Raw genomic sequence first — 56557 nt, forward strand, 5'->3', positions numbered from 1 at the left:
CGCGCAACCGGTTGATGAAGACGCCGGCCACACGCGCGCGATCGGCCGTATCCCCGGTTTCCTTTTCGATGATGGACGCCAGGATGAGCGCGTCATAGGGCGTGGCCACGGGCAAGTCGGGGTCGCGCTCCGCCCAGATGCGCGCCAGGATGCGCTGTCCTTCCTGGTAGCCGCGGCGCAGCAGGTCGAAATCCGTGCTGCCGGGCGTGAAGACGTAGGTGTCCGGAAAAATCAATCCCTCCATGCTGGGGGCACTCGAGCCCAGCCGGCGCAGCAGTTCCGCATCGTCGACATCGCCCAGCGTCTGCTTGATATCGGGGTTCTCGCGCAGCGCCTGGCGGATCTGCTTGTAGGTCCAGCCTTCGACGAAGGTGATCTGGCGCTGGCTCATGTCGCCGCGCGCGAGGCGCTCCAGCAGCCGCCATGGGGTGTCGCCCTGGATGGCCTGGTAGCCGCCGGCCTTGATAAGCTTGTCTCGCTCGCTGAGCCGTGCCATCCAGACGAAACCGTCTTCCCAAAGAGGCACGCCCGCGGCGTTCAGGGTACGGGCCACGGCGCGCGGACTGCTGCCCGGATCGACGACGAAGTCGACACGTTCGGCCGGCAGGCGCAGCGTATGGTGCATCCAGTACCAGGCGCCGCCGCAAGCGGCGGCCGCGGCAAGCACAAGGACGAGCAGGAATGCGAGAAAGAAGGTTAAGGCGGAGCGCTTCTTCATGAGACCCAGCAGTTTAAAGGATTAGCGCCGGCGGCATTGGGCGCCCAATTACCCCGGTGCAAACAGGGCATGAACCGAGGCCGACCGGCGCCGGCGGTATCATCGGGACTTCCGGATCACGTATGACCGTCACGGCCTGCCTCTATTCATGACCGATCTGTCCGTTCCTACTTCGAGCTCTTCCGACCCGCGCGCGTACCGCGCCGATCTGCCGGCGCTGCGCCTGGTATCCGCCAGCGGCGCGGACGCCATCGATTTCCTGCATGGGCAATTGACCCAGGACGTCCAGGGCCTGGCCGGCGACAACGCCGCCCTGGCGGGTTACTGCACCGCCAAGGGACGGCTGCTGGCCACGCTGGTCATGTGGCGCCCGGACGCCGGCGCGGCCGATGCGGGGAGCGATGCCCCGCGTCTGCGCGCCCTGGTGCGCGCGGATGTCGTGGAACCCCTACTCAAGCGCCTGCGCATGTTCGTCCTGCGGGCCAAGGTCACGCTGTCCGTCGCGGCGGCGCAGGTGGCCGGCGTCTGGACCGACGGCGATCCGGCCGCGCTGGACGCGGCCGCCGGCGGCACCCTGCCGCGCCAGGCATGGCACCGCGCCGAATTGTCCAGCGGCACGTGGGTCGCCGCCCCGTCGGGGCGCGGGCATCGCTGGTGGTGGATCGCCACGGACGAACAGCGCCAGGCCGCTGCCGGCCTGGCCAACGTGCTGGGCCCGGGCAATGCCGAGACCTGGCAGGCTGCCGACCTGGCCGCTGGCCTGCCTTGGGTGGGCGTGGCGACGCAGGATCTCTTCATCCCCCAGACCGTCAACCTGGACCTGATCGGCGGCGTCAGCTTCACCAAAGGCTGCTACCCCGGCCAGGAAGTCGTCGCGCGCAGCCATTACCGCGGCACGGTCAAGCGCAGGATGGCCTACGGAATCGTGCCGGGACAGCCCGCGGCCGCCATCGCGGCCGGCTCGGATATCTACGATGCGGACAAGCCGAACGAACCCTGTGGACGCGTGGTGGACGCCGCGGGGGACGTGGACGCGGCCATCCTGTTCGAGACGACCCTGGACACCCTGTCGGCCGGCCATCTGCGCCTGGGCGGCGCCGATGGTCCCGCCATACGCACCCAGCCCTTGCCATACGCCTTGCAATAGCGGGACCGCGACGGATCAAGCCTTGCCGAATTCGTCCGCCAGCTCGCGCGAACGCTGCGCGGCGGCCTGCATTGCGCGGGCGACCAGCCCCATGAAATCGGCGTCCTCGAAGACCTTCAGCGCCGCGGCGGTAGTGCCGCCCTTGGAGGTCACCCGTTCGCGCAGCACCGCGGGCGGGTCGTCGGATTCCCGTGCCAATCGCGTGGCGCCGGAGAGCGTCGCCAGCGCCAACTCGCGCGCCTGTTGGGCATCCAGGCCCACCTTCAGTCCGCCCTCGATCAGGGCTTCGATGAACCGGAATACATAGGCCGGGCCGCTGCCGGACAGGGCGGTGACCGCATCGATGGCGGCATCGTCGCGCACCCACACCACCTTGCCCACCGAGGCCAGCATGGCTTCGGCCAACTGGCGCTCCGCGGCGCTGACGCCCGGCAGCGCCAGCATCCCGGTCACGCCCTCGCCCACCAGGGCGGGGGTATTGGGCATGCACCGCACCAGCTTGGGCCACGGCGCGCCGTCGCCCAGCCAGCCGGCCAGCACATCGCCGCGGATGCCGGCGGCCACGCTCACCACGAGGGTGCCTTCGCGCAGCCAGCCGCGCGAGGCCGCCACCGCCTCTCGCATGAACTGCGGCTTGACGGCGTAGAACCACACATTGCATAGGGCGAGCCGGTCGTCCGGCGCCGTGGCCGCCGTGGCGCCGCGTGCCGTCCAGGCCGCATGCGAGGCCGCATTGATGTCGATGACGTGGAAGTTTTCCGGCGGGCAGATCTTGCCGGCCATGCCGGCGCCCAGGGCGGATGCCATATTTCCGCCGCCGATAAAGGCGATATGCAGGTTCTTGTCCATGGAGCGGGATTGTAATCACGCCTGCGCCGCCACGGTCATTGCCGCGGCCCGGGATCGTCGCGGGCCCAAGGGCGCGCGGGTGAGGAACCGGGCTGGCGAGGGAACAGGCGGGACACCATAGGCCGTCCAACCCGGCGGAAATTCCGTTGAACAAGGCCGGGCAGCGTAGGACAAGCCCTATTTGACAGTGCCGGGGCGCGGTGTAACAGTCACGAATTCGTCACAAACAATTCATATGGTGTCGGGCTGCCTGTCCCCTACCCGGGGCAACGGCCATCGCTACCCACGGAGGAAACATCCATGCGCTCCCATCGCCTCGCGCTCGTCGCGGCGTCGCTGCTTACCGCTTTCGCCGCGTCATCGGCCAACGCGGCCACTGAAATCCAGTTCTGGCACTCCATGGAAGGCGCCCTGGGCGATCGCGTCAACGAGATCGTCAACGACTTCAACAAGCAGAACCCCGACTACCAGATCAAGGCCGTCTACAAGGGCAACTACGGCGAATCGATGAACGCCGGCATCGCCGCGTTCCGCGCCGGCAACGCCCCCGACATCCTGCAAGTCTTCGAAGTCGGCACCGCCACGATGATGTACGCCAAGGGCGCCATCAAGCCGGTGCAGCAGATGTCCGAGGAAGCCGGCGACCCCATCAATCCCAAGGACTTCATCGGCGCGGTCGCGGGCTATTACTCGTCGCCGCAGGGCAAGCTGGTATCCATGCCCTTCAACAGCTCGACGGTGGTGTTCTATTACAACAAGGACGCTTTCCAGAAAGCGGGCCTGGATCCCGAAAAACCGCCCAAGACCTGGGAAGACCTGGCGGCCGACACCAAGAAGCTGAAGGCGGCCGGCATGGAATGCGGCTACACCACCTCGTGGCCGTCGTGGGTGCAGTTGGAGACCTTCTCGGCCTGGCACAACGTGGCCTACGCCACCAAGGACAACGGCTTCGGCGGCCTGGACGCGCGCCTGGCCATCGATTCGCCGCTGCACGTGCGGCACCTGAAGTTCCTGGCCAGCCTGGCCAAGGACGGCGAATTCATGTACGGCGGCCGCGGCGACGATCCCAACGCCCTGTTCATTTCGGGCAAGTGCGCGATGATCACCGGCTCCAGCGGCCTGCGCGCCAACATCATGAAGAATGCCAAATTCAAGTTCGGCACCTCCACCCTGCCCTACTACGCGGATGTCAAGGGTGCCCCGCAGAACACCATCATCGGCGGCGCGTCCCTGTGGGTCTTCGCCAACAAGAAGCCCGACGTCTACAAGGGCGTGACGAAGTTCTTCAAGTACCTGTCCAGCCCCGAAGTGGCGGCCAAGTGGCACCAGCAGACCGGCTATGTGCCGGTGACCAAGGCGGCCTACGAACTGACGCAGAAGCAGGGTTTCTATGACCAGAACCCGGGCACCGACGTCGGTGTGAAGCAGCTGAACGTCGAGACCACCGCGCAGTCGCGCGGCGTGCGGCTGGGCTACCTGCCGCAGATCCGCGAGATCGAGGACGCCACGATCGAGCAGATCGTATCCGGCAAGGTCGACGCGCAAGCCGGCCTGAAGGACGCGGTCAAGCGGGGCAACGACCTCCTCGAGAAGTTCGAAAAAAGTGTAAAGTAGCGGCCGTTTTCGGGCCCTTGTAAGACCAAGTCGCGGTCCAGCCGCGCCTTGGTCTTGCCAGGACACGGCTACTGTCCCGCCAGGCGATGCGTCAGGGGATCGCCCAACCCGAATATCTCACGTTTTTTATGCGCTCGCGGCGATCCCGCCTCGCACTAGGGCCTGTTAACCATGGAAAAACGCGTCGTCTTCGGCCACAAGCTCCTGCCCTATCTGCTGCTGCTGCCGCAGCTCGCCATCACGGTGGTGTTTTTCTTTCTGCCGGCCGGCCAGGCGATGTGGCAATCGCTGCACATCGAAGATCCGTTCGGCCTCTCTTCCTCGTTCGCCGGCCTGTCCAACTTCGCCGATCTTTTCAGCCAGGCGACGTATATCGACTCCTTCAAGGTCACGGCGATGTTCTCGATACTGGTCGCCGTCGTGGGCCTGTCCGTATCGCTGCTGCTGGCGGTCATGGCCGACCGCGTCATCCGCGGCGCGGGGCTGTACAAGACCCTGCTGATCTGGCCGTACGCCGTCGCGCCTGCCGTGGTCGGCGTGCTGTGGCTGTTCCTGTTTTCGCCCGCCGTGGGCATCCTGGCCGTGGCGCTGACCCGGATGGGCGTGGCCTGGAATCCGCGGCTGAACGGCACCGAGGCCATGATCCTGGTGTTGATCGCTTCCGTCTGGAAGCAGATTTCCTATAACTTCCTGTTTTTCCTGGCCGGACTGCAGTCGATCCCCCGTTCGCTCATCGAGGCGGCCGCCATCGACGGCGCCAGGCCGGCCCGCCGGTTCTGGACCATCGTGTTCCCTTTGCTGTCGCCCACTACCTTCTTCCTGCTGGTGGTCAACGTCATCTATGCCTTCTTCGACACCTTCGCGGTCATCGACACGACGACGCAGGGCGGACCCGGCACGTCGACGGCGATCCTGGTCTACAAGGTGTACAGCGATGGTTTCCGCGGGCTGGACCTGGGTTCCTCGGCGGCGCAATCGGTGGTGCTGATGGTCATCGTGGTGGCGCTCACCGTCATGCAATTCCGCTATATCGACCGCAAGGTCCAGTACTGATTCAGAGGCTCTATGGTTGAACGCCGTCCCTGGCTGGATATCCTGGCTCACGCCATACTGCTGTGTGGCGTGGCCGTGGTGGCCTTTCCGCTTTATGTGACCTTCGTCGCGTCCACGCAAACGGCGCAGGAAGTGGCCAACGCGCCGATGTCGCTGCTGCCCGGCTCGCACTTCCTCAGCAACTACATCCAGGCGCTGTTCGCCGGTTCGGGCGGGGGCTCCAGCGGCGCGCCGGTGGGCCGCATGCTGTGGGTGAGCCTGGTCATGGCCCTGGCCATCTCCATCGGCAAGATCATCATTTCGCTGCTGTCGGCCTTCGCGGTGGTGTATTTCCGCTTCCGCGGCCGCATGTTTTTCTTCTGGATGATCTTCGTCACGCTGATGCTCCCCGTGGAAGTGCGCATCGCGCCCACCTACAAGGTGGTGGCGGACCTGGGCCTGCTGAACACCTATGCCGGCCTGACGCTGCCGCTGATCGCCTCGGCCACCGCGACCTTCCTGTTCCGGCAGTTTTTCCTGACCGTGCCGGACGAATTGGTGGAAGCCGCGCGCATCGACGGCGCGGGCCCCATGCGCTTCTTTCGCGACGTATTGATGCCGCTGTCGCGCACCAGCATCGCGGCCCTGTTCGTGATCCAGTTCATCTACGGCTGGAACCAGTACCTGTGGCCCCTGCTGATCACCACGCAGGAAAACATGTACCCGATCGTGATCGGGATCAAGCGCATGGTCAGCGGCGGCGACAGCGTCACGGAATGGAATATCACCATGGCCACGGCCATGCTCGCGATGATCCCGCCCGCCCTGGTCGTGATCCTCATGCAGAAGTGGTTCGTCAAGGGCCTCGTGGACACCGAAAAATGATCGCCGCCGCAACTCACCGACTCTTCGTATGGCTACCCTGAGCTTTCGCAACGTCAAGAAAACCTACGCCGGCGACATTCCCGTCATCCACGGCATCGACGTCGATATCGCCGACGGCGAATTCGTCGTGATCGTGGGGCCTTCGGGCTGCGGCAAATCCACGCTGATGCGCATGGTGGCCGGCCTGGAAACCATCACCAGCGGCCAGATCGAGATCGACGGCCGGGTGGTGAACGAGCTGGAGCCTGCCGAGCGCGATATCGCGATGGTGTTCCAGAACTACGCCCTGTATCCGCACATGAGCGTATTCCAGAACATGGCGTACGGGCTGAAGATCCGCAAGATGTCCAAGGACGAGATCCGTCGCCGCGTCGAAGCCGCCGCGCAGATCCTCGAACTGGGCCACCTGCTGGAACGGCGGCCGCGCCAGCTGTCCGGCGGCCAGCGCCAGCGCGTGGCCATGGGCCGCGCCATCGTGCGCGAACCCAAGGTGTTCCTGTTCGACGAACCGCTGTCCAATCTGGATGCCAAGCTGCGCGTGGCCATGCGCCTGGAACTGCTGAAGCTGCACCGCCGGCTGGGGACCACCAGCCTGTACGTGACGCACGACCAGGTCGAGGCCATGACCCTGGCGCACCGGATGATCGTGATGAACAAGGGCGTCCCGGAGCAGATCGGCACGCCGATGGAAGTCTTCGAGCGGCCGGCGTCCACCTTCGTGGCCGGCTTCATCGGCTCGCCGCCCATGAACCTGATTTCCGTGAATGTGCAGGGGGACGGAACGCTGAAGACCGCCGCCGGCGTCGACCTGGCGATCAAGCCCACCGACGTCCCGCCCACCGTGCGCGGGCGCGGCGCGGTGCTGGGGCTGCGCCCGGAACACATGGTGCTGAACGCGCCGGGCATGCGCGTGGAAATCGAAATGGTGGAAACACTGGGCTCGGAGCAGCTGGTACACGGCCGCTGCGGGGACGCCGACCTGGTCGTCCGCTGCACCACGCGCCAGCTGCAGGAAGCGACCATCCGGCCCGGCGACCAGATGAACGTCGGGCCCGATGGGCGCCATCCCTTGCATTGGTTCGACCAGGATAGCGGCAAGCGCATCCAGGGCACCTAGCCCATCGAAGCAGGCCGGGCCCTAGGCGGCCTGGTCCTGCTCTTCGCACGGAGCGGCGCGCTCGCCGCCCCAGGGCGCGCGATGCACCGCCCGCGATAAGGCGCGATCGCGGGCGATCGACGTCTCCAGGGTATCCTGCGCCCGCCGCGCGACGGTGATCCGGAACCCGTCGTCCTCGAAGCGAGGCGTGGTTTCTTCCAGCATATCGACGTTGTTACGGCGGAAGGCATCAGCCACTTCCTTGGCTTCGTATGGCCCCATGCCCAGGGCCTCCAGGGCCTTGCGGCCGGCCAGCAGCGAGGATTCGAACAACTCGCGTTCCACGATCTGGATGCCGCGCTTGCGCAGCTGGAAGTAGTGCACCGCGTCGTGCGCCCGCGCCACCACGCGCAGATGGGGAAAGTCCTGCCGTACCACGTCCACCAGGCGCAGGTTGTCCGATACGCTATCGATCGCGTTCACCAGCACTTCCGCGCGCGCCGCGCCCGCCGTTTCGAGCAGATCGGAGCGGGTGGCATCGCCGTAGAACACCTTCATGCCGAATTTGCGCACCGTGTCGATGTTGTCCGGGTCGTGATCCAGGATCACGACCTTGATGCCGTTGGCCAGCAGCAGGCGGCCGGCGATCTGGCCGAAACGGCCGAACCCCGCGATGATGACGCGCGCGCCGTCGTCCTCGATGGGGTCGGCGGCCCGCGTGCTCTTGGGCTTGCGCCGCTCCAGCGCGTCCAGCACGGCCAGGATCACCGGCGTGGCGGCCATGGAAAGCGCCACCACCAGGGTCAGGACACGCGCCCAGTTCTCCGGCAGCACGTCGGCCGCGCGCGCCGTGGAAAAAACCACGAAGGCGAACTCGCTGCCTTGCCCCAGCAGGGCGGCGAACAGCAGGCAGCGCCCCCGCTGGGCACCGAAGAGACGGGCAAGTCCGAACAGGACGGCAAACTTCAGCACCAGAAAACCCGCCAGCATCCCCAGGATCAGCAGGGGATTTTCCAGCAGCGTGCCGAAATCGATGGACATGCCGACGCCCATGAAGAACAGGCCCAGCAGCAATCCCTTGAACGGCTGGATATCGCTTTCCAGGGCATGCCGGTATTCCGAGCTGGCCAGCAGCACGCCCGCCAGGAAGGCGCCCATGGCCATCGACAGGCCGGCATGCTCCATGAGCTCGCCCACGCCGATGACCAGCAGCAGCGCCACCGCGCTGAAGACTTCGCGCAGGTTGGAACGGGCGACGAAGCGCAGCAGCGGACGGGCCAGGTAGCGGCCCATGACCACGGCCAGGGCCACCGCGCCGACTATCTTCAGCGCGGCCAATCCCACGCTGTCGCCGCCCTCACCGGCCTCGCTGCCGGCCAGCAGCGGGATCATCGCGATCAGCGGAATGGCCGCCAGGTCCTGGAACAGCAGCACGGAAAACGAGCGCTCGCCCAGCGTGGTCTGCAGCAGGCTGCGTTCGCCCATCGCCTGCATCGCCACCGCCGTGGACGACAGCGCCAGGGTCATTCCCACCAGGGCGGCGATCGGCCAGGCCAGGCCCAGCCAGGCCATGAACGCCGCCAGCACGGCGCCGCACAACCCCACCTGCAGCGCGCCGCCGCCGAACACCGGTATCCGCATATGCCACAGGCGCCGGGGATCGAGCTCCAGGCCGATCAGGAACAGCATCAGGACCACGCCGATTTCCGCGAAGCCGAGTATCTGCTCGGGATCCTCGACCAGCCGCAGTCCCCATGGGCCGATCACGCAGCCGGCGATCAGATAGCCCAGCACCGATCCCATGCGGGCGCGCATGGCCAGCGGCACGAAAATCACCGCGGCGGCGAGGTACACCAGGCCTTCCAGCAGGAACGTCTTATCCATGGCTTATCTCCGTCATGACCGGGCGCGAGGTGCCCGCATGGCCGGACAGCAGGTCGCGATAGCGCGAGGCCACCGCGGCCAGCTCCATGGCATCCAGCGTCACCGCGCCGTGCACGGCATAGGGAGGCAGCCAGTGCATGCCGCACAACTCGGCGGCGCTGCGCAGGGGCTGGCCCAGTACGGTCAGGTCCGTGTCGGCGCAGCGCGTGAAATCGTCGGCCGCCCCCCCGGTCGTCACGCTCCACATCAGCGGCTTGCCGCGCAGCGCGGTGCCGTCCGGGCCATACGCCCAGCCGTGCTGCAGCACCTTGTCCATCCACTGGCCGAACAAGGGTGGCGCGCCGTACCAGTGCATGGGATGCTGCCACACGACCAGGCTGGCGGCGGCCAGCGCCGCCTGTTCCGCCGCCACGTCGATATGGAAGTCCGGGTAAAGGTCATAGAGCGAACGTACCCGCACGCCGGGCATGTCCTCCAGCGAGTGCAGCATGGCGCGATTGGTGCGGGAATGCCGCGGATACGGATGGGCGTATACGATTAGGATCATGAAGATATCCTGCCGGGCGGCGATGTGGCGTTACCTTTCGCATGTTAGCCGCGCAGGGACGTTTCGGGAGCAAAGGATGAAGGAAGCCATCGATCTTATCGGCGCGCCGACCGACGTGGGCGCCAGCATACGGGGCGCCTCGATGGGCCCGGAAGCGCTGCGCGTCGCCGGCCTGCGCGAGGCGCTGCAGCGGCACGGCCTGGCCGTGCACGATGCGGGGAACCTGGCAGGGCCAGCCAATCCGTCCGGCACGGCGCAGGCAGGCTTGCGGCATCTGGACGAGGTCGTCCAGTGGAACCGCGAAGTCTACCAGGCCGTCCTGGCCGCCCGCCGCAACGACCGCTTCCCCATTCTGATGGGCGGCGACCACTGCCTGGCCATCGGCTCCATTTCCGCCATCGCGCAGCAGTGCCGCGAAGCCGGCAAGCCCCTCATGGTGCTCTGGCTGGACGCGCACGCCGATGCCAACACCCACATCATCAGCCCGACAGGCAATATCCACGGCATGCCGATCGCGTGCCTGTGCGGCGAGGGTCCCGATACGCTGACCCGGCTGGGGGATGCCTATCCCGCGGTGGCGAACCCGGCCACCATCCGCCAGATCGGCATCCGCAGCGTGGACGCCGACGAAAAGCGCCAGCTGCGCGCCCTGGGGATAAAGGTGTTCGACATGCGCTATATCGACGAAAACGGCATGCGGCAAACCATGGAGATGGCGCTGGCCGACATCACGGGCGACACGCATCTGCACGTCAGCTTCGACGCCGACTTCCTGGACCCCGCCGTCGCCCCCGGGGTCGGCACGCCGGTATTGGGCGGCCCGACCTACCGCGAGGCGCAATTGTGCATGGAGATGATCGCCGACACGGGGCGGCTGTCGTCCCTGGACCTGATGGAACTGAACCCGGCCAAGGATATGCGCAACCAGACGGCGGAAGTGGTGGTCGATCTGGCCGAAAGCCTTTTTGGGAAATCCACGCTGATCCGGTCGTGAAGATTTGCCATAATTGCGAAGCTCGTTCCGGCGGCCGGTGACATCGTCGCGGGCATCACCGCCGGCACAGGCCCCCGCATTCCCCGTACACCGAACCTTAGAGAAGAAAACGATGAACCGACACGACGACGCCGCCAAGCTGATCCTGCGACTGGTGCTTGGCATTCTTATCCTGCTGCACGGTATTTCCAAAATGACCCACGGTGTCGGCGGCATCGTCGGCATGGTGCAAGACCATGGCTGGCCCGGCTTTACGGCTTACTTCGTCTATATCGGCGAAGTCGTGGCGCCCATCCTGGTCATCGCCGGCATCTTCACCCGCCTGGGCGGTCTGCTGATCGCCCTCAACATGCTGGCGGCCTTCGTGCTGGTGCACCACGCGCAGCTGTTCATGCTCAATGGCCAGGGCGGCTGGCAGCTGGAATTGCAAGGCATGTACTTGTTCACGGCGATTGCCGTCGCCTTGTTGGGCGCCGGCCGCTTCAGCGTCGGGGGCGCGGGCGGCCGTTTTAACTAAGGGCTGTTAACGCGCTTTTACTCCTGTCATGCAGCTCACGCATGGAAGCAAATCCATGCGTGGGCGACACAGCCTGTACCGCGGGTAGGAATTGGTAACCCGGCAGGCATTTCAAAACGATTTCAAAGTCTCCCGCTCCACGACAGCATGCCTACACTGCTTCCATGCACCGAGAGTCGGCGCATCACAGGAGTCAGGCATGAAGAAGCTCATTGCAGTTTTGGCGGTAACCAGTACGTTGAGTGGCTGTGTGGTCGTGCCGGCGCGTCCGGCCTACTATCACCGGCCGGCGCCGGTCTATTACTACCCCGCGCCTTACCCCTACTACGGCTACTGACCGGACGCATGAACGATGTGGAGGCCTCATGGACGCGATCTACCCTTCGCGCATTGGCCGTCTGACGCTCGGTGCGTTGCTGGTTTCGGCCGGCATGTCAGGCGTGGCGCCGTCACACGCGCAAACCAGCTATCCGCAGTCGGTGCCGGGGGCGACGATCCCGGCGCCGCCACAGGCCCCGCAGGCGCCCGTGTACCAGCAACAACCGGCATACCCGGACAACGGCGCCTATCCCCAGGACCCGCCCGCGGGGACCTACCCGCAGAACGACCCCGCGCAGGCGCCGCCGTCGGCCGACACGCCGCCCCCGGGCTATCCCGCCCAGGCGCAGGCCGCCGATGGCGATGGTGCGCCGGACCCGGCCGATGCCAATCTGGCGGCGCTGGATACGTCTTCCGAGGCGCCTCCCCCGCTGCCGGCGTACGACCAGCCGCCGGCACCGGGTGACGGCTATATCTGGGTTCCGGGCTACTGGGCGCGCAACGCCTACGGGTTCTACTGGATACCGGGCGTCTGGGTATTGGCGCCCTACGTCGGCGCCCTCTGGACACCGGGCTACTGGCTATACGAAGGTCCCGTCTACCGCTGGCGCGGCGGCTACTGGGGGCCTCATGTGGGCTACTACGGCGGCATCGACTACGGCTTCGGCTATATCGGCCGGGGCTACGTCGGCGGCTACTGGCGTGACCGCCACTTCTACTACAACCGCGATGTCACGCGCGTCGTGCCCGGCAGATCGCGCTACATCTATAGCCATCCCGTGTCCATCGCCAGATCCGATGGGCCGCACGTGAGCTATTACGGGGGCCCCGGCGGCGTGCGCCGCGCCCCCGATGCGCGGGAACAGGCCGCGCAGCACGAGCGGCACACACCTCCCCTGCGTACGCAGACCGATCTGGTGCGCAACGCGGGGCAGGACCGGCAGCAGTACATGACGGTAAACCAGGGGCGGCCACCCCAGGCCGCATTCGCCCATCCCGCCGGCAGCGCGGAGAACACGTGGCGCCGCCCGGACGGCAAGTGGGACCCGCGTGGCGGCGGCAATCCGGCGCATCAAGGCGCTCATGGAGCGGCGGACAAGGGTGGGCAAGGCGCGCATGACTCGAGCAACGCGTCCTGGCCAAGCAGGAACGGCCAGGCCCGGCAGATGGAAACGCAGCAGCGCCAGCTGGACCAACGCCTGCAAAGCCAGGAACGGCAAGCCGACCAGCAGCGCCAGCAATTGCAGCAGCGCCAATGGTCGCCGAAACACCAGCAGGCGCAGCAACCGCAATACCAACAGCAGCAGCACCAACAGCAACGGCTGGAGCAGCAGCAAACGCCACACCAGGAGCAACCGCGGCCGCCGCAGGCCGAGCAGCACCACCCGGACGCGCAGCCGCGCGGTGACGACCGGCCGCACGGGGGCGCCGCGCCACGCTCGCCGCAGGGAAGCGCCGCGCAGGCGCCGCAGGTGGCGCAAGCCGCGCCCACCTATACGCAGCAGCTGCAACAGCAACAGCAGTCACAGCAGCAACAGCTGCGGCTGCAGCAGCAGTTGCAGCAACAGCAGTTGCAGCAAAGGAACGAGCAGCAGCAGTTCCAGCAGCGCCAGCTGCAACAACCCCTGCCCCCGCTGCCGTCCGGACAGTCGCCACCCGATTCGCAATACCAGCAGCAATTGCGCGAGCAACAACAGCGGCAGCAACAACAGCTTGAGCAGCAGCATGCGCAACAGCGGCAGCAGATGCAGCAAGAGCAATTCCAACAGCGCCAGCAGCAGCAGTTCGACCAGCGCCAGCAGATGCAACGCGACCTGTACCGCCAACAGCAACAGGACCAGTTCCAACAACGACAGCAATTCCAACAGCAGCAATATCGCCAGCAACAGCTGCAGCAGCAACAACAACAGCAGCAGTTCCGCCAGCAACAGCTGCAGCAGCAACAGCAACAGCAGCAATACCGCCAGCAGCTGCAGCGCACGAACCAGCGCGAAGGCGACGCGCGGCAACAGGCGGTACGGCAGGAATACAACCAGCGCCAGCAGGCGGTATCGCAGCAATTGGGGCTGCAGCAGCGCGAAATCGCGCAACAGGAACGCCTGCGCCAGCGCGAGCAGAATCAATCGCAACGGGAATGGCAGTCACAACGACAGCAATCACAGCGGGAGCTCGCCCGGCACGACAACGCGCAGCGGCGCGAGATCCGCGCCGATCCGGTCCGGCAGACACAGGACCGCGGCGGCTCGCACCGACAGGCGCGTCCATCGTATACGCGCGAGTCCGGGCGCTGACACGGGGTCGCCGGCCACTGAAGACGGCATCGCGTGGCCGCTGGCATGGGACACCGGCCACTGAAGACGCCGCTCCTGGATCTTGCGGGCGACTGGCGCCCCTGGATTGTCGCCACCGCGCCACATCCATGCGCTGAAGACGCGTCGGGCCCGGCGCGGCGGCCACCATTCAGAACATTCTGATATTCGCCTTACAGGTAACTGAATACATTGCGTAGCGCCATCCGGAGCGCCGGATGGGCACGCAAACGCGACGGCATTCGACGCGTTCTCTGTGTAGTCAGTTCATAAGGTAAATATGTTTTCCCGCATCGCTGCACCAGGCCAGGCGACCCCTGGCCGCCACGCGCGCGCGCGCCTCTTGCCCGCGCTCACCGCTCATATCCTAGCTGGCGGCCTGTGCCTGCCCGCCCTCGCCTCCGCCCAAGTCACCAACGGCCCCGAGGCCCTGAAAGCCAAGCTCCGGTGGCAGAAGGAACACTTGGCTCAAAGGCACGCCACCCCGGTGGAGGAACCGGCGCCGCAAGCCGAAACTCCGACCGGCGCCGAAGCGCTTCTGGCCAAGCTCAAATGGCAGAAGGAACATCTCGCCAACCGGCACAGCCAGCCCACGGCCGAGGAAGGCGCACTTCCCCAGGATCCGGCAGCCGCCGAATCCCAGCCTGAGCACACCGCGGAGTCCCAGGTCGAACAGAACGCCGACTCACCCGCCGAACACGCGACCGAGGTGGCGCAGTCCACGTCGTCGAACACCGACGCCACGGATGCAGAGCCCGCCCTGAGCGAAGACGAGGCTCGTCGGCTCGTCCAGCAATTCCATCAGTTTTCCGGCGAAATACACGCCAGCGTCCTGGGCCACCTGAACCAGGAGTCCGACGATATCCGCGCCGCGCTGCTCCAGCGCACGCGTGGCCCGTTCGGTATCGCCGATGGTTCCGCCGACATCGCTGCGGCGTCGGACACGGCAGTCTGGGCCACGGTGCTGGGTTCGAACGGCACCCTGCGTGGCGAGCATGGCACCGCGGACCTGCGAAGCTCCAGCGCCGGCTTTCTGCTCGGCACCGACTTTTCCGTCTCGCCCACGACACGCCTGGGCGCGGCGGCCGGCTTCTCGAACAGCCGCGCACGGCTGGGTGACCGCTACAGCAAGGCCAACGTCGACACCTACACGCTGGGCCTGTACGGATCGACGCAGCTGGACCCCATCCGCCTGGGCTATGGCGCCGCCTATTCCTGGCACGGCATCCGGACCTCGCGCGAGACGGACGACCTGGATCCGGCCAAGGCGAATTACCGCGGCCGCACCGCGCAACTGTTCGGCGAAGCGGCCTACGTCCTGCCGCTGGGCAGCGCCACCGTGGAACCTTACCTGGGCCTGGCCTACGTGAACACCCGCACGGCAAACGTCGCCGAGTCCGGTACCGCGGCCCTGAATGCGAAGGGAGCCAGCCAGGGATTGGCCTTTTCCACGCTGGGCACGCGCGCCAGCAATGAATGGGAACTGCAAAAAGACCTGAGCCTGACGCTGCATGGCGGGCTGGGATGGCGTCACGCCTACGGCGATGTCACGCCGTCGACGCGCGTGTCGTTCAACCAGGGCGATAGCTTCACGGTGACGGGCGTTCCGATCGCACGCGACGCCTTAGTGGCCGAAGCCGGCATCACCTTGCGATCGACGGGCAATATGAGCTTGGGACTGGGGTACGCCGGCCAGTTCGCTCGCAAGGCCACCGACCACAACCTGAAGGTGAATGCTTCCTGGGTATTCTGATCGGGTAAAGGCGCCGCGGCAACGGAAGCCCCGTCACCGCGGCGCCCGCGCTGGATGGGTCGAGCCACTGCGGCAAGCCTACTCCGGCAGGATTTCCTGCACGACTTCGGCGGGCCGGCACAGGCGCGCGCCCCGGGACGTGACGACAAAAGGCCGGTTGATCAGGATGGGATGCTCGATCATGGCATCGAGCAGCCTATCGTCGCTGACGTCGGCCGCATCCAGGCCCAGTTCCTGGTAGATCGGCTCCTTGGCGCGAACGGCATCGCGCACGCTCAGGCCCGCCCGCGCAATGAGGTCCTTCAAGGTGTCGCGCGACGGCGGCGTCTTCAGGTATTCCACGATGGTGGGCGTGACGCCTGCTTCGCGCAGGGCTTCGAGCACGGTGCGCGAGGTTCCGCACCGTGGATTGTGATAGATGGTGGTGGACATGGCGTGACCTGTACGAATACGCGCTGCGGCGCGAGGTCGCAAAGTCTACTCCGCGCGAAGGACCGCTGCTAGGGCCCGGCAACCCAGGAAGACGCGTCGCGCTGGCGCAAGGGTGAGTGCCTGGCGGCCCCTAGTTGAACGGCCAGACGGTGGGATGAGTGCCGGGCGGCGCCGATGGCCTACACCATTTGGCGGGTGTGGCGGAAAACCGCGCGGCATGACGCACTGCGGCAAGGCTGCCGAAGCCCGATGCGGTTTCCTCAAGATACCCATCCAGCGGCGGCATCGGGCAGCTCAAGCCGTGCGGCACGCGCGGCAGGCCGCGCAGCCAACGGGCGGTCTGCGCCAGCGACACGCGGACATGCCAGCTTCCGCCCTCCGTCGCTTGCCGGGCCAGCGCAACCTGGGCGCCGAAAGCCATCAGGTAGCCGCTGGCGTAATCCAGGATCTGGACCGGCAAGGGGCGCGGCGCTTCCTGGCCGGCCGCTTGCGCTTCCGCATGATTGAAGCCGCTTGCCGTCTGCACCAGGGAATCGAAGCCGCGGCGTCGTGCCCAGGGGCCGACATGGCCATAAGCGGACAAGGAGACGTAGACGATACCTGGCCGCAAACGGGCGACGTCCTGCGGCCCGAAGCCTTGCGCTTCGAGGGCGCCCGGCCGATACCCCTGCACGAACACATTCGTGCTGCGCAGCAGATTACCCAGCGTGATGCGGCCGCTCGCGGTATCCAGGTCCGCCAGCACCGAAAGCTTGCCGCGGCTGGTTTCCGCGATGGCACCGATGTTCGGCAGGTTGGGGGAATTCAAGAGCATCACATCCGCGCCGTAGGCGGCCAGCGTGCGACCGCAGACTGGCCCGGCGATGATGCGTGTCAGGTCCAGTACGCGGATGTCCTGCAGGGGGCGAGGATCCTGGCCATAGCGCGGCAAGGGGCGCTCCGGCGCATCGCCGATGCGTTCGATGCACACCAGCGGCAGCTGCGACACGGCAATCGCTTGCGGATGGCGGTCCCATTCGTCGAAGGTACGCAAGGCAGCCACTACCAGCCCGGCATCAGCCGCGGCCTCTTCGAACTCCAGCGCCTTCCAGCGCGACAGTGCGCGCTCGACGGCGCGGCGCTCGACGGTGGCGCCGGTGGGGCATCCCAGCAGCGCGAGCGCGCCGTCGCGGTGATGCGCGAAATTGGCGTGTATGCGAACCCAGTTGCCGTCGCCGCAGCGGTACACGCCGGTGATCTTGTCCCAGCTATTCGGCTGCACGCCATCCACGGTGAAGTAGCCGCGGGTTTCCTGCGCCGCATGGCGCATGTCGACCGACACCCGCTGGCGCCGGCCGCCGCGCATGTGCCAGATTTCGCCGGCGGCCAGCGCCGCGGCGCCCATGCTGCATTGAGCGGCCATGCCCACGGAAAACGACGAGGGAAGGACGGGATCGGCGCCCGGCAGATCGATGTAGCCAAGCGCCTCTTCCGGCATATCGGCCCTCTGCCATAAGGCCGTCAGCGCGCCGTGCGCCGATTTGCGACTGGAAGAAGCCCCTCTGAAGAAGGGCGGACGTAGATCCATCAAATATCCCATTGCGGCTGGCCGTACTTATCCCAGCGCATTACAAATCTTGGGCATCGAGAGCGTCAACATCGTACGAGGCAACGCGTGTTTCACGGTTTGACCGCTCAGGGCCGAAGCGCTGCGTGTCAGCGGGCATCGCGATTCTTTGACGCGATGATGCCGTCACATCTGTTTTCGTTTTGCAGCTCAAACCTACGCGAACGAACCCTGCGGTGTGACGCGCTTCCAACAGTCCGCGTATCGCGGCAGCGCCGCTGATTTGCCCGGACCTGGCCGCGCGGCGCGGTCGCCGATCGCGCACCGGAAGGTCATGCAATAGTGCGCAAAACAACGCAATGGAGATACCTCGTCAGCGCGAGGATGTGTACGGAGGCCGCGGGTGCGTGGCGCCCCGGACGACTTGGCGCCCGCGCGTGGCGCGCCGGTACGTCGGCTTCAACGATCCAGCCGCCGCAGGAAAACCGCGACCTCCTTGACGACCTGCACATCGCCGTGGGCGTTGGCGACGGCGGTCGCGCGCTCCCATGCTTCGCGCGCGCCTTCGCGATCGCCCCTGCCCAAACGCGCCTTGCCCAACCATTTCCACGCCACCGAATAGTCGGGATCGTAGGCCACGGAAGTTTCCAGGTGCTCGCAAGCCTTGTCGAAATTGCCGGCCTCCGCATAGGCCTTGCCCAGGGTGTAGCGCAACAGCTTGTCATCGCGGCCCGAAGCCAGCATGGCTTCCAGACGCTCGGTCATCGATGCCGTCGTCATGGCGTCCTCCCTACGTGTGGATGGAACGATACCGCTTTCCCACATGGACAGGCACGGTGGCGGCGTTGAAGGCACCCAAGGCCGCCGACACGGCAGGCGATGGCATCGCGTTCTACAATGCAGCCATCTTCCGCGTGACGACGAAGGCGCGCCCCGCCATGACTTCCCTTGCCGATTTTTCCGCCATCGATATCGACGGCACGCAGCGTTCGCTGGGCGACTATGCAGGTCGCGTGGTGCTGGTCGTCAACGTCGCGTCCCGCTGCGGCTTCACGCCGCAGTATGCCGGCCTGGAAGCGCTGTACCGCAAACATTGCGATGCCGGATTCACGGTACTGGGCTTTCCCTGCGACCAGTTCCGCCATCAGGAGCCCGGGGACGAAGCGGAGATCAAGCGCTTTTGCGCCCTGCGGTATGACGTGACGTTCCCGCTGTTCTCCAAGATCGACGTCAACGGCGACGGCGCCCACCCCTTGTACCGCTGGCTCAAGCGCGAGCGCCCGGGGCTGCTTGGCACGCAGTCCATCAAATGGAATTTCACCAAATTCCTGATCGGACGCGACGGGCAGCCGATCCGGCGCTATGGTCCGGTGGACAAGCCGGAAGCGATCGCGCCCGCGATCGTCGCGGCCTGCGGCAGCTAGGTTTTCTCCGGGCGCTCAGGAAATCATGCCGGCCCGGCGCGCGGTTTCCACCAGACGCTCCGCGCCCGCGATGAAAGGACCGTCCACCAGCTTGCCGTCCACCACGAAGGCACCGGTTCCCTTGGCCAGGTGTTCGCGCGCGGCCTGAACCACGCGCAGCGCGTGCGCGACATCCTGTTCGTCGGGCATGAACACTTCATTTGCCAAGGGCACTTGCGTGGGGTGGATGCAGCTCTTGCCCGCGAAGCCCAGGTCGCGGGCGGCCGCGGCATCGGCGCGATAACCGTCCGGGTCGCCGATATTGACGAAGGCGCCATCATAGGCGTCGATACCCGCCTCCGCCGCCGCCAGGCGCACCTGCATGCGCACGTGCTGAACCATGGCGGGGTGCCCCTGACGTATCCCCAGCGGCGCCAGCAGGTCGCCAAAGCCGATCTGCAGGCCGGACACGCGGGCATGCGCGCCGGCGATCTCCGCGGCGCGGCGCAGGCCGCGCGGCGATTCGATATTGGCCAGGATGCCGATGGGGCGCGCGATGCCCCGCTCGCCTTCCAGCCGCTGCAGCAGTTCGGCGGCCGCGCGCACGGTATCGGGATCTTCCACCATGGGCAGGTTCAACAGGCGCAGCGCGGGCCAGGCCACGGCTTCGATGTCCTGCCGAAAGTGCGGCGTGTCGATACCATTGCAGCGCACCACGGCGACTTTGCTGTCCAGCCCCGCGGGCGCGGATTGCAGCCAGGCGGACAGGGTGGTGCGCGCTTCGGCCTTGCGGCCTTCTTCCACCGCGTCTTCCAGATCCAGCGAAATGGCGTCGGCCGCGCTGGCCAGCGCCTTGGCGTAGAGCTCCGGGCGCGAAGCCGGAACGAAGAGTTTGCTGCGCATGAAACCTTCCTCCATGCCCCCTGGGCGTTCCCGCTCGCGCGGTGATACCAGGCGGCGACGGGGCGCTGCGCCGACCCTGGGGTAAATCCCGATTTTGTGAATTGTAGACAATTAACAATGGCCGGCATAGACTCGCTGTGCACCCGGAACCCACCGGCGACCGTCACCTCTTGGGGGAACGCCAGCCATGATCCACCGCACGCTGAAGTCCCTGTTGATGTTAACGGCGCTATGGGCCGCGCTGTGCGCGGCGCCGGCTCATGCGGCCGATGCCTGGCCGGCCCGGCCGATACGCATGATCGTGCCTTTCGCGCCGGGCGGCAGCAACGACGTCATCGCCCGCAAGCTGGCGGAACGCCTGACCGCCCTGCTCGGACAATCCGTCGTGGTGGAAAACCGCGGCGGCGCCGGGGGCGTGATCGGTGCGAATGCCGTCGCCACGGCCGCGCCGGACGGCTATACCTTCCTGTTCGTGTCGGGCTCGCTGGCCACGACCGCGGCGGTGCAGAACACGCCCTACGATCCGCTGACCGCATACACTCCGGTATCGCGCGTGGCCACGGCGCCGTTCGTGGTGCTGACCCGCGCGGGCTTCCCCGCCACCACCCTGCCCGACCTGATTGCCTATGCCAAGGCCAATCCCGGCAAGATCAACTATGGCAGTGCCGGCCTGGGCGACAGCACGCAGCTGGCCACGGAACTGCTTTCCAACATCGCCGGCATCAAGATGCAGGCCGTGGGCTACAACGGCATCGCGCCCGCGCAGATGGACCTGCTGGCCGGCCGGCTGGACCTCATCATCACCACCATCGCCGCGATCCGCGGCACGGCCTCGGAAAAACTGCCGAAGCTGGCCTTCACCACCGCACAGCGCGATCCTGAATTTCCCGACGTTCCGACCGCCAGGGAGGCCGGCCTGGATTATGTGGTCGACGTCTGGTGGGGTGTGTTCGCGCCGCGCAACTTGCCCGCCACTATACTCACCCGCATGAATGGCGCCATCGCGCAGGTCACCGCGGAGCCCGGTGTCGCGGCGTTCCTGAAGACGTCGGGCGCGCAAGCCACGCCGTCGTCACCGCAGGCACTGCAGGAAACCCTGGCGCGCGACCTCGCGCGCTGGACCGAGACCGCACGGCGCGCCGGCATACGCCAGAACTGAACCACGGCCGGAACGGAACACCCGCGAGCACACCTTTTCCAACCCATGAAGCCACACGACCCAGCAGCCGGCGACGGCTTGCCCGAACTGCGATCCGCCATCGAAGCGATGACGCCACGCCTGCACGGCATGGTGTCGCGCACGGACGCCGGACAGGTGGCGGCGGAAGTATTGCGCCTGAACGACGCCGTGCGCGCCGGTGTGCAGGGCCGCATCGTCCCGGGCAGCCATCCGCAGGACCATCCGCGGCTGATGGCGCGCACGCGCGATGCCCTGCCTGTTGGCGGCCCGCTTCCCACGCCGGCGCAAGGCTCGCTGGCGCAGGCTTCCGCCATGATCCAGGCCGGCGTGGTCAGCGCGGAAACGCTGACGCAGCAAGCACTGGCGCGGGCCGCCGAAGTGCAGCCCACGCTGAACCCGTTCATCGCCATCTGGGGCGAGCGTGCGCTGGAGCAAGCCCGCGAGCGCGACCGCGAGCTGGCGCAAGGCCGCTGGCGCGGTCCGCTGCACGGCATCCCGCTGGCGCACAAGGATTGCTTCACGCGCGCCGGCCTGCCCATGACGGTCGGCTCGAAGGTCTTTCCGGATACGCCTGGCGATGCCGATGCGGCGGTGCTCCAGCGGCTGCAGGCCGCGGGCGCGATCGACCTGGGGCCGCTCAATTTGAGCGAGATGGTATCGGGACCGACGGGACAGAATCCGCATTGGGGCGACTGCTGCAATGCCCACGATCCGTCGCGCGTCGCGGGCGGCTCGTCCAGCGGCTCGGCCGTGGCCGTGGCGGCCGGCGTGGTATTCGGATCGCTGGGCTCGGACACCGGCGGGTCGATCCGCCTGCCCGCCTCGATGAACGGCGTGTACGGGCTCAAGACCACTTACGGGCTGGTGTCGCGCACCGGTTGCTTTCCGCGCGCATGGTCCCTGGACTGCATCGGTCCGCTGGCGTGCAACGCGCTGGACTGTGCCCTGATCCTGCAGGCGGTAGCCGGCCATGACGAAGACGATCCGTCCAGCCTGCGCGTGGATGTGCCTGGCTACGCCGCGATGGTCGCCGGCGGGGCCCCCGATACGCGCGTGGCGCTGCTGGAAGGGCTGGACCCTTACGACGACGCGATCGCATCCGCGCTGCACGCCTATATGGCGCACGCGGCGGCCGTCTTCGGCCCCACGGGACCTGCCCGCTTCGCCGACCTGCCAGCCTGCTACGCGATGGGCGACGTGATCGCCAAGGTCGAAGGCGCAGCCACGCATGGCGAATGGATGCGCCGGACGCCGCAACGCTATTCCCAGGCGGTTTATTCGCGCACCGAACCAGGCCTGCACATCCCGGCCGTGCGTTACGCCGAAGCGCTGCTGGCGCGCGCGAAGCTGCTGCAAGCGTGGCTGTCCGGCCCCATGGCGCAGGCCGACGTGCTGGTCTGCCCGACAGTGCCTATCCCGGTGCCGACCCGCGCCGAAGCCGATATGGAAGGCAAGGGACGCGTGTTCGGCGTGGTGGCGGCCATCACGCGGCTGACGCGTGCATTCAATTATCTGGGGCTGCCGGTGTTGAGCGTGCCGATCGGCAGGGACGGCAACGGCATGCCCATCGGCGCGCAGCTGATCGGCCGGCCTTTATCGGAGGCTCGGCTGCTGGCCGTGGCCCACGCGTTGGCGGGAGCCCAGGCATGAGCGACCGGACCCCTGAAACCATCCCCTACTTCCTGCGGGAGAAAATTCGCGCGCTGATCGTCGACGGCACGTTCCAGCCTGGCCAGCCGCTGCGCGAACAGGACCTGGAACGCCGCTTCGGATCCAGCCGCGGGCCCATCCGCGAAGCGCTGCGCCTGCTCGAGCAGACGGGGCTGGTAACCCACATGCAGCGGCGCGGGTTCCGCGTCACGCTCTATGACGACAGGGAGATCCGCGACCAGTATCTGCTGCGGGCGGAGCTGGAAGCCTATGCCATCAAGCAACTGGCCGACGCGGGCGACCTGGCGCCCCTGCTGCAGACGCTGAAGGCCTGCCGCGCACAGCTGGAAGCCGCCTACAAGGCGCACGATGCGCGCGCCTATCTGACGGAAATCCGCCGGTTCTATGACGCCATCGCGGCGTATACCGGCAATCGCCCCTTGTGCAATGCGCTCGCGCGCCTGAACGAAACGGCCGAACCGCTGCGCTACAACCTGCTGTCGCGGCGCCTGGAGGAAAGCCGTACGCGCCAGTACATGCTGCGCATCATCCAGGCCTTGGAGGCCGGCCGCTACGAGGACGCGGCCGCGCTCAAGCGCGAACACGTATTGATGAACCTGCCCAGCATTATCGAGGCCTATGCCGCCGCCCGTTACCACGAGCAGCGCTCCGCCGCCGCGTAAGGCATCGACGACTCAGGCGTAGCCGTAGAGTTCGCGCGGGTTGTCGGCCAGGATGCGGTTGCGCACGGCTTCGTCCGGCTCCCACCGCGCCAGCAAGGCCAGCAACTGCACCGTGTCCGGCGTTTTGTGCGCGCGCTCGGTGACGTGCGGCCAGTCGCTCCCCCAGACCAGCCGCTGCGGCACCGCCCGCACGAAGGCTTGCGCGACCGCGGTGGCGTCGGGATAGTCGGGACCGCCCTGCAGCGTATTCAGGTAGGCGCCGGACAGCTTGACCCAGCAATCGCCGCGATCGATCAGGTCGCGCACGATGCCCCATGCCGGATGCCGTACGCCCAGTCCCGGCGGCAGGCGCGCCATATGGTCAAACACGATGGGACAGGGCAGGCGCGACAGCATGTCCGCGTGCGCAACGATCTGATCGCCCGACATGTGCAGCTGCGCGTGCCATCCCAGGCCGGCGATGCGCCGGGCCAGGACTTCGATCATGTCGACCGTCATCACCGTATCGCCAGGATTCCACACGCTGAAGCGCAAGCCCCGCACGCCGCCCGCGTGCAGCATGCGCAACGTGGCGTCATCCACATCGGGCGGCACGACCGCGATGCCGCGTGCCTGCCCTTCGAATTGCGCCACGGCGTCCAGCAGGCAGGCGTTGTCGGTGCCGTAGCGCTTGGCCTGCACGATCACGGCCCGCCGCGTGCCCATGCGCCGGGCGACCGCGCGGTATTCGCCTGCCGTGCCGCCTTCGAAGGGCGCACCGTTGCCGGGCTGCTCGGCGAAGCGCGGATCGAAGATATGCAGATGGCAATCGCAGGCGTCGGGCGGAAGATCGAAGGTCAGGTTCATCGCGTTTTTCCGTCGGGAGGATCAGCGGATCGCCATGGCATTGGCCGGCGAGCCGACGCCGCCACGCAGGTTCAGCGGCGACGAGACGAAGAAATAGTCGTGCTGGCCGTGCCGCTGCGCGTCCTCGGCCAATGCGTCCAGGTCGAACATTTCACCCAGCAGCAATCCCAGCCTGGCGATCGCCAGGTGCAGGCTGGGCCGGCCTTCGGACAGCGGCCAGCATTCGACGGTGACGCCGTCGGACGCCACGCCGGCGACGCGGTGGTCCCACAGGAATTCCCACATATCCACGCCGCCGGACAGGCCGGAGTAATCGCGGCCGGAAAAGAGCGCGGCGCGTTCGGTATCGTCCCGGGCCTCGCGGAACGCCTGTACCCAGCCGGTGCGCACCAGCAGCAGATCGCCCCGCCGCAGGGGCGTTCCCTGCTGCCGCAGGCAGTCATGAAGGTCGTCGGCGCTGGCCGCCAGGCTGCCGCAGGGATGCCACGGCCTGCCGGTCCGCGCGAAATGGCGCGGCAGGTCAACCAACACCGCGCGCGTGGCGATGCCGAAGCGCGCCAGGTGCTCGATGCCATTGCGGGTGCCTTCGCGCTGCGTGACGTCGCCATCCTGCGCGCCGTTGTAGAAGCCGCGCAGCGGGTCGGCGATATGCGTCAGGCCATCCCATTGCGTGGACGATTGCGGATAGAAGTCGTCGACCTTGTCGTCGCGCACGACCAGGCCGGCGTAATCCAGCTTGAACAGGGTCTGGCGGGGTGGCCGACGGATGTTGTGCCGGGCCTGCCCTATCATTCCCAGCGGCATGTGCAGGGGCAGGTTCAGGTTGAAGCGCAGCCCCGCGCGTATCAACCCAGCCGCGGCGGCGACGGTGTCCGGGGTGATGTTGTTGAGCGTACCAAGCTGGTCGCCCATGCCCCAGACGCCCCAGCACAAGGGCAGGCCCGAGGCATCGGGCCGCGGCAGATCGGCGTAGGCCGGCAACGGCATCGTGTCCATCCCTGCCCTCAACTGATGCGCTGGCCCTTGGTTTCCGGGGAGATCAGCACCACCGTCCACGCAAGGAAGAACGCCACCACGGTGGTCAGCATGCCGGTCTTGAAGCCGGACGCGGACGTCGCCAGGGCGCCGATCAGATAAGGCGCCATCATGCCGCCGATGCGGCCGCCGTTGTAGGCCAGGCCCATCGCGAAGCCGCGCGCCGCAGTCCTGGGCACCAGTTCGGCCGCGAAGGGCCCCATGCCGGCGAACAGACCCGTGATTCCCAACCCGGTAAAGAAGCTGGCGACCATCAGTACGCGTTCCTGCTCCACCGTGACGAAGCCGATGACGGCGATCGCGCCGATCAGCAGATAGATCGAGAACGTGGCCTTGCGGCCGATGCGGTCGACCAGCGAGGCGAAGACCAGGAAGCCGATCAGCGATCCCAGCTGCTGCGCCAGCGTAAAGCCCAGGCTATGCACGAAATTGAAGTGCTTGACCGTGACGAGGAAGGTAGGCGTCCACGTGAACACCGCCCAATACACATACTGGACGAAGAAGATGAAGCCGAAGGCCTTGGCCAGGCCCTTGGCATTTTCCGGCCGGCGCAGGTCGGCCAGGCTGCCGCGTGGCTCTCCCGTCTTCACCCGCGCCAGCCACACCGGCGATTCGGGCGTGCGCCGCGCGACGGGGTACAGGATGACGATGGGCAGCAGGCCGATGGCGTAGACCCAGCGCCAGCCGCCGCCGTCCAGCCCGCCGGTGGCGTTGCCGACCAGGGCCACGATGCCGATCGCCAATAGCGAGCCCAGGGGCAGGCCCAGCTGCATCAGCGCACCGCCCTTGCCGCGGTGTTCGGGCTTCCAGGTTTCTGCCACCAGCGCCGCACCGGCGGTCCATGCGCCGCCCATGCCCAAGCCGGCCAATACGCGCGTCGCGGCGACCATCACGGCGCCCGTGGCCAGCGCCGTGGCGCCGGAGAAAACCGAATAGACGAGGATGGTCAGGGTCAATGTCCTGACGCGGCCGTAGCGATCCGCGACCCACCCGAAGGCAATGCCGCCGATGATCTGCCCCAGCGCGGACAGGCTGCCGATCAGGCCGGCCTGCGCCTTGGTCAAATCGAAATAGGCGATGAAGGCCGGCACCGTCAGCGAGAGGATGAAGATCTCGTAGACCTCGAACAGCCAACCCAGCCCCGACAGCGTGAGCACGCGCCAGGCGTCGCGCGAGACGTCCCTGTACCAGGCACGCGGGCGCGCGGCCTGGGCCGCACCGGACGGTGGTGATGTGTGATCCGACATGATCGCTCTCCTCCTTGCCTCGTTATATTCGTGGCCGCCGTGAACGTCCGCCGCGGGCGCGCCGTGCGTACCCGCCTGCCGCCACGCGACATCCTCGCCCAAGGGAGGGATCGCGCCCCCGGGCCCGCTCATCGCGGGACGCGCGCAGATCCACTCAACCGCTGTCCTGTGCGCCGAAATCCATGCGCTGCGCTTCGGGCAGGCGCAGATAGTCCAGCACCTGGGCCATGGGCACGACGTCCGCGAACTGCCGGTTCATGTCGAACAAGCTGATGGCGTGCGAAATGGGGATGCGGTCGAACACGCATTCCTGCGGCACGATGGTGCGGAAGTTGTATGAAGCGGAATCGAATACCGTGGCGCGAATACAGTTGCTGGTCGCGCCGCCCATGACGATGACGGTGTCAACGCCGCGGTCGACCAGGTACCCCAGCAGCGGCGTGCCATGAAAGCCGCTGGGCTTTTTCTTGACGAACACCACGTCGCCGGCGGCCGGACGCAGCCCGTCCACCAGTTCGGCGCCCAGGGTGCCCGCCAGGCACCAACGCTCGCTGTCCAGCAGCCCGCGCTTGCGCCGGTAGCCACCGATATCGCTACCGTCGCGCTCCACCTCGAAACGCGTGAAGAAGCACGGTACCCCGGCCTGCTGCGCCGCCCCGACCACCTGGGCGATGGCAGCCACGGAGGCACGGCCCACGTCGCCGCAGCTGGACGGCCAGTCCGCGTCCTCGCCCAGCGCGCCGACCATGTACTTCTGCGCATCGATGACCACCAGCGCGGGGCGCCGGCCAAAGCCCATGCGCCTGCCGAAGCCCCCGCGCCGCAGTACCGCCGCGTCCTGCTCGGACAGATAGGATTCCCAAAGCGCCGTCATGCTGCCCGCCTTTGCGTGAGTCGCAGTATCGATGGGTAGGAAGCGCCGCCCTGGAAATCCGCTTCGGGGGAAGCGCGGTGTATATCGCCTGGATGAACGTGGCTGTCAGGGCAGGACGCCCGCGCTGCGCAGGCTGTGCAGTTCCGCGTCGGCCCAGCCGTTGTCGCGCAGGACCTGTTCCGTATGCTCGCCCAGCGTGGGCGCCGCGCGTGGCGCCGCCACCGGCGATTCGCCGAACCGCACCGGCCGCGCCAGGCCCCGGTAGCTGCCGACCACGGGATGCTCGTAGGTATGCAGCATGTCCTGCGACAGCACCTGCGGGTGGTCGAACATGTCCTCGATGGGACGCGCCGGCGCGCACGGCACGCGCACGCCGAAGATTTCTTCCCATTCCCGCGCGGTATGGGCGCGCAGCGCCTGCCGCAGCCGGGGCACGATCTCGTCCGCATGTTCGGCGCGCTTGCGCACGCTGTCGTAGCGCGGGTCCTGGGCCATATCGGGCAAGCCCACGAGTTCGCACAGCGCTTCCCAGAAGTGCGGCGTATTGGCCGACAGGTAGATGCTGCCTTCGCGCGTGGGATGCAGGCCGGTAATGCCGCCCGAACGCATGTCTCGCCATACGTCGCGCGGTTCGTTTTCCGCCCAGATGAAGCGGGCCGACTGCATCGCCAGCGCGCTGCCCAACAGCGACACGCCGACATACGATCCCTGCCCCGTGCGCTCGCGCTGGTACAGCGCGGACGATACGCTGCCCGCCAGGAGCGCGGCCGCGTAGTAGTCCACCACGGAGCCGTAGACGATTTCGGCATCCCCGGGTGCGCCCTGGAAGGTGCAGATGCCCGTCATGGTCTGGAGCACCTGGTCGTAGCCCGCGCTGTCCTTCAAGGGGCCGCTATCGCCGTAGCCGGTCAAGGCACAGTAGACCAGGCGCGGGTTGCGCGCGCGCAGCGTGTCGTAGTCGATACCCAGACGGGGCGGTACGGCGGGGCGAAAGTTATGCACCAGGACGTCGGCCTGCTCCACCAGCCGCAGCAGCACGTCCTTGGCCGCGGGGTTTTTCAAGTCCAGCTGGATGCCCAGCTTGCCGCGGTTCACGCCGAGGAAGGCACGCCCTTCGGCGGCCAGGGTCGACGGATAGTTGCGCAGGTTGTCCCCCTGCGGCGGTTCCACCTTGATGACCTCGGCCCCCTGGTCGGCCAGCAGCGCGCAGCCATACGGGCCGGCGATATAGCCGCTGAGATCGAGCACCTTGACGCCGGCGAGGGGGCCGCGATACGCGGCCTGGCCTGCCGGATGACCTGAACCGGAATCAGCTGGAGTCAATCGGACACCTTGATAGTCTGGCAACGCGCCGGAATGCGATCGCGCCGGCTCGCCGCTATTGGCCTGCTTCCGGAAAATTCTATCGGCCCATTTCCCTATTGTCTACAATTTACAAAAAACAAATTCCGGCCGGAGCGGTGCGGGCGGCGCGCCCAGGTCGCAGGGGCCGTCATCCCAGGGGCGGCAGCCGGCGTCGCAGCGTCGCGTCCTTGATGATGGCGGTGTTGGTTTCCGCATACTCGGTGACGCGGTCCAGGATCTGGTCCAGATGCCCGATGCCGCGCAGCACGACGCGCGCAACGAAGCAGTCTTCTCCGGTGACCTTGTCGCACTCGATGAATTCCGGGATGTCCTTGAGCAGCGTCTCCACGTGCCGCAACTGGCCCGGCATGGGGCGCACGCGAACGATCGCCTCCAGCGTGTACCCCAGGGCCGCCGGGTCGACCTCGACCGTGTAGTGGCGGATGACGCCGGTTTCCTCCAGGCGTCGCAGGCGGTCCGCGACGCTGGGAGACGACATGCCGACGGTGCGCGCCAGCTCGGCGACGGGCGCCCGCGCGTTGGCCGCCAGCAGTGTGATCAGGCGCCGGTCGATCGCATCCAGCGGGTTTCCTGATTTATTAAGGTCGGAGCCCATTTTTTACCTCCACTACCAAGGAACATGGTCTTTTATATCGTTGATTGGCCATGCCAAATCGTCAATTCGCCTGGGATAATCTTCTCCGTACGCTACTTCGATGCGGCCTGCCCGCGCAAGTCCGCGTTTCCACGTATCTTCCTTCGCGGACCGGCCAACCCGCCCCGCGGCGACCACGTTTCTAGAGGACACCATCATGGCGACATCCACCGAACGCACCGGCGCCGTGCAAATGAGCGCCGCAATGGCCATGTCCGGCACCTTGGGGTTTTTCGTGCTCCAGTCCGGGCAGACGCCGTTCAATGTCGTGTTCTTCCGCTGTGTGTTCGGCGCGCTGGCGCTGCTGGTCTATTGCCATGCGCGTGGCCTGCTGTCACGGCGCTATTTCACGCGCGCCAGCCTGTTGATGGCGGTGGCGGCCGGCGCGGCGCTGGTGATGAACTGGGTACTGCTGTTTTCGGCCTACCGCCTGGCTTCGATTTCGCTGTCGACGGCGGTGTACAACTTCCAGCCCTTCTTCCTGATGGCGCTGGGCGCGATCTTCCTGGGCGAACGGCCCAGCGCGACCAAGATCGCCTGGGCCGTGGTGGCCTTCGGCGGACTCTTGCTCCTGCTGCAATTGAAGGCCAACCAGGTGTCCTGGCATGACCAGCACCTGCTGGGCTTGCTGCTGGGCATGGGCGCGGGCGCGCTTTACGCCGTCACCGCCATCATCGTCAAGCGGCTGGCGCATGTTCCGCCGCATCTGCTGGCCTTGGTGCAGGCCGCGGTCGGCATCGCGATGCTGGCGCCGATGGCGGACTTCTCGGCATTGCCCACGCTGCCGGCGCAGTGGGGCTGCCTGGTGGTGCTGGGCGTGGCGCATACCTGCCTGATGTACATCCTGCTTTACTCCGCCATCCAGAAGCTGGCCACGCCCATGCTGGCGGCCCTGTCCTTCATCTACCCGGCCGTCGCCATCCTGGTCGACTATGCCTTCTTCGGCCAGCATCTGGATCCGGCGCAGGCACTGGGCATCGCACTGATCCTGCTGGCGGTGGCGGGCGTGACGCTGAACTGGCGGCTGTGGCCGGCGAAAACCGCGCGCATGGCTTAACATCGACGCACGCGCAAGCCGTCCGCGCGGACGGCGCGCTTGCCCGAGGAATTCCCATGCACGGCGAATACAAGGTGCCCGGCGGCAAGCTGGTCGTGGCCGACTTGCAGGTCGACGGCGGCGCGCTGGCCCGGGTCAGCATCAGCGGCGACTTTTTCCTGGAACCCCCCGAAGCGCTCGCGGAAATCGACCGCGCACTGACAGGCCTGTCCGTGCAGGCCAGCGAAGCGGAAATCGCCTTGGCGGTCGCCCTGGCCCTGCCGCGCGGCACGGAAATGTTCGGCTTCTCGCCGGAAGCGGTGGCCATCGCGGTGCGGAGGGCGCTGGCATGACACGCACCGCCTGGCGCGACCACGATTGGCAATTGATACGCGAGGGGGCGCGCACACCCTTGCAGCACATGGCGCTGGATGCCGTGCTGTGCGACGAGGTGGCCGCCGGGCGCCGCCCCCCTACCCTGCGGTTCTGGGAATGGGCGGCGCGCGCCGTGGTCATCGGCCGCTTCCAGTCCCTGAAGAACGAAGTGGACGCGGACGGCGCGCGCCGCCATGGCGTGGAGGTCGTGCGGCGCGTGAGCGGCGGCGGCGCGATGTTCGTCGAGCCGGGCAACACCATCACGTATTCCGTCTACGCGCCGCTGTCGCTGGTCGAAGGCATGAGCTTTCAGGAATCCTATGCCTTCCTGGACCTATGGACGCTGCAAGCCCTGCAGTCGCTGGGCATCAAGGCCTGGTACCAGCCCTTGAACGACATTACCTCTGAAGGCGGCAAGATCGGCGGCGCGGCGCAGGCCCGGCGCGGCAAGGCGGTGCTGCATCACGTCACCATGGCCTACGACATCGATGCGGACAAGATGGTGCAAGTGCTGCGCATCGGCCGCGAAAAGCTTTCCGACAAGGGCACGACCAGTGCGAAAAAGCGCGTCGATCCGCTGCTGACGCAGACCGGCATGCCGCGGGAACAGATCATCGACCGTATGATCCAAGTCTTCCGGGATACCCACGGCCTGCGGCCGGGCGCCATCACCGAAGCCGAACTGGCGGAGGCCGATCGCCAGGCGCGCGAGCGTTTCGGCAGTGAAGCCTGGCTGGCGCAAGTGCCCTGAGACCCCCGCACCCCGTGCCCGCCCCCGCGCGGCTGGACTCCCGTACACCCCACCACAGACGCACCAAGGACATGATGCCCGTATTCCACCCAGCGCCCGCCGATCACCGCTTGCCCGCGGCGCCGCCCCGGCCTTGGCGGCACGCGACGGCGATGCGCCATGCCACGCGCGGCATGCTGGCCTGCCTGCTGGCGCTGCTGGCCGCGTGCGGAAGCTCCCCGCCCGCCGATATCAGCCTGGCGCCCAGGAGCGCGCCGGCGGCCGACGCCGGCGACGTCAAGGTCGACAGTGTCAAGTGGAGCCGTACGAAGCCGGGCTGCAAGGGCGAATGCCCACGCATCGAAGTGGATACCATCGCCTTTCCGGGCATCCCCAAGCTGACCGCCTTGGTGGACCATGTGCTGGCCTATATGACGGGTGTGGATCGCAATCGGCGCCGGCCATATGAAACGCTGAACGAATACGCCCAGTTCTTCTTCCAGACGGCCCAGCCGCGCGACGAAACCTGGTTCAAGGCCAGTGTGAAGGACACGGTGGGCGACATCATCGCGATCGAGCTGCACACGGGCCAGTACGTGACCGGCGCCGCGCACCCTATCCCGGCCACGCAATACATGAACTGGGAACGCAGCAAGGGGCGCGTGCTGGCGCTGGGCGAGGCGATCCTGCCGGGGCGCGGGCCGCAGTACGTCGAGGCGCTGAAGGCCGCGCACGCACGCTGGCTGAAGACCAACGACGACTACAAGCGCGACCCCGCGGCGTATGCCAAGCTGTGGCCCTACGAGCCTTCGGACAATTTCGCGCTGACCCGCGAAGGCATGACGGTGAAGTACGACGCCTACACCATCGCGCCCTATTCCTACGGCGAACCGGAGCTGAAGATTCCGTACAAGGACCTGGTCGGCATCCTGCGGCCGGAATTCATCCCAAGCCGGAACTGAACGCGCGCGCCGGGCGACCACGGCCCACGGCCGTGCCGCGGCGCGCAGGGCGACCCCAGCCGCTTCTTCCCCGCACTTATTGACTATCTGGTCACTTTTTATCCCAGCATCATGACCTCGCCCTTGCTGTTAGCCCTATAACGTGACAACCCGCCTAGGGTAATCCCTCTCCCGTCTTGACATGGTTGACCAACTAGTTAAACATTCAAGGCCACGGACGGACGCCGGCTCCGGCGTCGCGGCACTCAGCAGGGGTTGCAGTGGGCAAGATACAGAGCTACATCCATGGCGCGACGGTGGACCATGCGGGCAACACCTTGCCCCTCGTGTCACCGGTCGATGCTTCGGTCGTCGGCGAGCTTGTCGACGCGCCCGATGAAATCGTGACGCAAGCGGTCCAGGACACCGCGCAGGCATTCCAAGCCGCGCGCGGGATAGCCGCCGCGGACCGCATCGGCTGGCTGCACAAGGCCGCTGAAACCATCGAAGGTCACGCGGGCGAGCTGATCGAACTGATCATCCACGACATCGGCAAGCCACGCAGGGCCGCCACCTTCGAAGTTGGCCGGGCCGCGCAATTCGTCCGCGCCACCGCCGCGCAAGCGCAGACGTTTGGGGGCGAATGCCTGCCGCTGGATGTGACGCAGGCCGGCGCGGGCCGCATCGGCATCACGCGGCATGTGCCATACGGGGTGGTCGCCGCGATCACGCCCTTCAATGCGCCGATCAACCTGCTTATCCAGAAGGTCGCGCCCGCTCTTGCCGTGGGCAATGCGGTGGTCGTCAAGCCGCATCCATCCGGGACACGCGTCGCGATCAAGGTGGCCGAGCTTTTCCTGAAGGCCGGCCTGCCCGCGGGCATGTTCAACGTCGTGACGGGCGACCGCGGACCGGCCCTGGCGCTGGCCGGCGCGCGGGAGGTGGCGGTGGTCACCTTTACCGGCGGGACGAAAGCGGGCGAGGCGCTGATCCGCGCCGCAGGCGCGCGCAAATTCGTCGCCGAGCTGGGCTCGAACGCGGCGAACATCGTCCTGGACGATGCCGACCTGGGCGATGCGGCGACACGCATCGCCGCCGCCGGCTTCGAAGCGAGCGGGCAGCAATGCGTTTCCGCCCAGCGCGTAATCGTCGCGGCCGGCGTCTATGACGATTTCCTATCGCATTTCGTCAAGGCCGCCGGCGCGCTGCGGGCGGGCGACCCCGCCGACCCACGCACGGATCTGGGCCCGATGGTTTCGTTGGCGCAGGCCGGACGGGTCATGGCGATGGCGCGCGACGCCATCGCTCGCGGCGGCCGCTATGCGCTCGAGCCGCGCCAGGACAAATGCATGGTGACGCCGGGCATCCTGGTCGATGTGCCGCGCAGCGCCAGCCTGTGGCGCGACGAGGTTTTCGGGCCGCTGGTCGTGGTCGAACGGGCGACGGATGTCGACGAGGCGCTGCGCCTGGGCAACGATACGCCGTTCGGGCTGCAAGGCGCCGTGTTCACGCGGGATATCGCGCGGGCGCTTCGCTTCGCCGATGAATTCGACGTCGGTTCCATGTGGATCAACGAAGCCAGCCGCTTCCGCCTGGATACCTATCCATTCGGTGGCGTCAAGCAATCCGGTTTTGGCCGCGAAGGCGTGCGCTACGCGATGGAGGAACTGTCGCAGCTCAAGTTCATCGGCATCCGGCCGGTCGCCTGAGCCGTGGAACCGACGCCCGCGATTCCCGCTTCCCTGCGCCAGCTCTTGGCCGATATCGGCCCGGTTTGGGGCCAGGACGTCGCCAACAATGTCCGTCGCATCGTCGATGCCTACACGCCCATCCTGGCGCACGCTTCCAAGGACGGCGTGGAAATGGTCCGCGACCTGCCCTACGGCGATGACGAGCGCCAGCGCCTGGACATCTACACGCCGCGGCGAGAGGGGCGCCGCCCGGTGGTCCTGTTCCTGCATGGCGGCGCCTTCGTCGACGGACATCGGGACCGCAGCCCGGAAGTCTATGCCAACGTGCTGTACTACTTCGCCCGCCAGGGCTGCGTCGGCGTCAACGTGGAATACAGGCTGGCGCCCGCGCACACCTACCCCAGCGGCACGCTGGACGTCGCGGGCGCCGTGGCGTGGGCGCGCCGGCATATCGCCCGGTACGGTGGCGACCCCGAACAGATCTACCTGATGGGCCATTCCGCGGGCGCGGCGCACGCCGCATCGTACGCCTACGACCGCCGTCACCAGCCGGCGCAAGGCCATGGCCTGCGCGGCCTGATCGTCGTCAGCGGCCGCGTTCGCGCGGAGAACGTTGCCGAAAATCCCAACGCCCGCAAGGTCGAGGCCTATTACGGCGGCGACGCCACACGATATGACGATGTATCGCCCGTGACACACGTCGATGCGCAAAGCCCCCCCACGATGGTGGCCTTTGCCGAGTACGAAAACCCACTCATCGACCTGTATTGCCTGGAACTGGCCAGCCGGCTTGCCGTTGCCAAGCGCCAGGCGCCGCGCATGGCCTATGCCCGCGGCCATAACCATACGTCCATCATTGCCCACTTCAACACGGCCGAGGACTGGCTGGGCAAGGAAATCATGGCATTCATTCACGACTGTACGCGCCAGGCACTGCGCTAGGCCCCGGCGCGCATTCCTTCAATCCCTTGCTCTGAATCTGGAGATCCATCGTGGCTAAATTGCAGTTGAGTCTTGGCGTGTGCGACTACGATCGTACGCGCGCGGTGCTGGACGGACGCGCGCCGGTCGAGGGCTGCGACATCGTCGGCGTAGCGGTCGAGCCGGAAGAGGCGTTTCATCGGGCGTTCCGGTTTCGGGAATTCGATATCACCGAGATGTCCCTGAGCAGCCACACCATGATGACCTCGCGCGGCCAGAACGAATACGTGGGGATCCCCGCCTTCGTCTCGCGGCTGTTTCGCCATTCTGGCGTATACATCCGCACCGACCGCGGCATCCGCAGCGGCGCCGACCTGGCCGGCAAGAAAATCGGCCTGCCCGAATACCAGATCACGGCCAACGTGTGGATACGCGGCATCCTGCAGGACGATTTCGGCCTGAAGCCAGCCTCCGTGCAGTGGCGGCGTGGCGGCCTGGAGGACGCCGGCCGCGGCGAGCGCGCGCCCATCAAACTTCCCGCGGATATCGATCTCCAGCAGATTCCAGACGACAGGACGCTGTCCGGCATGCTGGAAGCGGGCGAGCTGGATGGCCTGATCAGCGCACGCGCGCCGTCCTGTTTCCTGAAAGGCGCGCCCAATGTGGACCGGCTGTTCCCGAAGTACCGCGAGACCGAGGCGGACTACTTCCGCCGCACCGGCATATTCCCCACCATGCACGTCATTGGCATCCGCAGGTCGCTGGTGGAGCAGCACCCTTGGCTGCCGGTAAGCATTTTCAAGGCATTCATCAAGGCCAAGGAATTCGCCATGTACGAGCTCGGGCAGATCGGCCACCTGTTCAACAGCCTGCCATGGGGTGTCGCCGAATTCGACGACGCCCGCAAGCTGATGGGTGAGGATTACTGGAGCTATGGCTTCGGATCGAACAAGCACGTCCTCGAAACCTTTACCCGCTACCATCACGAACAGGGCTTGTCCGCGCGTAAGGTAGCCCCTGAGGAACTGTTCGCCGAATCATCGCTGGACCTCACCAAGATCTAGCGTTGCAGCGCATGCCACCCCGGGGACCGAAGTGAAGCCAGCGCCATTCAATCTGCATCTGCCGCGCACGCTGCAGGAAGCCCTGCGGCTCCTCGCCGACGCGCCGAACGCACGCGTGATCGCCGGCGGACAATCGCTCATGCCTATGCTCAACCTGCGTCTGGCAATGCCGGATGACGTCATCGATCTCAACGGCGTCGAAGGCTTGGGCTACATCCGCGAGGAAAACGGCGAAATCGCCATCGGTGCCATGACCCGCCAGCGAGACCTGGAGTTTTCCGCGCTGATCGCCGAGCGCGTGCCGGTCCTGCGCGCCGCCATCCTCAATGTCGGCCATCGCCAGACCCGCAACCGCGGCACCATCGGCGGCAGCGTATGCCATATGGACCCGTCGGCCGAATTGCCTGCCATGTGCGTGCTGCTGGACGCGCGGATGGTCGTCCACGGCGCGCGGGGCCGACGCGAGGTGCCGGCCATCGAGTTCGCCTCGGGACCGATGTCCACCTGCCTGAGTTCCGATGAGCTTCTGACGGAGATCCGCGTACGGCCCTGGCGGCCGGGACACGGGTGGTGCTTTGTCGAATACGCGCGGCGCCACGGTGACTTCGCGGTGGCCTCGGCCTCCGCCCTGGTGGAACGGGATGCGTCCGGCCGGCTCACGCGGGCGGCGCTCGCCTTGGGTGGCGTCTGTCAGACGCCGGTCCGCCTGGCAGACGCCGAACGGCTGCTGGTCGAGGGCAACGGCACTCCAGAAGCATTACGCGCCGCGGCGGAGCAGGCGCGCCTATGCGACGCCCTGGAGGACCCCGCCTACCCCGCATGGTATCGGCAACGCCTGGCGAGCCGCCTGTTGCACGACGCCATGGAACAAGCGCTGGCGCGCGCCGCCGGACCGCATGGGAGCACGCAATGAACCAGGATAAAAACGCGCTGCACGGCATCGTGCTCCATGTGAACGGACAGGAAAGGCGCGCCATCGTCGAGTCGCGGACGACCCTGGCGGACTGCCTGCGCAACGAACTAGGCCTGACCGGCACGCACCTGGGCTGCGAACATGGCGTCTGCGGCGCCTGCACCGTGCTGGTGGACGGGCATAGCGCGCGTAGCTGCCTGATGCTGGCGCGACAGGCCGAACGCCACGAGGTGCGCACGGTCGAGGCGCTGGAAGAGCAAGGCCGGCTCAATACACTGCAACAAGCCTTCCAGGACCTGCATGGCCTGCAATGCGGCTTTTGCACACCGGGCATACTCATGACACTGACCGAGTTGCTGCGCGAGCAGCCGGATGCCGACGAACCGGCGGTCCGCGATGCCCTGTCCGGCCATCTGTGCCGCTGCACGGGATACCAGAACATCGTCGCCGCGGCCATGGAGGCCCTGCGGCGCCAGAGGGGTAAGGCAGCATGAACGCGATGTATCGCTTTGACGAGCAATCCGGGGGTGCCAGTGGCGTCCGAGCGGCAAAGGATGCGCCGCTCCCCGCTGGCCCGGCGCCCACCGCGCAGGGCGAAGGCAAGATCGGCCGTCGGATCGAACGCGTCGAAGACGGCCCACTGTTACGCGGCAAAGGCAGATACGTCGGCGACGTGGACGTGCCGGGCGGACTGCACGCGGCCTTCGTGCGCAGCCCGCATGCGCACGCCACCCTGCTCGCTATCGATACGGCCGCGGCACTGAAGCGCGAAGGGGTCGTGGCCGTGCTCACGGCAACCGACATGTCGCGCTATCTGACAAACCTGCGCATGCCGCTGGGCTTTCCCACCACCGCCCTGCCGACCGGCATCACGCCATTTGTCCTCACGCCGAAGGAAGTCTGCTTCGTCGGCGAAGCCGTGGCGATGGTGATCGCCACCAGCCGCTATGCCGCGGAGGACGGCGCGGGCGATGTCCAGGTCGACTACGCAGTGCTGCCAGCCGTCTCCGACTGCCGCCAGGCGCTGGAACCGCAAGCGCCCCGCGTGCGGACCGACTTTCCGGATAACGCGCTCACCCGCTTCACGGTGGCCTACGGTGACTGCGACCAGGCCTTCGCGCAGGCCGCGCACGTGTTCAAGGATACGTTGCACCAGCACCGCGGCGGCGCCCACCCGATGGAAGGCCGCGGCGTGGTGGCCGAATACGACGAATTGCGCGATACGCTGACCGTGTGGTCTTCCACGCAGATGGCGCACGAGCTGCAGTTCACGCTGGCGGAACTGCTGGGCGTGGCCGAGACGCGCATTCGCGTCATCGCGCCCGACGTCGGCGGCGGCTTCGGCGCCAAGTTCCTTATCTACCCAGAGGAAATCGCGATAGCCGCGGCGGCGTTGCATCTGCGCCAGCCGGTCAAATGGATCGAAGACCGCGTAGAACACTTCCTGTGTTCCATCCAGGAAAGAGACCAGTTCTGGGACGTGGAAATCGCGGTCGACGCGCACGCGCGCGTGCTGGGCATACGCGGCCACATGGTTCATGACCAGGGCGCGTATACCCCTCAGGGCATCAACTGCCCCTACAACGCGGTGACGGGCGTCACGGGACCCTATGTTGTGCCCAACTTCAGCATCGATGCCGTGGTGGCGCAGACGAACAAGGTCTACACCATTCCGGTGCGCGGCGCCGGCTATCCCGAAGGCGCTTTCGTCATGGAGCGCTTGCTGGACCGCGTCGCCCAAGGGATGGAGCTGGACCGCGCCGAAGTGCGGCGCCGCAACCTGGTGACGGTCGACAAGCTGCCCTACGTCAAGCCGCTCAAGCAGCGTTCGGGCAAGGCCATCACGCTCGATACCGGCGATTACGTGGCAAGCCAGGAAACCGTGCTTCGCGCCATCGACTACGCCGGATTCGCGACGCGCAAGGCGCTGGCGCGGACGCAGGGCCGCCATATCGGCATCGGCCTGGCCAACGCGGTAAAGGGGACCGGCCGCGGCCCATTCGAATCCGCGTCGGTCAGGATTTCCGCCACCGGCCACATCAGCGCCGCGACCGGCGCCATGGCGATGGGTCAGGGAATGCGTACCGCCATGGCGCAGATCGTCGCCGACGTTCTGGGCGTGGAGGTACGGGATGTGCAAGTAACATCAGGCGACACGTCGTCCATTTCGATGGGTATCGGCGGGTTCGCCAGCCGCCAGACCGTCACGGGCGGCTCTTCGATGCTTCTGGCCGCGCGCCAGGTCGAAGCGAAGGCGCGCAAGGTCGCCGCTCACCTGTTGAACGTAGGCGAAGATGCCCTGGAGGTGCGCAACGGCAAGGTCCAGTTGCGCAGCGACGCCGAAAAGTCGGTGACCTTGGCTCAGATCGCCCGCACCCTGCGCGGCATCCCCGGCTATGACCTTCCCGCTGGCGCCGGCGCGGGGCTGGAAGCGACCGTGTGCTGGGAACCGGAGGCCATGACCTACGCCAATGCCTGCCATGCCTGCGAAGTGGAGGTCGACGTCGACACCGGCAACGTGACGATACTGCGGTACATTGCGTTGCAGGATTGCGGCCGGCTGATCAACCCGCTCATCGTCGAGGGACAGGTACACGGTGGCATCGTACATGGCATCGGCAACGCGCTGTTCGAGTACATGCGCTACGACCACAACGCGCAGCCGCTAACGACGACATTCGCGGACTATTTACTGCCTACGTCCACCGAGATCCCGCATCTGGAATTGATTTTCACGCAAAGTCCCACCGACACCAATCCGCTTGGCGTCAAGGGCGTGGGCGAAGTGGGCACGATTCCCGTCACGGCCGCCATCGCATCGGCGATCGACGACGCCTTGTCGGAGTTCGGCATGCATGTGAGCGCCATCCCGGTGGATCCCGTTCAACTGGTGCGGCAGATGGAACAGGCCGCCTGAAACGGCCGATGCGCGTGCCGACGCGGCGCCGCGTCGGCCGCCGACACGCCAGCATGCGTCAATGCGCGCCGATGATGTAGCCGATCGCCAGGCAGGCCGATGCGATAGCGACCACGGCGATCGCCTGCCAGACCCGCAATTCCCGCAGAATGTCGCGGACCGTAGCCGATGGAGGACTGTCATTCGCCAGGACGGGGGCGAGATCCGCGCCGGCTGCCTTGCCGGGTCGCGCCGGGAGAACGGCGGCCTCGGGCGCGGCGCATACCGGATGGCCATCCGCCGACGGGCGCGGGGACTGACCCTCCGCGAAGCAGCCCTTGAACCGGTGGAAGAATTCAGCCGCCATTTTTTTTGCCACGCCATCGATAAGCCGCGACCCGACCTGCGCCAGTTTGCCGGTCACTTCCGCATTGGCGGTGTAGGCCAGCAGCGTGCCATCATCGGCCGGCGCCAGCGCCACGGAAGCCGAACCCCTGCCGAAACCCGCGGCGCCGCCCGATCCTTCGAAGGAAAGGGAGTAGGCGCGCGGCGGATCGGCGTCGTTGATGGCCAACCTGCCATGGAAGCGTGCCTTGATGGGACCGACAGCCGCAAGCATGCTGACGCGGTACTCGTTATCCGACTGTCTCTCTATCGAATCGCAACCGGGGATACAGGTCTTCAGTACAGCGGGGTCGTTCAATGCAGCCCAGACGGCGCCCTGCGAGGCAGGGATGCGCTGTTCGCCGGTTAGTTCCATTGCCGCTTGCTCCGGGTCGTTGAAGCCAATCACTCTAGGTTATCTTGACCATACAGTCAACAAACAGTGAAATTATCCCTGCCTTGGTGCCTGTTGCCGTCCACCCGCCATGTGAGGCCCCACCCCGGTGCTGGGGGCCGGGCCAGCGCCGCCGGCACGGCATGGTAGCAGCGGCGAGTTTTGGGATATTTCGGAGTAGATAGAAGAACTTATAAGATCTCAGCCGCCGCTGGGCCGGGCACCCCTCGCGCGCGCCCAGCGCCGGAATTCACGCCATCGAGAAGTCCGACATGGCCGCCAATCAGGGTAAACACTGCGTCGCCTGAACGCCTTTTACCTTGTGTTGATTAACCATGTAGTCAATACTTTCGATACCGCCGCATCGACCATGGCGTGGACTTCGTTCGATATCACGAGGGGCATATGAAAACCGCAAGCTTCCTGCAGCGCGCCATCATGGGCGCGGCGATCTGTGTAAGCCTGGCGTCCGGCGCCACCGCTGCCGCGGCCGACAAACTCAAGATTGTCTTCCCGACGTCGTCCGCCACCCTGGCCCTGCCCTACCTGGTGGCGCAGAAAAAGGGTTGGCTGGATGCCGAAGCCATCCAGGTCAGCGGCGATTCCAACGCCGTGCGCGCCCTGCTCGCGGGAACGGGCGATGTCGCCATCGTCGGTGCGTTCAACGCCTTCGCCGCCGCCGGCGAGGGCGCGAAGTTCAAGGCCATCGGCAGCTGGCAAGGCGTCAATGACTACGAGCTGATCGTCGCCACCGACATTGGCGGCATGAAGGAGATCGAAGGAAAGATTTTCGCCGGCACCGGCCCTGGCGGACCGCCTGAAGAATTCAGCAAGCTGCTGTTCCGCAAGAACGGCGTGGACATTTCCAGGATACGGTTCATAGCGGTATCAGGCGGGCATGCGAACATCGTCCAGGCGTTGCTGGCCGGCCGCGCATCGGCGGGCATGGTCAACACCATCAGCGCCGTAACGGGCGTGCGCACCGGCAAGGTGAAGATCCTGGTCAGCATGGCCGCGGCATACCCGCAAATCGGCTACGTCTACAACCTGGTGCGCGACGATCGCATCGACGATCCCGCCCTGAAGCCGAAACTGCAGCAGCTGACGACCGCCGGCATCAAGGCATCCCGCTACATCATGGATCACCCCGACGAAGCGGTGCAGATTCTTGTGCAGCGCTATCCCGAACTGGATCCCGCCTTGGCTGCCGACGTGGTGCAGGAACTGAACCGCAACAAGGTGTGGGGCATGGATGGCGGAATCTCCAAGGAACAGGTCGACGCCACGCTGGATATTTTCAAAAGCACCGGCATGCTGAAGGCGGATGTCGATCCCAACCGGCTCTTCGACTACCGCTTCATCGATGCCGCACTCAAAGAACTCGGAGGGAAATAACATGGGAAGTCTGTCGGTGCTAAGAGCCGATGGCGCCAGGACGGCCGATGCGAGCGCCACAGCCGGCGCCGCCGCGCCCATGGTGGACATCCGGGGCCTGAGCAAGCATTACTTCGTGCGCGACGCGGACAACGGCGGCGCGCCCCGGCGCATTATCGCGCTGGACAAGGTCGACGCCACCATCGCGCGAGGCGAATTCATCTCGCTGCTGGGTCCCAGCGGCTGCGGCAAGACAACCTTGCTACGCATCGCAGCGGGGCTCACGCAATGGGCCGAGGGTTCCATCTCCATCGGCGGCCAACCGGTGAATGGACCGCGCAAGGATGCCTGCATGGTGTTCCAGCACTTCGGCCTGCTGCCCTGGCGCAGCGTCATCGCGAACGTCGGGTTCCCGCTGGAACTGGACGGGGTATCCGCCAGGGAACGCAACGACCGCGGCATGGAACTGCTGCAACTTGTCGGTCTGACCAAGTATGCCTCGCATTACCCGCATGAATTGTCCGGTGGCATGCAGCAACGCGTGGCGATCGCGCGCGCCCTGATGCGTAGCCCCAAGGTCCTTTTCATGGATGAACCTTTCGGCGCGCTGGATGCGCAAACGCGCGAGAAATTGCAGGAAGACTTCCTGAAGATCTGGGCCAATATCGGCACGACCGTACTGTTCGTCACGCACAGCATCGACGAGGCCTTGGTCCTGTCCGACCGCATTTTTGTTTTCACGCCCAGCCCCGGACGCCTGAAGGCCATCGTGGATTCGCCCTTGAAGGGCGAACGGCTGGGCGGCGACCCGCGCGAGCATCGCGCCTATGGCGAAGCACGCCATGAATTGCGCCGCATGTTGATGGAGAGCCCCGAATGATGAGCCCCGCCGCTACCGCTTCCAAGCAGCGCGCCGCGACCGACGCGCGCCCAGCCGGCCCCGCATGGTGGGTCGCCCACCCCAATATCGTCCGCGCCGTCTCCGTCGCGGTTTTCCTGCTGCTGTGGGAGTACTTCGGACGCAGAATCGATCCGCTGTTCCTGGCGCCGCCCAGCCGCATCTTCGCCGCGGCCGTGGAACTGACGAACAACGGCGAGCTGGGCAGAGCCCTGATGGCGACCCTATACCCGTTCATCATCGGCATGATCATCAGCGTTATCGCGGGCGTCGTGCTGGGCATCGCGATGGCGCAATCGCGGCTGTTCGAATACATCATCGACCCGTTCGTCAACGCCTTCTACGCCATACCGCGAATCGCGCTGGTGCCGCTCATCATGCTTTGGGCAGGCTTGGACACGACGGGCAAAATCGTGATCCTGGTTTCCAACGCGGTTTTCCCCGTCATCATCAATACATACGCCGGCATCCGCGACGTCCGCGGGTCCATACTCGAGGTGGGCAAGGCATATGGCGCCACGCGGCAACAGATATTCTTCAAAATCCTGCTGCCATCCGCCGTGCCATTCATCATGACCGGAATCCGGCTGACGGTCGGCCAGGCCATCATCGGCATCATCGTGGCCGAATTCCTGACAGCTCAAACCGGACTGGGCGGCATGATTGTCTACTACGCCAATCTGTTCGCCACCGCCAAGCTGTTCGTGCCCATCATCGTCATCGGCGTACTGGGCGTGGCATTGACCGAACTGGTGCAGTTCGTCGAGCGCCGCTTCTCGCGCTGGCGCAAGCTGGAGCAGGATCGTGGCTGAGCGCGGCCAACCTCGCGGGCCGCAGCGCATCGCCTTGATCGGCTATGGCGCGATGGGCGGACACGTCCATCGCGCGCTCGAGGGCGACAAACACGTGCGCATCACCCATGTGGTCGTGCCGCCGGATAAAGTCGCCGCCACCCAGACCAGGCTGGACGGCAAGGCCACGGTGACCGACCGCATGGACGGCATCGAAGACCAAGTGGATTTCGCGCTGGAGTGCGCGGGGCACCAGGCGGTGGCCGAAACCGTGCCGCAACTGCTGATGCGCGGCGTGGACGTCATCATCGCCTCCGTCGGCGCGCTCAGCCGGGCCGGCCTGGCGGAATCCCTGGAGGCAGCCGCGCTGCGAGGCGGCGCACAGCTTGCGCTGGTGCCCGGTGCCGTTGCCGGCGTGGACGCGCTGGCCGCGGCGCGGCAACAGGGACTGCAGTCGGTGGAATATACGGGCCGCAAGTCACCGGTTGGATGGCGCGGCACGCCTGCCGAAATGGCGTTGGACCTGGACGCACTGACCGTCGCCACAGCCTTCTTCGAAGGAAGCGCGCGCGAGGCCGCGGCTCTCTACCCCAAGAATGCCAACGTGGCGGCCATGGTGGGACTGGCGGGCATCGGCCTGGACCGCACCCGCGTGACGCTGATCGCGGACCCCGCGGCCGTGCTCAACAACCACAGGATCGTGGCGCGCGGGGAATTTGGCGAGCTCGATGTGCGGACGGCCGGCGCTACGCTGGCGGACAATCCCAAAACATCGATGCTGGCGGCGCTGTCTATCGTGCGCGCCGTCCGCAACCGCGTGGCCGGCATCGTGATCTGATACCCGATATTTTCCTAGCGCGCGGCGGAAGGCGCCGCGTCGACCCGTAGATAACGCAGCACCATTTCGGCTGCGTGATCCAGGCGCTGCTTGATGCGCTGCGCCGTCATCAAACGCTGGCCGAAAATCGCCTCGAAGGTGTAGCGGTTGCTGACGTAGTGCGCCGTCAACGAAGTGATCGAAATATACAGGTCCACCGCATCGATGTTTTCGCGGAACAGCCCTTCCTGCTGGCCACGCTGCAGCAGGCCGCGGATGGTATCGAGCAGCGGGTTGTACATCTCGCGTATCGTCGCGGAAGTGACGATGTGCTTGCCCTGGTTCAGGTTTTCACTGGCCAGAATGCGCTGGAATTCCGGAAATCGCACCCAGACCTGCCCGGTAAACACGACCAGCCGTCGCATTCCATCCACGGGATCCATGCCGCGTATCTGCAGATCCTTCTGGCGCGAGCGGATAGCGTCGTAGGTATATTCCAGCACCGCCGTGAACAAATCGTCCTTGTTCCCGAAGTGGTGATACAGCACGTTCTTGTTGATGCCCGCGCGCAGCGCGATTTCGTCGACCCGGCCGCCGTCGTAGCCCTTGCTGGAGAATTCCGCCAGCGCTGCCTGGATAATGGTCTCACGCGTTTTGCGAGAGCTTTCTCGGCGAACCACCGGCCGCGCTTTATCGCGCGCCGGGCGTGCCTCGGTCTGAGCGTCTTGGGAAGTCATGTCGACGTCTTGGTGGTCTTGCTTGATGGCCCGGCGACATGCGGCCGGAAGGACGGCGGCAGCGCCGAAGCGTCGGCCTGCCGCCATTCTAGACGAGATTGCAAGTGGCCAAGGCGCCGTTACGAAAGATGAGTCGGGTCCAGGTGCGCCGAACGCCGCTTGTACAGGTCGTCATCGGCATAACCCATGGTTTCGGGACGCGCGCGTCCCAACATGACCTGGAAGTAGACCGGCTCAAGGCTGCGGTTTTCATAGCCGTGGATGACGCCGGGGGGACACGCGATGCACTCCCAGGGCCCCAGACGCGTCCAGCGCTGGTGGCCGTCTTCGTCCTGGATGAAGACGTCCAGAAACCCCTGGAGCACGAAGAAGACTTCCTCGACTTCGTGCGTATGAGCGGCATTGCCCTGCCCCGGGTTCACGAACATGATGCTTAGCGTAAAGCCGCGCGCCGGGATCACGCTGGTATCGCCCACCTTGCCCGAGCCGCCCGCGCCGATGAAGCGGTGCTGTGCACGCTTGTAGCCCTCGATCCTGGCGTCCTCGAACGCGTTCCAATCCGGCACCCGGTTGGAGAAACGCGCGATGTACTTCTGTTCGATTTCTTCCAGCGTGGCGTTGGCCAATTCGGGGGGTCGCGGATGACGGGCGATAGCCATTACATGGACTCCAAGGTGGGGGGTTCTCGTCGCCTTGCGGGCGGCATCGGTATGTCGGCCAGATTAATAAAAATTGACTAAATAGTCAATTTTTGGCTTGAGCCTGGCGCGACGAAGCCGCTTCAGCGCGGGATATCCCCTACGGAATTACGGATCCAGTTAGGAAGAGGTTAAAAATTAGACTGTTTGGACAGGTAGAGAAACAGGTGCACCCGCTGTTTCCGACGCGTGCGCCCCCCCGACTGAAGAGATGGCGCGCGATGGCCCGTGGTCCGCGGGCGCACTGGGCGCCGCGAACTAGCCGATGATTTTTTTGGGTGGAGGCGGCGGTCGCGGGCAGCGCGGCCGCAGAGAAAGCCGGAAGCGCCCGCACTGCGGGCGCTTCCGGTACCGCGTCAGGGATACAGGCCGCGCACCTGGCGAGCCTGCAGGATGCGCGTGCACGCCACAATGAAGGCCGCCGTGCGCAGCGTTACCTTGTGCTCGCGCGAGACCTGCGACACCGCGGCGTAGGCGTCGCGCATGATGCGCTCCAGGCGGTGATTGATCTCGTCCTCGGTCCAGAAGAAGCTGGAGAAGTCCTGCACCCATTCGAAGTAGCTGACCGTCACGCCACCGGCATTGGCCACGACATCGGGCACCACCAGGATGCCCTTGTCGAACAGGATGTCGTCCGCGTCCGGCGTGGTGGGGCCGTTCGCGCCTTCCACCACCACCTTGGCCCTGATTCCCCCGGCGTTCGCCGAAGTGATCTGCCCTTCCAGCGCCGCGGGGATCAGGAATTCGGTTTCCAGCTTCCAGAACTCCGCCGGATCGAGCGCCTGCGCGTTTTCGTAGCCGCCCACGCCGCCCGTCTGGGAAACGTGTACCAGCAGTTCCGGTACGTCCAGTCCGAACTCGTTGTAGATGGTGCCGGTATGGTCCTGCACCGCCACGATCTTGGCGCCGACGCCGTGGAACAGGCGTGCCGCCGTGCCGCCGACGTTGCCGAAACCCTGGATGATGACGCGCGCGCCGTTGACATCGAAGCCCAGGTCGCGCGCGGCTTCGCACGCCACCACGAAAACGCCGCGCCCGGTGGCCTCTACCCGGCCCAGGCTGCCGCCCAGGGACACGGGCTTGCCGGTCACCACACCGGTGGCCGTGGACCCTTCGTTCATGGAGTAGGTATCCATCATCCACGCCATGATCTGGGCGTTGGTATTCACGTCCGGCGCGGGAATGTCCTTGGACGGTCCGATGATGACACCGATCTCGCTGGTATAGCGGCGCGTGATGCGCTCCAGCTCTGCCTGCGACAGGCCGCGCGGGTCCACGCGGACGCCGCCCTTGGCGCCGCCGTAGGGCAAGTTCACCGCGGCATTCTTGACGGACATCCAGGCCGCCAGCGCCATCACTTCCGACAGGGTCACGTCCTGGTGGAAACGCACCCCACCCTTGCCCGGCCCGCGCGACGTATTGTGCTGGACGCGATACCCCTCGAAGTGGGCGATCCGGCCATTGTCCAGTTCGATGGGAACGTCGACGATCAAGGCGCGCTTGGGGCGTTTGAGGGTTTCGACCCACCGGCCCAGCGCCCCCAGATAAGGCGTGACACGGTCCACCTGTTGCAGGTAGATACCCCAAGGGCCGACGTTGTCGGGGTTCAGGTACGACGGCAAGGCATGGGTAGGCGTTTGTTGCATTCGAACTGCTCCTCACGTGTGGTCGCGCCCATTGTAGACGCAACACAGATCGCCGTCCCCGTTAAATCGATAAACAAATATAAAAGGGACGCATTGGAACCATTCCTACACACAACAGCGATTCAACGCACACCGGAATACCGGCCGCCCACTGCGGCTTACATCCCCAGGTAGGCCCGGCGCACCTCGTCCGAAGCGGCCAATTCCGCCGCTTCGCCCGCCAGGGCGACGGCGCCGCTCTGCATCACGTACGCCCGGGTCGCGACATCCAGCGCGGCGTTCATGTTCTGCTCGACCAGCAGCACCGACAGGCCGGCCTGTTTATTCAACGCCGCCAGCGCATCGAACACCTGCTCGATCAGCAAGGGCGACAGCCCCAGGCTGGGCTCGTCCACCAGCAGCAGCCGCGGTCCGCTCATCAGCGCGCGGCCGATGGCCAGCATCTGCCGTTCGCCACCGGACATCGTGCCGGCCAGCTGCGTGCGCCGTTCCCTCAGGCGTGGGAACACCTCGTACACCTGCTCCAGGCGCTCCCGGTACAGCGCCTCGCTGGGGACCGTATAGGCGCCCAGGCGTAGGTTCTGCTCCACCGGCTGCCGGGCGAACACCCGCGCGCCTTCGGGGATCAGCGCGATACCGCGCTTGACCAGTTTTTCCGGACGCGTGCCGGTGATTTCCTGGCCTTCGAAGAAGACCTGCCCCGACGCCGGTCGGACCGTGCCGACGATGGCCGCCAGTGTGCTGGATTTGCCCGCGCCGTTGGCGCCCAGCAGCGCGGTGATTTCACCGGGACGCACCTCCAGCGAAATGCCGCGTACGGCTTGCACGCCGCCGTAGGCGACATGCAGGTTCTCGACTTTCAGCATCGGCTCAGGCACGGTGCTTTCTCCCCAGATAAGCCTCGATCACGGCGGGATTGCGCACGATTTCCTGTGGCGGCCCTTCCGCGATGGTCTGGCCGAAGTTCAGCACCAGCACCCGCTGCGCCAGCCGCATCACGACCTCCAGCACGTGTTCGACGATGACCAGCGTGACGCCCGCGGCATGGATGCGGCGCAGGATCTCCGACAGCGCGATTGCCTCGGTGGGGTTCAGGCCGCCGGCGACTTCGTCCAGCAGCAGCATGCGCGGCTCGGTGGCGAGCGCGCGCGCCAGCTCGACGCGCTTCTGCCCCGCCACGTTCAGGCCGGACGCCTTGACGTCGGCGCGATCGGCCAGGCCGACCAGCTCCAGGACCTTCTGCGCCGCCTCGCGGGCATCGTTCAGCCGCGGATGGCGCAGCAGCGCCGCCACCATGGTGTTCTCCAGCACCGTCATCTGGCCGAAGTTGCGCGGGATCTGGTACGTGCGCACCAGCCCCATCGCCGCCACCTGTTCGGGCTTGCGGCCCAGCATGGACGCGCCGTTGAACGTGACGCTGCCCGACGTGGGCGCGTGATGGCCCACCAGGCCGTTGAACAGGGTGCTCTTGCCGGCGCCGTTCGGGCCGATGATGGCGACGATTTCGCCGGCCTCGACGTTCAGGTTGATGTCCTTGTTGGCCACCAGGCCGCCGAAGCGTTTGGTCAGTTGTTTGACTTCAAGCAGAGCCACGGCGCCCCCTCAAGGTGATCAGGCCGCCCGGCAGGAACATGGTCACCAGCAATATGGCCAGGCCGAATACCAGCAGGTCCAGGCCCAGGCCGGAACTGCCCCACATGACGCGCGTGCCCTCCGACAGCGGCAGCAGCACCGCCGCCCCTATCCACGGGCCCACCAGCGTGCCGACGCCGCCCAGGATGGCCACCAGCACCACCTGCACCGACATGGTCAGGCTGAACGTCGATTCAGGGTCGATGAAGCCGACGTACATCGCGAAAAATCCGCCCCAGGCGCCGGTCACGGCCGCCGACAGCACGAAGGCCAGCATCTTGTAGCGGTCGGCCGGCACGCCCAGGCTGCGCGCGGCGGCCTCGTCGCCGTTGATGGCGCGCCAGTAGAAGCCGGTACGCGAATGCACCAGGAAATACGTCAGCAGGAACGTCAACAAGGCCAGCACCACCGCGATCCAGTAATACGGGATCTTGGTGCGGAACAGCAGCATCCAGGCCGAATCGCCGATGGGCGCCTCGATGCCCACCGCGCCGCCGGCCCAATCCCAGTTGATCATCAGCAGCAGGCCGATCTGCAGCAGCGCGATAGTGGCCATGGCGAAGTAATGGCCCGACAAGCGCAAGGTCGGCCCGCCGACGATCCAGGCCAGGATCGCCGACACCAGCGCCCCCGCCGGGATGCCCAGCAGCGGCGTCAGCTTCAGGTGATGCAGCAGCAGGATGGTCGTGTAGGCACCCACGCCCACGAAGACGCCATGGCCGAAGGAGATGCGGCCCAGGAAGCCGCCGACCAGGTTCCAGGCGGCGCCCAGCGCGCCGAACATCAGCACCAGCAGCAGCACCTGGATGGTGAACTGGTCGGTCACGAACAGCGGGACCAGGGCGAACAGCACGGCCACCACGAACGCGGCCACCAGCGGCGCGCGGGTATACCTGGCCTTGGCCGGCATGGCCGCTGTGATATCCAATTGTTTAACGGGAGTCATATCACCACCGCCCGAACAGGCCGCGCGGCCGGTACCAGAGAACCAGGATGAAAAGGATGAAGACCGACACCGTCTTCAAGGCAGGCGCCACGAAATAGCCGGTCATCGCCTCGATGATGCCGATCAGGATCCCGGCGATGAAGGCGCCGGGCAGCGAGCCGAAGCCGCCCATGCAGACCGCCACGAAGGCCAGCAGCCCGAATACGGTGCCCACGGAGGGAAACACGTAGAAGAACGTCGTCAACAGCGCGCCCGCCAGGCCCACCGCCGCACTGCCCAGCATCCACACCTGGGCGTTCACGCGATCCGACGAAATGCCCACCAGCGCCGCCACTTCGCGGTCTTCGGCGACGGCCTGCAAGGCATGTCCCCAGCGGGTGCGGTAAACCAGCACGAAGAGGATGATGACCACGACCAGCGCGATCAGGCCGGTCACCACCTGCGGTCGTCCGATGGACACCCCGGCCAGCGTCACGCTGCCGGACACCAGCGTGTCGGGCAGGTTGCGGTAGTCGGGCGTGAAGGCGATGAAGGCCAGCTGCCGCAGCACCAGGCCCAGCCCGAAGGTGGCCAGGATGACGGCCATGGGCGGGCCCTTCTGCAGGCGCTTGATGATCAAGGCATATGTCAGGAAGCCGACGAAGGCCAGCAATATGGCGACCAGCGGCGCCGAAAAAGCCGGGTCGACGTGGCCCAGGGTAAAAAACCAGTAGGCGGCATACATGGCCAGCATCAGGAATTCGCCGTGGGCGAAATTGATGACGTCCGTGATGCCCCAGATCAGGGCCAGGCCCACCGCGACAGCGGCATAGATAAGGCCATTGAACAGCCCGGCGTAGAGCGCTTCAAACATGCGGGACTCCTGCGACGGGCCCCGGGGGACCCGCCGCGTCTTGCGTTGCGCCAGCGTGCCGGCCGCTTACTTCCAGGTGAAGGGAAGCGTGGGCAGCGACTTGTCGGCGTTGAAATTGGCCGGCCATACCGTTTGGTAGCCCGGGCCCTTCATTTGCAGGATCAGGCCCGCGCCCTTGCTGTTCTGGCCCTTGTCGTCGAACTTCACGCCGGCCCAGGGCATGGCGATCTGCTCGGCGTTCAGGTCGGTCGATATGAGGGCCTTGCGGATGGCCTCGGGATCCGTCGAACCGGCCCGGTTGATGGCATCGGCCAGCACCAGCACGCCCTGCATCGAACGGGCGTTGTTGCCGTTCAGCTCCTTGCCGGTCTTGGCCTTGTACAGCTCGTTGACCTTCTTCAGGATGGGCAGCGTGGCGGCGATGTCGTTGCTCCAGACGTCGCGGGTCAGCACGCCCTGCACCTGCGCGCCGACTTCCTGCACGAAGCGCGAATCGATGAAGCCCGCGTCGTTGGCCAGGAAGATGGGCGGCGCGTACTTCGCTTCCCGCATGGTCCGCACGAAGAGCATGGCGTCGGACGTATAGCTGGCGAAGATGGCCACATCGGGCTTGGCGGTGGCCAGCTTCTGCACCTCCGAGGTGACCGACGCCGAACCGGCCGTATAGGCGATGTTGGCGACGATCTCGCGCTTGTATTGCTTGGCGAACCGCTCCAGCGCCTTGTAGGTATTGACGCCGAAGTCGGTGTTCTCGTACACCACCGCGATGCGCTTGGTCGGCTGGTTCTTCACGCCGTCCAGGAACTGCATCATGTTTTCGATGAAGGTGTCGTCGGTCGGCGAGGTGCGGAAGAACCACTTGTACTGGCGTTCCGTCAGGTCGGGGCTGCTGGATTCACCGTTCAGGTAGGGTATCCCGGCTTGCTCGGCGACGCGGCTGGCGGTCTTGGTGACCGCCGATTGATAGGCGCCGGTCAGCGCCACGATTTTTTCCTGCTGGATCAGGCGCTGCGCATCGGCCAGGCCGACTTCCGGCTTGCCCTGCGAATCGCCGAACACCACTTCGATCTTCGCCCCGCCCAGCTTGGGCAACCCCGCGCCTTCGGCCAGCGGCAGGCCCTTCAGTTCCGGATGCGGATTGTTGATGATGTCCACGGCCAGCTCGATGGCGGCCTTGATTTCGGCGCCGGTGGACGCCAGCGCGCCGCTGAGCGGATAAATGGCACCGATGCGCACCGTCTTGGTCTGCGCGGCAGCGGGCTGCCCGAACGTCAGCGCGAGACACGCGGCTACGCCCGCGATGAGTTTGTATTTCATATTTTTTGCTCCAGGGAACTGACCACTTCAGAGAGGGAAACTGCCGACAGCAAGCTTATCCGCTGCGCCGCCGCGAAGCCGCCCGAACAAACCCTGACAAAAACGGTAACGCCAGGGGATGAGAGGCTTTTCGAGGAAGCGAGCGCAAGCCGGCGGATGCCGCGCGGATGCGCGCGGCCCTGCCGGACGTCATTCAAAAACCCTTGCGGCCTGCCTCACAACGCCGCGACGCGGCTATTGATGAGGTCGGTCACCAGCATGTGGCCGGGCGCATGCGTGATGCAGAAAGCCGGCTTGACCGCGGCGACGACGGCCTGCGGCGTGACGCCGCAGGCCCAGAACACCGGGACCTCGCCGGGACGGATATCCACCGGGTCGCCGTAATCGGGGCGGCCGATATCGTCGATGCCGATCGCCGCCGGATCGCCGAAGTGCACCGGCGCGCCGTGCACGGACGGAAACCGCGAGGTGACCTGGATGGCGCGGATCGCATCCGCGGGCTTGAGCGGCCGCATCGACACCACCAGCGGGCCGGAAAAACGTCCCGCCGAATGGGTGGGGACATTGGTCCGGTACATCGGCACATTGCGGCCTTGCTCGATGTGGCGCACCGGCAGTCCGTTGTCCAGCATGGCTTCTTCGAAGGAGAAGGAGCAGCCGATCAGGAAGGACACCAGGTCATCGCGCCAGACATGGCGCACGTCCTGCGGCTCCTCGACCAGCACGCCGTCCTTCCAGACGCGGTAGCGCGGGATGTCGGTGCGAATGTCGATATCCACGCCCAGTTCCGGCAGGGAGGGATCCCCGGGTTCGGACACGGCCAGGATGGGACAAGGCTTGGGATTACGCAGGCAGAAGCGCAGGAACTCGTCGGCCAATTCCTTGGGCAGGATGGCCAGGTTGGCCTGCACATACCCGGGCGCGACATTGGCGGTGGGGCCGGCCAGCGCGCCGGAACGCGCGTCCAGGCGGGCCTGGTAGGACGCCGGCCGCGTGGCGGCGCCGGATTGCTGCGGTTGGGCGGACATCGTGTATTCCCCGTGTGATTCGTGAATTCTTATCAGAGCGGCATTGCACCGTAGCCCCGCCGCCACTGTCCAATCATATGTTCCGATGAACCGTGATCACAAATTCTTATCGCTGATGGCGCCAGGCCCTGTTTCCCCAGGGAAAAGCGGCTTTCCGCCGGCCGGTTTACTTTTCCGGTTTACCGGCCGGACGCGGGGTAATCCCTAATCCGGCCACAGCCAGCGGGACGGGATCCAGCGCCAGCGGGTTGCCCGCGATGCGCGCGGCGTCCTCGCGCGCGATGTATTGCGCCGCTTGCGCCACCGTGCGCGCCACATGGCTGTCCGGGCCCTGCATCCAGCAGGCGGTGTAATTCAGCGGCGGCAGCTCGGGCGCCTGCACGTCGAGGATCTGCAGCAGGCCCTGCGCCAATTCGCGGCCCAGGATCACGGGCGCGATCACCGCGGTGCCGATGCCGTCCAGCGTCATGCGCACGATCACGCTCAAGGCCGAACTGCCGTACATGCGCGGCGTCTGCACGCCGCCTTCGACCAGGATGCGACGCACCGCGCGGTGCGGATCCGTATTGGATGTGTAGGTGATGACCGGCCAGCGTCCCAGCCGCTTCAGGGAGATCGGCGGCCGCCCCAGGCGCAGCTGCGGACTGGCGATCCAGGCAAGCGGATAGCGGCACAAATGGATGTTTTCGACACGCGGCTCCTCCATCGGCCCGAGCAGGAAGGCCAGGTCGATCTGGTGCGAGGCCAGCTGGGCGCGCAGCGCCGTGCTGGTGTCGACCTGGATGTCCACCATCAGCGCCGGATAGGCCTCGTGCATGTATTCCATCAGGCTGGGCAGCCAGGTATGGACGATGGTCTCCGACACGCCCAGGCGCAAGGTGCCGCTCATGACGTTCTGCGCCGCGGCGGCGCGCTGCATGTCCGTGCGCATCTGCAGCATGCGTTCGGCGTGCGACAGCAATTCGTAGCCCTTGGCGGTGAGCGTGATGCCGCGCGAATCGCGCTCGAACAGCCGCACGCCCAGGCCCGATTCCAGCGAGGCAATGCGCTGGGAGATCGCGGGCTGGGTGGCGTTGAGCTTTTCCGCCGCGGCGCGAAAGCCACCCAGGCGGGCGACCCAGAAGAAGGTCTCGATATTGCGCAGGTCGATCATGAAACGGCGGGCTGGGCACAAGCCATCAAGAAAATTGATCGCGGTGAGCGTATCATGGCGGGCGCCGAAAAGAGCACACCGGCCCCGGTCTTCCCTAGGGCAAGGGCACTGAAGGAGAGCAGGCTTATGTCGTCACGGGCACAAGGGGCCCAGGCCCAGCGCGGCGCAACGGCCGCCTCCGGCCCACCGCCGGGGTCCGCGCGAACCGCGTCCGCGCCATCCGTTTCTGCGCAGCCGCTGGCCGGCATCGCGCTGCTGCTGGTTTCCATGTGGGCCCTGTCCAGCCTGGATGCCAGCGGCAAATGGGTGATGGCCGCGGGCGTCCCCATGCTGCTGCTGTCGTGGGTCCGCTATGCCTCGCATTTCGCCGTGGCGCTGGCCTTGATCGTGCCCGTGAAGGGCTGGCGCATCCTGGCCAGCCGAAAGCCGCGCGAACAGATGCTGCGCGGCGGCGCCATGCTGGGCGCCACCCTGCTGTTCTTCACGACCCTGCGCTATCTGCCGCAGGCCGAAGCCACCGCCATCAATTTCCTGGCCCCGCTGATCGTGCTGCTGCTCGCGCCGTGGGCACTGCGCGAACCACCGCGCCTGTCGCGCTGGATCGCCGCTGGGGTGGCCTTCCTGGGCGTGCTGGTCATCATCCGCCCGGGCGGAGGCCTGGACCCGGTCGGGACGATGTTCGGCCTGGCAGGCGCCTTCTGCTTTTCCGCCCAATACATCGCCAGCCGCCGCGTCGCCGCCGATGACCCGCTGACATCCGTCATCTGGAGCGGCGGCGTGGGGACTGTGGTGTTGTCCGTCGCCCTGCCCTACGTGGTGCCCACCGCGCTGCCGGTCCTGCGCGATCTGGATCCGCTGCACTGGTGCGTGCTGGTCTCCACCGGCGTGACCGGCTGCTTCGGCCATCTGCTGCAGATCGCGGCCTATCGCAAGGCCGCCGCGTCGACGCTGGCGCCGTTCACGTATCTGCAGATCGTCAGCTCCACGACGACGGGCTGGCTGATCTGGGGGCATTTCCCCGATGCGCTGACCTGGGTCGGCATCGCCATCATCTGCGGCAGCGGCATCACGATAGGCGTGCTGGAATGGCGGCGGGCGCGGCGCCCGCCAGCGCGGCCATAACGGTTTGCCCTGTTTGGCGTAGGCGGGGCGGCGCCACGATGGCGGCACGGCACGCGGACCTATACTGCATTGCAAACAAGACGCTTGCGGGCAGAAAGGAGACCATCATGACGCGCAAATACATCGATTGCCGCGAATTCCCCAGCGAAACCAATTGCACCGTCGCCCTGTCTGCGGACAGTGACGACGAACTGGTGGAAGCGGCCGTGCAACACGCCTGCGCCGTTCACCACCACACCGACACACCCGAGCTGCGGCAGCAGATCCGCACGCTGTTCCACGAGGGCACGCCGCCGGTCGAGGCGCCGCGGCACGCCTGACCCTACCGCCGGGGCCACCCGGACGGGCATGACGCGGCCGTGCCGGTGCGGCCGCGCCACCCTGCCCCGCCCGCGACAGCCGTTGCCGGGCGCGCGCACGCACCGGTCATCGCTGGCGGGATGGACTCGCATCTCTCGTCCCCTGCCTAAGGGGGATTCCATGTTCACGTTGTCCAGCACCGCGATCGAAGACCTGAAGTCCAATATCCGCGGGCGCGTCGTCCTGCCCGCCGATCCCGACTACGACGAAGTACGCAAAGTGTGGAACGCGATGATAGACCGGCGTCCGGCGGCCATCGTGCGCTGCGCCGGCGTCGCCGACGTGCGCTGCGCGATCCTGTTCGCGCGCGAGACCAGCGCCCCGCTGACGATACGCGGCGCGGGCCACAATATTGGGGGCAGTGCGATCTGCGACGATT

56 protein-coding genes (2 of these 56 running past the window's edge) are annotated in these 56557 nt (G+C 66.4%); 31 read left to right on the top strand and 25 right to left on the bottom strand.

Going from position 1 to position 56557, the window contains the following annotated elements; genetic code table 11:
- On the bottom strand, positions 1–718 hold the 5' portion of the coding sequence (gene mltG, locus AKI39_RS14045) for an endolytic transglycosylase MltG (RefSeq protein ID WP_066637050.1). 305 nt of this gene lie to the left of the window's left edge; 718 of the gene's 1023 nt are visible here — the first part of the coding sequence; it begins with the start codon at positions 716–718; its stop codon lies off the left edge, out of view.
- Between the two features lie 148 nt (positions 719–866).
- Between mltG and ygfZ the strand changes: the two genes are divergently transcribed.
- Entirely contained in the window at positions 867–1865 is a 999-nt protein-coding gene (gene ygfZ, locus AKI39_RS14050) for a CAF17-like 4Fe-4S cluster assembly/insertion protein YgfZ (RefSeq protein WP_066637052.1), read from the top strand.
- A gap of 15 nt (positions 1866–1880) precedes the next feature.
- Here the strand turns inward: ygfZ and proC are convergent, their stop codons facing one another.
- Positions 1881–2714 carry a pyrroline-5-carboxylate reductase gene (proC, locus tag AKI39_RS14055; protein WP_066637054.1) on the bottom strand — a complete coding sequence of 278 codons (834 nt, stop codon included), beginning with the start codon at positions 2712–2714 and terminating at the stop codon, positions 1881–1883.
- Between the two features lie 300 nt (positions 2715–3014).
- Between proC and ugpB the strand changes: the two genes are divergently transcribed.
- The 4 genes from ugpB (at position 3015) to AKI39_RS14075 (ending at position 7362) form a co-directional block, all read left to right on the top strand.
- Complete coding sequence (ugpB, locus tag AKI39_RS14060; RefSeq protein WP_066637056.1) at positions 3015–4328, top strand: sn-glycerol-3-phosphate ABC transporter substrate-binding protein UgpB; 1314 nt, start codon at positions 3015–3017, stop codon at positions 4326–4328.
- A 171-nt stretch (positions 4329–4499) separates the two neighbouring features.
- Complete coding sequence (ugpA, locus tag AKI39_RS14065) at positions 4500–5381, top strand: sn-glycerol-3-phosphate ABC transporter permease UgpA (RefSeq protein ID WP_066637058.1); 882 nt, start codon at positions 4500–4502, stop codon at positions 5379–5381.
- Between the two features lie 12 nt (positions 5382–5393).
- Positions 5394–6245, top strand: coding sequence for a sn-glycerol-3-phosphate ABC transporter permease UgpE (gene ugpE / locus AKI39_RS14070; RefSeq protein WP_066637060.1), 852 nt, complete (start codon positions 5394–5396; stop codon positions 6243–6245).
- Positions 6246–6273: 28 nt separating this feature from the next.
- The gene (locus tag AKI39_RS14075; protein ID WP_066637062.1) at positions 6274–7362 is read left to right on the top strand and encodes a sn-glycerol-3-phosphate import ATP-binding protein UgpC; all 1089 of its coding nucleotides are present in this window, start codon (positions 6274–6276) and stop codon (positions 7360–7362) included.
- A 21-nt stretch (positions 7363–7383) separates the two neighbouring features.
- Here the strand turns inward: AKI39_RS14075 and kefC are convergent, their stop codons facing one another.
- Together kefC and kefF are read right to left on the bottom strand one after the other, a co-directional pair.
- Positions 7384–9225, bottom strand: a complete 1842-nt coding sequence (kefC, locus tag AKI39_RS14080; RefSeq protein WP_066637064.1) for a glutathione-regulated potassium-efflux system protein KefC — start codon at positions 9223–9225, stop codon at positions 7384–7386.
- Positions 9218–9772: a glutathione-regulated potassium-efflux system oxidoreductase KefF gene (gene kefF / locus AKI39_RS14085; protein ID WP_066637075.1), complete on the bottom strand. Its 555-nt coding sequence runs from the start codon at positions 9770–9772 to the stop codon at positions 9218–9220. The genes kefC and kefF overlap by 8 nt, the downstream gene beginning before the upstream one ends.
- 76 nt (positions 9773–9848) lie before the next feature.
- Between kefF and rocF the strand changes: the two genes are divergently transcribed.
- The 5 genes from rocF (at position 9849) to AKI39_RS14105 (ending at position 15663) form a co-directional block, all read left to right on the top strand.
- Positions 9849–10766 (top strand): arginase, encoded by a 918-nt coding sequence (rocF, locus tag AKI39_RS14090; RefSeq protein ID WP_066637079.1) that lies wholly within the window; start codon positions 9849–9851, stop codon positions 10764–10766.
- Positions 10767–10878: 112 nt separating this feature from the next.
- A complete protein-coding gene (locus AKI39_RS14095; protein WP_066637081.1) occupies positions 10879–11283 on the top strand; it encodes a DoxX family protein in 405 nt (134 codons plus the stop codon).
- 199 nt (positions 11284–11482) lie between these two features.
- On the top strand, positions 11483–11620 hold the full coding sequence (locus AKI39_RS25910) for a hypothetical protein (protein ID WP_201258506.1): 138 nt from the start codon (positions 11483–11485) through the stop codon (positions 11618–11620).
- A gap of 28 nt (positions 11621–11648) precedes the next feature.
- Positions 11649–13892 (top strand): YXWGXW repeat-containing protein, encoded by a 2244-nt coding sequence (locus tag AKI39_RS26065; RefSeq protein WP_066637084.1) that lies wholly within the window; start codon positions 11649–11651, stop codon positions 13890–13892.
- A 481-nt stretch (positions 13893–14373) separates the two neighbouring features.
- The gene (locus AKI39_RS14105; protein WP_158515179.1) at positions 14374–15663 is read left to right on the top strand and encodes an autotransporter outer membrane beta-barrel domain-containing protein; all 1290 of its coding nucleotides are present in this window, start codon (positions 14374–14376) and stop codon (positions 15661–15663) included.
- 78 nt (positions 15664–15741) lie between these two features.
- Here AKI39_RS14105 and arsC read toward each other — a convergent pair whose 3' ends face one another.
- From arsC to AKI39_RS14120, 3 genes are all read right to left on the bottom strand, one after another.
- Entirely contained in the window at positions 15742–16095 is a 354-nt protein-coding gene (gene arsC / locus AKI39_RS14110) for an arsenate reductase (glutaredoxin) (protein ID WP_066637090.1), read from the bottom strand.
- Positions 16096–16225: 130 nt separating this feature from the next.
- A complete protein-coding gene (locus tag AKI39_RS14115) occupies positions 16226–17674 on the bottom strand; it encodes a CoA transferase (protein ID WP_066637092.1) in 1449 nt (482 codons plus the stop codon).
- A 426-nt stretch (positions 17675–18100) separates the two neighbouring features.
- Positions 18101–18421 carry a tetratricopeptide repeat protein gene (locus AKI39_RS14120; protein WP_076879703.1) on the bottom strand — a complete coding sequence of 107 codons (321 nt, stop codon included), beginning with the start codon at positions 18419–18421 and terminating at the stop codon, positions 18101–18103.
- Between the two features lie 158 nt (positions 18422–18579).
- Between AKI39_RS14120 and AKI39_RS14125 the strand changes: the two genes are divergently transcribed.
- Positions 18580–19065, top strand: a complete 486-nt coding sequence (locus tag AKI39_RS14125) for a glutathione peroxidase (protein WP_066643002.1) — start codon at positions 18580–18582, stop codon at positions 19063–19065.
- A gap of 15 nt (positions 19066–19080) precedes the next feature.
- On the opposite strand, the gene AKI39_RS14130 is transcribed toward AKI39_RS14125, so the two are convergent.
- Complete coding sequence (locus AKI39_RS14130; RefSeq protein ID WP_066643003.1) at positions 19081–19947, bottom strand: HpcH/HpaI aldolase/citrate lyase family protein; 867 nt, start codon at positions 19945–19947, stop codon at positions 19081–19083.
- Positions 19948–20134: 187 nt separating this feature from the next.
- Between AKI39_RS14130 and AKI39_RS14135 the strand changes: the two genes are divergently transcribed.
- Genes AKI39_RS14135 through AKI39_RS14145 form a run of 3 tightly spaced genes read left to right on the top strand, consistent with a single transcriptional unit; the run spans position 20135 to position 23460 of the window.
- The gene (locus tag AKI39_RS14135; RefSeq protein ID WP_066637093.1) at positions 20135–21106 is read left to right on the top strand and encodes a tripartite tricarboxylate transporter substrate-binding protein; all 972 of its coding nucleotides are present in this window, start codon (positions 20135–20137) and stop codon (positions 21104–21106) included.
- 45 nt (positions 21107–21151) lie between these two features.
- The gene (locus AKI39_RS14140; RefSeq protein WP_083228849.1) at positions 21152–22777 is read left to right on the top strand and encodes an amidase; all 1626 of its coding nucleotides are present in this window, start codon (positions 21152–21154) and stop codon (positions 22775–22777) included.
- Positions 22774–23460, top strand: a complete 687-nt coding sequence (locus tag AKI39_RS14145; protein WP_066637095.1) for a GntR family transcriptional regulator — start codon at positions 22774–22776, stop codon at positions 23458–23460. The genes AKI39_RS14140 and AKI39_RS14145 overlap by 4 nt, the downstream gene beginning before the upstream one ends.
- A 12-nt stretch (positions 23461–23472) precedes the next feature.
- Here AKI39_RS14145 and AKI39_RS14150 read toward each other — a convergent pair whose 3' ends face one another.
- The 6 genes from AKI39_RS14150 to AKI39_RS14175 all read right to left on the bottom strand — a co-directional run bounded on the left by AKI39_RS14150 (position 23473) and on the right by AKI39_RS14175 (position 29422).
- Complete coding sequence (locus AKI39_RS14150) at positions 23473–24306, bottom strand: amidohydrolase family protein (protein WP_066637100.1); 834 nt, start codon at positions 24304–24306, stop codon at positions 23473–23475.
- Positions 24307–24327: 21 nt separating this feature from the next.
- Complete coding sequence (locus tag AKI39_RS14155; RefSeq protein WP_083228850.1) at positions 24328–25302, bottom strand: cyclase family protein; 975 nt, start codon at positions 25300–25302, stop codon at positions 24328–24330.
- Positions 25303–25310: 8 nt separating this feature from the next.
- The gene (locus tag AKI39_RS14160) at positions 25311–26591 is read right to left on the bottom strand and encodes an MFS transporter (RefSeq protein WP_443103622.1); all 1281 of its coding nucleotides are present in this window, start codon (positions 26589–26591) and stop codon (positions 25311–25313) included.
- A 151-nt stretch (positions 26592–26742) separates the two neighbouring features.
- A complete protein-coding gene (locus AKI39_RS14165) occupies positions 26743–27462 on the bottom strand; it encodes a cysteine hydrolase family protein (protein WP_066637104.1) in 720 nt (239 codons plus the stop codon).
- A 105-nt stretch (positions 27463–27567) separates the two neighbouring features.
- Positions 27568–28785, bottom strand: coding sequence for a CaiB/BaiF CoA transferase family protein (locus AKI39_RS14170; RefSeq protein WP_066637106.1), 1218 nt, complete (start codon positions 28783–28785; stop codon positions 27568–27570).
- Positions 28786–28954: 169 nt separating this feature from the next.
- On the bottom strand, positions 28955–29422 hold the full coding sequence (locus tag AKI39_RS14175) for an Lrp/AsnC family transcriptional regulator (RefSeq protein WP_066637108.1): 468 nt from the start codon (positions 29420–29422) through the stop codon (positions 28955–28957).
- Between the two features lie 196 nt (positions 29423–29618).
- On the opposite strand from AKI39_RS14175, the gene AKI39_RS14180 reads away from it, so the two are divergent.
- The 10 genes from AKI39_RS14180 to AKI39_RS14225 all read left to right on the top strand — a co-directional run bounded on the left by AKI39_RS14180 (position 29619) and on the right by AKI39_RS14225 (position 40049).
- Positions 29619–30518 carry a DMT family transporter gene (locus AKI39_RS14180; protein ID WP_066637110.1) on the top strand — a complete coding sequence of 300 codons (900 nt, stop codon included), beginning with the start codon at positions 29619–29621 and terminating at the stop codon, positions 30516–30518.
- Positions 30519–30574: 56 nt separating this feature from the next.
- Positions 30575–30850: a biotin--protein ligase gene (locus AKI39_RS25825; protein ID WP_066637114.1), complete on the top strand. Its 276-nt coding sequence runs from the start codon at positions 30575–30577 to the stop codon at positions 30848–30850.
- The gene (locus AKI39_RS14190; protein ID WP_066637117.1) at positions 30847–31623 is read left to right on the top strand and encodes a lipoate--protein ligase family protein; all 777 of its coding nucleotides are present in this window, start codon (positions 30847–30849) and stop codon (positions 31621–31623) included. Before AKI39_RS25825 ends, AKI39_RS14190 begins: the two co-directional genes overlap by 4 nt.
- 152 nt (positions 31624–31775) lie before the next feature.
- Entirely contained in the window at positions 31776–32564 is a 789-nt protein-coding gene (locus AKI39_RS14195; RefSeq protein WP_066637123.1) for an RsiV family protein, read from the top strand.
- 260 nt (positions 32565–32824) lie between these two features.
- Entirely contained in the window at positions 32825–34252 is a 1428-nt protein-coding gene (locus tag AKI39_RS14200) for an aldehyde dehydrogenase family protein (RefSeq protein ID WP_066637125.1), read from the top strand.
- Positions 34253–34255: 3 nt separating this feature from the next.
- Entirely contained in the window at positions 34256–35176 is a 921-nt protein-coding gene (locus tag AKI39_RS14205; RefSeq protein WP_235610650.1) for an alpha/beta hydrolase, read from the top strand.
- Positions 35177–35223: 47 nt separating this feature from the next.
- Entirely contained in the window at positions 35224–36219 is a 996-nt protein-coding gene (locus tag AKI39_RS14210; RefSeq protein ID WP_066637127.1) for a 4,5-dihydroxyphthalate decarboxylase, read from the top strand.
- A 31-nt stretch (positions 36220–36250) separates the two neighbouring features.
- Complete coding sequence (locus AKI39_RS14215) at positions 36251–37132, top strand: FAD binding domain-containing protein (protein WP_066637133.1); 882 nt, start codon at positions 36251–36253, stop codon at positions 37130–37132.
- Complete coding sequence (locus AKI39_RS14220; RefSeq protein WP_066637139.1) at positions 37129–37626, top strand: (2Fe-2S)-binding protein; 498 nt, start codon at positions 37129–37131, stop codon at positions 37624–37626. The genes AKI39_RS14215 and AKI39_RS14220 overlap by 4 nt, the downstream gene beginning before the upstream one ends.
- Positions 37623–40049, top strand: coding sequence for a xanthine dehydrogenase family protein molybdopterin-binding subunit (locus AKI39_RS14225; RefSeq protein WP_235610651.1), 2427 nt, complete (start codon positions 37623–37625; stop codon positions 40047–40049). The genes AKI39_RS14220 and AKI39_RS14225 overlap by 4 nt, the downstream gene beginning before the upstream one ends.
- Positions 40050–40107: 58 nt before the next feature.
- On the opposite strand, the gene AKI39_RS14230 is transcribed toward AKI39_RS14225, so the two are convergent.
- Entirely contained in the window at positions 40108–40788 is a 681-nt protein-coding gene (locus tag AKI39_RS14230) for a CoxG family protein (RefSeq protein WP_076879704.1), read from the bottom strand.
- A gap of 423 nt (positions 40789–41211) precedes the next feature.
- Here AKI39_RS14230 and AKI39_RS14235 point away from each other — a divergent pair, with 423 nt between their 5' ends.
- Genes AKI39_RS14235 through AKI39_RS14250 form a run of 4 tightly spaced genes read left to right on the top strand, consistent with a single transcriptional unit; the run spans position 41212 to position 44707 of the window.
- Positions 41212–42201, top strand: a complete 990-nt coding sequence (locus AKI39_RS14235; protein WP_066637144.1) for an ABC transporter substrate-binding protein — start codon at positions 41212–41214, stop codon at positions 42199–42201.
- A 1-nt stretch (position 42202) separates the two neighbouring features.
- On the top strand, positions 42203–43060 hold the full coding sequence (locus AKI39_RS14240; RefSeq protein WP_158515180.1) for an ABC transporter ATP-binding protein: 858 nt from the start codon (positions 42203–42205) through the stop codon (positions 43058–43060).
- Positions 43057–43890 carry an ABC transporter permease gene (locus tag AKI39_RS14245; protein WP_066637147.1) on the top strand — a complete coding sequence of 278 codons (834 nt, stop codon included), beginning with the start codon at positions 43057–43059 and terminating at the stop codon, positions 43888–43890. Before AKI39_RS14240 ends, AKI39_RS14245 begins: the two co-directional genes overlap by 4 nt.
- 52 nt (positions 43891–43942) lie before the next feature.
- Entirely contained in the window at positions 43943–44707 is a 765-nt protein-coding gene (locus tag AKI39_RS14250) for an aspartate dehydrogenase (RefSeq protein ID WP_066643016.1), read from the top strand.
- Positions 44708–44721: 14 nt separating this feature from the next.
- On the opposite strand, the gene AKI39_RS14255 is transcribed toward AKI39_RS14250, so the two are convergent.
- From AKI39_RS14255 to AKI39_RS14300, 10 genes are all read right to left on the bottom strand, one after another.
- Complete coding sequence (locus AKI39_RS14255; RefSeq protein ID WP_066643018.1) at positions 44722–45423, bottom strand: TetR/AcrR family transcriptional regulator; 702 nt, start codon at positions 45421–45423, stop codon at positions 44722–44724.
- Positions 45424–45542: 119 nt separating this feature from the next.
- Positions 45543–46082, bottom strand: a complete 540-nt coding sequence (locus tag AKI39_RS14260) for a cupin domain-containing protein (RefSeq protein WP_066637150.1) — start codon at positions 46080–46082, stop codon at positions 45543–45545.
- 395 nt (positions 46083–46477) lie between these two features.
- Positions 46478–47767 carry a Glu/Leu/Phe/Val family dehydrogenase gene (locus AKI39_RS14265; RefSeq protein WP_066637153.1) on the bottom strand — a complete coding sequence of 430 codons (1290 nt, stop codon included), beginning with the start codon at positions 47765–47767 and terminating at the stop codon, positions 46478–46480.
- 158 nt (positions 47768–47925) lie between these two features.
- A complete protein-coding gene (locus tag AKI39_RS14270) occupies positions 47926–48633 on the bottom strand; it encodes an ABC transporter ATP-binding protein (protein ID WP_066637155.1) in 708 nt (235 codons plus the stop codon).
- 4 nt (positions 48634–48637) lie between these two features.
- Positions 48638–49360, bottom strand: a complete 723-nt coding sequence (locus AKI39_RS14275; protein ID WP_066637157.1) for an ABC transporter ATP-binding protein — start codon at positions 49358–49360, stop codon at positions 48638–48640.
- A complete protein-coding gene (locus tag AKI39_RS14280) occupies positions 49347–50309 on the bottom strand; it encodes a branched-chain amino acid ABC transporter permease (protein WP_066637162.1) in 963 nt (320 codons plus the stop codon). Before AKI39_RS14280 ends, AKI39_RS14275 begins: the two co-directional genes overlap by 14 nt.
- 37 nt (positions 50310–50346) lie before the next feature.
- The gene (locus AKI39_RS14285; protein ID WP_066637165.1) at positions 50347–51198 is read right to left on the bottom strand and encodes a branched-chain amino acid ABC transporter permease; all 852 of its coding nucleotides are present in this window, start codon (positions 51196–51198) and stop codon (positions 50347–50349) included.
- A gap of 66 nt (positions 51199–51264) precedes the next feature.
- Positions 51265–52515: an ABC transporter substrate-binding protein gene (locus tag AKI39_RS14290; RefSeq protein WP_066637168.1), complete on the bottom strand. Its 1251-nt coding sequence runs from the start codon at positions 52513–52515 to the stop codon at positions 51265–51267.
- Positions 52516–52730: 215 nt separating this feature from the next.
- Positions 52731–53543: a putative hydro-lyase gene (locus AKI39_RS14295; RefSeq protein ID WP_066637171.1), complete on the bottom strand. Its 813-nt coding sequence runs from the start codon at positions 53541–53543 to the stop codon at positions 52731–52733.
- Between the two features lie 166 nt (positions 53544–53709).
- Positions 53710–54696: a LysR family transcriptional regulator gene (locus tag AKI39_RS14300; protein WP_083228855.1), complete on the bottom strand. Its 987-nt coding sequence runs from the start codon at positions 54694–54696 to the stop codon at positions 53710–53712.
- A 126-nt stretch (positions 54697–54822) separates the two neighbouring features.
- Here AKI39_RS14300 and AKI39_RS14305 point away from each other — a divergent pair, with 126 nt between their 5' ends.
- The 3 genes from AKI39_RS14305 to AKI39_RS14315 form a co-directional block, all read left to right on the top strand.
- Complete coding sequence (locus AKI39_RS14305; RefSeq protein WP_066637174.1) at positions 54823–55818, top strand: DMT family transporter; 996 nt, start codon at positions 54823–54825, stop codon at positions 55816–55818.
- Between the two features lie 107 nt (positions 55819–55925).
- The gene (locus AKI39_RS14310; RefSeq protein ID WP_066637176.1) at positions 55926–56138 is read left to right on the top strand and encodes a DUF1059 domain-containing protein; all 213 of its coding nucleotides are present in this window, start codon (positions 55926–55928) and stop codon (positions 56136–56138) included.
- 160 nt (positions 56139–56298) lie between these two features.
- Positions 56299–56557, top strand: partial view of an FAD-binding oxidoreductase gene (locus AKI39_RS14315; RefSeq protein ID WP_066637179.1) — the 5' portion only. Its footprint extends 1136 nt past the window's final position; the window shows 259 of its 1395 coding nt (coding positions 1–259); the start codon lies at positions 56299–56301; the stop codon falls past the right edge of the window.

Source organism: Bordetella sp. H567, assembly GCF_001704295.1.
In the GTDB taxonomy this organism is placed as follows: domain Bacteria; phylum Pseudomonadota; class Gammaproteobacteria; order Burkholderiales; family Burkholderiaceae_B; genus Bordetella_C.

Excerpts from the sequence above, each read along its gene's own strand:
- ygfZ (WP_066637052.1), top strand. The coding sequence starts at position 867 with ATGACCGATCTGTCCGTTCCTACTTCGAGCTCTTCCGACCCGCGCGCG.
- proC (WP_066637054.1), bottom strand. The coding sequence starts at position 2,714 with ATGGACAAGAACCTGCATATCGCCTTTATCGGCGGCGGAAATATGGCA.
- ugpB (WP_066637056.1), top strand. The coding sequence starts at position 3,015 with ATGCGCTCCCATCGCCTCGCGCTCGTCGCGGCGTCGCTGCTTACCGCT.
- ugpA (WP_066637058.1), top strand. The coding sequence starts at position 4,500 with ATGGAAAAACGCGTCGTCTTCGGCCACAAGCTCCTGCCCTATCTGCTG.
- ugpE (WP_066637060.1), top strand. The coding sequence starts at position 5,394 with ATGGTTGAACGCCGTCCCTGGCTGGATATCCTGGCTCACGCCATACTG.
- AKI39_RS14075 (WP_066637062.1), top strand. The coding sequence starts at position 6,274 with ATGGCTACCCTGAGCTTTCGCAACGTCAAGAAAACCTACGCCGGCGAC.
- kefC (WP_066637064.1), bottom strand. The coding sequence starts at position 9,225 with ATGGATAAGACGTTCCTGCTGGAAGGCCTGGTGTACCTCGCCGCCGCG.
- kefF (WP_066637075.1), bottom strand. The coding sequence starts at position 9,772 with ATGATCCTAATCGTATACGCCCATCCGTATCCGCGGCATTCCCGCACC.
- rocF (WP_066637079.1), top strand. The coding sequence starts at position 9,849 with ATGAAGGAAGCCATCGATCTTATCGGCGCGCCGACCGACGTGGGCGCC.
- AKI39_RS14095 (WP_066637081.1), top strand. The coding sequence starts at position 10,879 with ATGAACCGACACGACGACGCCGCCAAGCTGATCCTGCGACTGGTGCTT.
- AKI39_RS25910 (WP_201258506.1), top strand. The coding sequence starts at position 11,483 with ATGAAGAAGCTCATTGCAGTTTTGGCGGTAACCAGTACGTTGAGTGGC.
- AKI39_RS26065 (WP_066637084.1), top strand. The coding sequence starts at position 11,649 with ATGGACGCGATCTACCCTTCGCGCATTGGCCGTCTGACGCTCGGTGCG.
- arsC (WP_066637090.1), bottom strand. The coding sequence starts at position 16,095 with ATGTCCACCACCATCTATCACAATCCACGGTGCGGAACCTCGCGCACC.
- AKI39_RS14115 (WP_066637092.1), bottom strand. The coding sequence starts at position 17,674 with ATGGGATATTTGATGGATCTACGTCCGCCCTTCTTCAGAGGGGCTTCT.
- AKI39_RS14120 (WP_076879703.1), bottom strand. The coding sequence starts at position 18,421 with ATGACGACGGCATCGATGACCGAGCGTCTGGAAGCCATGCTGGCTTCG.
- AKI39_RS14125 (WP_066643002.1), top strand. The coding sequence starts at position 18,580 with ATGACTTCCCTTGCCGATTTTTCCGCCATCGATATCGACGGCACGCAG.
- AKI39_RS14130 (WP_066643003.1), bottom strand. The coding sequence starts at position 19,947 with ATGCGCAGCAAACTCTTCGTTCCGGCTTCGCGCCCGGAGCTCTACGCC.
- AKI39_RS14135 (WP_066637093.1), top strand. The coding sequence starts at position 20,135 with ATGATCCACCGCACGCTGAAGTCCCTGTTGATGTTAACGGCGCTATGG.
- AKI39_RS14140 (WP_083228849.1), top strand. The coding sequence starts at position 21,152 with ATGAAGCCACACGACCCAGCAGCCGGCGACGGCTTGCCCGAACTGCGA.
- AKI39_RS14145 (WP_066637095.1), top strand. The coding sequence starts at position 22,774 with ATGAGCGACCGGACCCCTGAAACCATCCCCTACTTCCTGCGGGAGAAA.
- AKI39_RS14150 (WP_066637100.1), bottom strand. The coding sequence starts at position 24,306 with ATGAACCTGACCTTCGATCTTCCGCCCGACGCCTGCGATTGCCATCTG.
- AKI39_RS14155 (WP_083228850.1), bottom strand. The coding sequence starts at position 25,302 with ATGGACACGATGCCGTTGCCGGCCTACGCCGATCTGCCGCGGCCCGAT.
- AKI39_RS14165 (WP_066637104.1), bottom strand. The coding sequence starts at position 27,462 with ATGACGGCGCTTTGGGAATCCTATCTGTCCGAGCAGGACGCGGCGGTA.
- AKI39_RS14175 (WP_066637108.1), bottom strand. The coding sequence starts at position 29,422 with ATGGGCTCCGACCTTAATAAATCAGGAAACCCGCTGGATGCGATCGAC.
- AKI39_RS14180 (WP_066637110.1), top strand. The coding sequence starts at position 29,619 with ATGGCGACATCCACCGAACGCACCGGCGCCGTGCAAATGAGCGCCGCA.
- AKI39_RS25825 (WP_066637114.1), top strand. The coding sequence starts at position 30,575 with ATGCACGGCGAATACAAGGTGCCCGGCGGCAAGCTGGTCGTGGCCGAC.
- AKI39_RS14190 (WP_066637117.1), top strand. The coding sequence starts at position 30,847 with ATGACACGCACCGCCTGGCGCGACCACGATTGGCAATTGATACGCGAG.
- AKI39_RS14195 (WP_066637123.1), top strand. The coding sequence starts at position 31,776 with ATGCGCCATGCCACGCGCGGCATGCTGGCCTGCCTGCTGGCGCTGCTG.
- AKI39_RS14220 (WP_066637139.1), top strand. The coding sequence starts at position 37,129 with ATGAACCAGGATAAAAACGCGCTGCACGGCATCGTGCTCCATGTGAAC.
- AKI39_RS14225 (WP_235610651.1), top strand. The coding sequence starts at position 37,623 with ATGAACGCGATGTATCGCTTTGACGAGCAATCCGGGGGTGCCAGTGGC.
- AKI39_RS14230 (WP_076879704.1), bottom strand. The coding sequence starts at position 40,788 with ATGGAACTAACCGGCGAACAGCGCATCCCTGCCTCGCAGGGCGCCGTC.
- AKI39_RS14235 (WP_066637144.1), top strand. The coding sequence starts at position 41,212 with ATGAAAACCGCAAGCTTCCTGCAGCGCGCCATCATGGGCGCGGCGATC.
- AKI39_RS14240 (WP_158515180.1), top strand. The coding sequence starts at position 42,203 with ATGGGAAGTCTGTCGGTGCTAAGAGCCGATGGCGCCAGGACGGCCGAT.
- AKI39_RS14245 (WP_066637147.1), top strand. The coding sequence starts at position 43,057 with ATGATGAGCCCCGCCGCTACCGCTTCCAAGCAGCGCGCCGCGACCGAC.
- AKI39_RS14250 (WP_066643016.1), top strand. The coding sequence starts at position 43,943 with ATGGGCGGACACGTCCATCGCGCGCTCGAGGGCGACAAACACGTGCGC.
- AKI39_RS14255 (WP_066643018.1), bottom strand. The coding sequence starts at position 45,423 with ATGACTTCCCAAGACGCTCAGACCGAGGCACGCCCGGCGCGCGATAAA.
- AKI39_RS14260 (WP_066637150.1), bottom strand. The coding sequence starts at position 46,082 with ATGGCTATCGCCCGTCATCCGCGACCCCCCGAATTGGCCAACGCCACG.
- AKI39_RS14265 (WP_066637153.1), bottom strand. The coding sequence starts at position 47,767 with ATGCAACAAACGCCTACCCATGCCTTGCCGTCGTACCTGAACCCCGAC.
- AKI39_RS14270 (WP_066637155.1), bottom strand. The coding sequence starts at position 48,633 with ATGCTGAAAGTCGAGAACCTGCATGTCGCCTACGGCGGCGTGCAAGCC.
- AKI39_RS14280 (WP_066637162.1), bottom strand. The coding sequence starts at position 50,309 with ATGCCGGCCAAGGCCAGGTATACCCGCGCGCCGCTGGTGGCCGCGTTC.
- AKI39_RS14285 (WP_066637165.1), bottom strand. The coding sequence starts at position 51,198 with ATGTTTGAAGCGCTCTACGCCGGGCTGTTCAATGGCCTTATCTATGCC.
- AKI39_RS14290 (WP_066637168.1), bottom strand. The coding sequence starts at position 52,515 with ATGAAATACAAACTCATCGCGGGCGTAGCCGCGTGTCTCGCGCTGACG.
- AKI39_RS14295 (WP_066637171.1), bottom strand. The coding sequence starts at position 53,543 with ATGTCCGCCCAACCGCAGCAATCCGGCGCCGCCACGCGGCCGGCGTCC.
- AKI39_RS14300 (WP_083228855.1), bottom strand. The coding sequence starts at position 54,696 with ATGATCGACCTGCGCAATATCGAGACCTTCTTCTGGGTCGCCCGCCTG.
- AKI39_RS14305 (WP_066637174.1), top strand. The coding sequence starts at position 54,823 with ATGTCGTCACGGGCACAAGGGGCCCAGGCCCAGCGCGGCGCAACGGCC.
- AKI39_RS14310 (WP_066637176.1), top strand. The coding sequence starts at position 55,926 with ATGACGCGCAAATACATCGATTGCCGCGAATTCCCCAGCGAAACCAAT.